62 protein-coding genes, 1 tRNA gene and 1 riboswitch (2 of these 64 cut by a window edge) are annotated in these 57,238 nt (G+C 49.8%); of the genes, 27 read left to right on the forward strand and 36 right to left on the reverse strand.

The genetic code is table 11. The features are described from left to right. The 8 genes from OGY72_RS16780 to OGY72_RS16815 form a co-directional block, all read left to right on the forward strand. Positions 1-289, forward strand: the 3' portion of a protein-coding gene (locus OGY72_RS16780; protein WP_020996498.1) for a lipoprotein. Its footprint begins 272 nt before the window's first position; the window shows 289 of its 561 coding nt (coding positions 273-561); the start codon falls outside the window, past its left edge; its stop codon occupies positions 287-289. A gap of 105 nt (positions 290-394) precedes the next feature. Then, entirely contained in the window at positions 395-1,441 is a 1,047-nt protein-coding gene (gene pyrC / locus OGY72_RS16785) for a dihydroorotase (RefSeq protein ID WP_148362129.1), read from the forward strand. A 65-nt stretch (positions 1,442-1,506) separates the two neighbouring features. Further along, positions 1,507-1,752, forward strand: a complete 246-nt coding sequence (gene dinI, locus OGY72_RS16790; RefSeq protein ID WP_003036157.1) for a DNA damage-inducible protein I — start codon at positions 1,507-1,509, stop codon at positions 1,750-1,752. Positions 1,753-2,091: 339 nt separating this feature from the next. Next, positions 2,092-2,346, forward strand: coding sequence for a biofilm formation regulator BssS (gene bssS / locus OGY72_RS16795; protein WP_003036154.1), 255 nt, complete (start codon positions 2,092-2,094; stop codon positions 2,344-2,346). Between the two features lie 128 nt (positions 2,347-2,474). After that, entirely contained in the window at positions 2,475-3,590 is a 1,116-nt protein-coding gene (gene solA, locus OGY72_RS16800; protein ID WP_198579716.1) for an N-methyl-L-tryptophan oxidase, read from the forward strand. Positions 3,591-3,645: 55 nt separating this feature from the next. Continuing rightward, on the forward strand, positions 3,646-3,759 hold the full coding sequence (locus OGY72_RS16805; RefSeq protein ID WP_003036148.1) for a YceO family protein: 114 nt from the start codon (positions 3,646-3,648) through the stop codon (positions 3,757-3,759). Positions 3,760-4,021: 262 nt separating this feature from the next. After that, positions 4,022-4,588 (forward strand): cytochrome b, encoded by a 567-nt coding sequence (locus OGY72_RS16810; RefSeq protein WP_148362131.1) that lies wholly within the window; start codon positions 4,022-4,024, stop codon positions 4,586-4,588. A 1-nt stretch (position 4,589) separates the two neighbouring features. Next, entirely contained in the window at positions 4,590-5,165 is a 576-nt protein-coding gene (locus OGY72_RS16815; protein ID WP_126318510.1) for a YceI family protein, read from the forward strand. 45 nt (positions 5,166-5,210) lie between these two features. Here the strand turns inward: OGY72_RS16815 and trhO are convergent, their stop codons facing one another. Continuing rightward, a complete protein-coding gene (trhO, locus tag OGY72_RS16820; RefSeq protein WP_198579714.1) occupies positions 5,211-6,263 on the reverse strand; it encodes an oxygen-dependent tRNA uridine(34) hydroxylase TrhO in 1,053 nt (350 codons plus the stop codon). A gap of 220 nt (positions 6,264-6,483) precedes the next feature. On the opposite strand from trhO, the gene OGY72_RS16825 reads away from it, so the two are divergent. Further along, the gene (locus OGY72_RS16825; protein WP_003036136.1) at positions 6,484-7,404 is read left to right on the forward strand and encodes a Kdo(2)-lipid IV(A) acyltransferase; all 921 of its coding nucleotides are present in this window, start codon (positions 6,484-6,486) and stop codon (positions 7,402-7,404) included. 155 nt (positions 7,405-7,559) lie between these two features. Continuing rightward, complete coding sequence (gene mdtG, locus OGY72_RS16830) at positions 7,560-8,780, forward strand: multidrug efflux MFS transporter MdtG (protein WP_286548414.1); 1,221 nt, start codon at positions 7,560-7,562, stop codon at positions 8,778-8,780. Between the two features lie 64 nt (positions 8,781-8,844). Here mdtG and OGY72_RS16835 read toward each other — a convergent pair whose 3' ends face one another. Then, positions 8,845-10,176, reverse strand: a complete 1,332-nt coding sequence (locus tag OGY72_RS16835) for a sensor domain-containing diguanylate cyclase (RefSeq protein WP_126318515.1) — start codon at positions 10,174-10,176, stop codon at positions 8,845-8,847. A gap of 692 nt (positions 10,177-10,868) precedes the next feature. Here OGY72_RS16835 and OGY72_RS16840 point away from each other — a divergent pair. Next, the gene (locus OGY72_RS16840) at positions 10,869-11,246 is read left to right on the forward strand and encodes a MysB family protein (protein ID WP_286548521.1); all 378 of its coding nucleotides are present in this window, start codon (positions 10,869-10,871) and stop codon (positions 11,244-11,246) included. Here the strand turns inward: OGY72_RS16840 and OGY72_RS16845 are convergent, their stop codons facing one another. From OGY72_RS16845 to mdoG, 3 genes are all read right to left on the reverse strand, one after another. After that, entirely contained in the window at positions 11,247-11,474 is a 228-nt protein-coding gene (locus OGY72_RS16845) for a YceK/YidQ family lipoprotein (RefSeq protein ID WP_003832117.1), read from the reverse strand. A 75-nt stretch (positions 11,475-11,549) separates the two neighbouring features. Further along, positions 11,550-14,078, reverse strand: a complete 2,529-nt coding sequence (gene mdoH, locus OGY72_RS16850; RefSeq protein WP_286548417.1) for a glucans biosynthesis glucosyltransferase MdoH — start codon at positions 14,076-14,078, stop codon at positions 11,550-11,552. Continuing rightward, a complete protein-coding gene (gene mdoG, locus OGY72_RS16855; RefSeq protein ID WP_103014639.1) occupies positions 14,071-15,606 on the reverse strand; it encodes a glucans biosynthesis protein MdoG in 1,536 nt (511 codons plus the stop codon). Before mdoG ends, mdoH begins: the two co-directional genes overlap by 8 nt. Positions 15,607-15,877: 271 nt before the next feature. Between mdoG and mdoC the strand changes: the two genes are divergently transcribed. Continuing rightward, entirely contained in the window at positions 15,878-17,038 is a 1,161-nt protein-coding gene (gene mdoC / locus OGY72_RS16860; protein ID WP_063941873.1) for a glucans biosynthesis protein MdoC, read from the forward strand. A gap of 19 nt (positions 17,039-17,057) precedes the next feature. Here mdoC and OGY72_RS16865 read toward each other — a convergent pair whose 3' ends face one another. From OGY72_RS16865 to csgB, 6 genes are all read right to left on the reverse strand, one after another. After that, positions 17,058-18,548 carry a phospholipase D family protein gene (locus OGY72_RS16865; RefSeq protein WP_286548419.1) on the reverse strand — a complete coding sequence of 497 codons (1,491 nt, stop codon included), beginning with the start codon at positions 18,546-18,548 and terminating at the stop codon, positions 17,058-17,060. Beyond that, positions 18,481-19,023, reverse strand: a complete 543-nt coding sequence (gene ymdB / locus OGY72_RS16870) for an O-acetyl-ADP-ribose deacetylase (protein WP_286548421.1) — start codon at positions 19,021-19,023, stop codon at positions 18,481-18,483. Before ymdB ends, OGY72_RS16865 begins: the two co-directional genes overlap by 68 nt. A gap of 100 nt (positions 19,024-19,123) precedes the next feature. Continuing rightward, positions 19,124-19,444 (reverse strand): YmdA family protein, encoded by a 321-nt coding sequence (locus OGY72_RS16875; protein WP_126318520.1) that lies wholly within the window; start codon positions 19,442-19,444, stop codon positions 19,124-19,126. A 150-nt stretch (positions 19,445-19,594) separates the two neighbouring features. Beyond that, positions 19,595-19,927 (reverse strand): curli assembly chaperone CsgC, encoded by a 333-nt coding sequence (csgC, locus tag OGY72_RS16880; protein ID WP_286548423.1) that lies wholly within the window; start codon positions 19,925-19,927, stop codon positions 19,595-19,597. Between the two features lie 60 nt (positions 19,928-19,987). After that, on the reverse strand, positions 19,988-20,437 hold the full coding sequence (gene csgA / locus OGY72_RS16885) for a curli major subunit CsgA (RefSeq protein ID WP_008784338.1): 450 nt from the start codon (positions 20,435-20,437) through the stop codon (positions 19,988-19,990). A 40-nt stretch (positions 20,438-20,477) separates the two neighbouring features. Continuing rightward, positions 20,478-20,933 carry a curli minor subunit CsgB gene (gene csgB, locus OGY72_RS16890; protein WP_032941802.1) on the reverse strand — a complete coding sequence of 152 codons (456 nt, stop codon included), beginning with the start codon at positions 20,931-20,933 and terminating at the stop codon, positions 20,478-20,480. Between the two features lie 760 nt (positions 20,934-21,693). Between csgB and csgD the strand changes: the two genes are divergently transcribed. From csgD to csgG, 4 genes are read left to right on the forward strand one after another with little or no spacing between them, the layout of a single operon-like run. Next, a complete protein-coding gene (gene csgD / locus OGY72_RS16895) occupies positions 21,694-22,344 on the forward strand; it encodes a biofilm master transcriptional regulator CsgD (RefSeq protein WP_003832092.1) in 651 nt (216 codons plus the stop codon). A gap of 4 nt (positions 22,345-22,348) precedes the next feature. Next, positions 22,349-22,747, forward strand: coding sequence for a curli production assembly/transport protein CsgE (gene csgE / locus OGY72_RS16900; RefSeq protein ID WP_003832091.1), 399 nt, complete (start codon positions 22,349-22,351; stop codon positions 22,745-22,747). Between the two features lie 25 nt (positions 22,748-22,772). Then, positions 22,773-23,186 (forward strand): curli production assembly/transport protein CsgF, encoded by a 414-nt coding sequence (gene csgF, locus OGY72_RS16905; protein WP_003832089.1) that lies wholly within the window; start codon positions 22,773-22,775, stop codon positions 23,184-23,186. A 25-nt stretch (positions 23,187-23,211) separates the two neighbouring features. Further along, positions 23,212-24,045: a curli production assembly/transport protein CsgG gene (gene csgG / locus OGY72_RS16910; RefSeq protein ID WP_003036082.1), complete on the forward strand. Its 834-nt coding sequence runs from the start codon at positions 23,212-23,214 to the stop codon at positions 24,043-24,045. Between the two features lie 46 nt (positions 24,046-24,091). Here the strand turns inward: csgG and OGY72_RS16915 are convergent, their stop codons facing one another. From OGY72_RS16915 to ghrA, 4 genes are all read right to left on the reverse strand, one after another. Continuing rightward, positions 24,092-24,574 (reverse strand): DUF1097 domain-containing protein, encoded by a 483-nt coding sequence (locus OGY72_RS16915; RefSeq protein WP_032934412.1) that lies wholly within the window; start codon positions 24,572-24,574, stop codon positions 24,092-24,094. A 101-nt stretch (positions 24,575-24,675) separates the two neighbouring features. After that, entirely contained in the window at positions 24,676-25,230 is a 555-nt protein-coding gene (locus OGY72_RS16920) for a TorD/DmsD family molecular chaperone (protein ID WP_079937992.1), read from the reverse strand. A 23-nt stretch (positions 25,231-25,253) separates the two neighbouring features. After that, the gene (locus OGY72_RS16925; protein WP_079937993.1) at positions 25,254-25,991 is read right to left on the reverse strand and encodes a phosphatase; all 738 of its coding nucleotides are present in this window, start codon (positions 25,989-25,991) and stop codon (positions 25,254-25,256) included. A gap of 210 nt (positions 25,992-26,201) precedes the next feature. Then, the gene (ghrA, locus tag OGY72_RS16930) at positions 26,202-27,140 is read right to left on the reverse strand and encodes a glyoxylate/hydroxypyruvate reductase GhrA (protein ID WP_286548426.1); all 939 of its coding nucleotides are present in this window, start codon (positions 27,138-27,140) and stop codon (positions 26,202-26,204) included. A gap of 236 nt (positions 27,141-27,376) precedes the next feature. Between ghrA and OGY72_RS16935 the strand changes: the two genes are divergently transcribed. Continuing rightward, positions 27,377-27,464 (forward strand) — tRNA-Ser (locus OGY72_RS16935). A 325-nt stretch (positions 27,465-27,789) separates the two neighbouring features. Here OGY72_RS16935 and phoH read toward each other — a convergent pair. The 7 genes from phoH to OGY72_RS16970 all read right to left on the reverse strand — a co-directional run bounded on the left by phoH (position 27,790) and on the right by OGY72_RS16970 (position 34,555). Further along, positions 27,790-28,578, reverse strand: coding sequence for a phosphate starvation-inducible protein PhoH (phoH, locus tag OGY72_RS16940; protein ID WP_006685183.1), 789 nt, complete (start codon positions 28,576-28,578; stop codon positions 27,790-27,792). Beyond that, on the reverse strand, positions 28,557-28,853 hold the full coding sequence (locus OGY72_RS16945) for a hypothetical protein (protein WP_188048023.1): 297 nt from the start codon (positions 28,851-28,853) through the stop codon (positions 28,557-28,559). The genes phoH and OGY72_RS16945 overlap by 22 nt, the downstream gene beginning before the upstream one ends. A gap of 247 nt (positions 28,854-29,100) precedes the next feature. After that, a complete protein-coding gene (efeB, locus tag OGY72_RS16950) occupies positions 29,101-30,384 on the reverse strand; it encodes an iron uptake transporter deferrochelatase/peroxidase subunit (RefSeq protein ID WP_003832075.1) in 1,284 nt (427 codons plus the stop codon). A gap of 5 nt (positions 30,385-30,389) precedes the next feature. Beyond that, positions 30,390-31,517 (reverse strand): iron uptake system protein EfeO, encoded by a 1,128-nt coding sequence (gene efeO / locus OGY72_RS16955; RefSeq protein WP_286548427.1) that lies wholly within the window; start codon positions 31,515-31,517, stop codon positions 30,390-30,392. A 58-nt stretch (positions 31,518-31,575) separates the two neighbouring features. Then, positions 31,576-32,409 (reverse strand): iron uptake transporter permease EfeU, encoded by an 834-nt coding sequence (efeU, locus tag OGY72_RS16960; protein WP_003036041.1) that lies wholly within the window; start codon positions 32,407-32,409, stop codon positions 31,576-31,578. A gap of 213 nt (positions 32,410-32,622) precedes the next feature. Beyond that, on the reverse strand, positions 32,623-34,131 hold the full coding sequence (gene putP / locus OGY72_RS16965; RefSeq protein WP_032936247.1) for a sodium/proline symporter PutP: 1,509 nt from the start codon (positions 34,129-34,131) through the stop codon (positions 32,623-32,625). A 145-nt stretch (positions 34,132-34,276) separates the two neighbouring features. Then, positions 34,277-34,555 (reverse strand): hypothetical protein, encoded by a 279-nt coding sequence (locus OGY72_RS16970; RefSeq protein ID WP_286548428.1) that lies wholly within the window; start codon positions 34,553-34,555, stop codon positions 34,277-34,279. Here OGY72_RS16970 and putA point away from each other — a divergent pair. Further along, positions 34,554-38,516, forward strand: coding sequence for a trifunctional transcriptional regulator/proline dehydrogenase/L-glutamate gamma-semialdehyde dehydrogenase (gene putA / locus OGY72_RS16975; RefSeq protein WP_286548429.1), 3,963 nt, complete (start codon positions 34,554-34,556; stop codon positions 38,514-38,516). The two genes, OGY72_RS16970 and putA, sit on opposite strands and share 2 nt — an antisense overlap. A 59-nt stretch (positions 38,517-38,575) precedes the next feature. Then, positions 38,576-38,971, forward strand: a complete 396-nt coding sequence (locus tag OGY72_RS16980) for a lysozyme inhibitor LprI family protein (RefSeq protein ID WP_032936250.1) — start codon at positions 38,576-38,578, stop codon at positions 38,969-38,971. Here the strand turns inward: OGY72_RS16980 and rutR are convergent. From rutR to OGY72_RS16995, 3 genes are all read right to left on the reverse strand, one after another. Further along, a complete protein-coding gene (gene rutR / locus OGY72_RS16985) occupies positions 38,968-39,606 on the reverse strand; it encodes an HTH-type transcriptional regulator RutR (protein ID WP_003036026.1) in 639 nt (212 codons plus the stop codon). The genes OGY72_RS16980 and rutR overlap by 4 nt on opposite strands. 58 nt (positions 39,607-39,664) lie before the next feature. Continuing rightward, positions 39,665-40,579, reverse strand: a complete 915-nt coding sequence (locus OGY72_RS16990) for a DMT family transporter (protein ID WP_126318526.1) — start codon at positions 40,577-40,579, stop codon at positions 39,665-39,667. A gap of 161 nt (positions 40,580-40,740) precedes the next feature. Continuing rightward, on the reverse strand, positions 40,741-40,914 hold the full coding sequence (locus OGY72_RS16995; RefSeq protein ID WP_003036022.1) for a con-10 family general stress protein: 174 nt from the start codon (positions 40,912-40,914) through the stop codon (positions 40,741-40,743). A gap of 386 nt (positions 40,915-41,300) precedes the next feature. On the opposite strand from OGY72_RS16995, the gene wrbA reads away from it, so the two are divergent. Next, positions 41,301-41,897, forward strand: a complete 597-nt coding sequence (gene wrbA, locus OGY72_RS17000) for an NAD(P)H:quinone oxidoreductase (RefSeq protein WP_003832057.1) — start codon at positions 41,301-41,303, stop codon at positions 41,895-41,897. A gap of 20 nt (positions 41,898-41,917) precedes the next feature. Then, positions 41,918-42,145 (forward strand): YccJ family protein, encoded by a 228-nt coding sequence (locus tag OGY72_RS17005; protein ID WP_003036015.1) that lies wholly within the window; start codon positions 41,918-41,920, stop codon positions 42,143-42,145. 38 nt (positions 42,146-42,183) lie between these two features. Here the strand turns inward: OGY72_RS17005 and agp are convergent, their stop codons facing one another. From agp to OGY72_RS17045, 8 genes are all read right to left on the reverse strand, one after another. Further along, positions 42,184-43,425: a bifunctional glucose-1-phosphatase/inositol phosphatase gene (agp, locus tag OGY72_RS17010; RefSeq protein ID WP_286548431.1), complete on the reverse strand. Its 1,242-nt coding sequence runs from the start codon at positions 43,423-43,425 to the stop codon at positions 42,184-42,186. Positions 43,426-43,512: 87 nt separating this feature from the next. Further along, complete coding sequence (locus tag OGY72_RS17015) at positions 43,513-44,220, reverse strand: ArsR/SmtB family transcription factor (RefSeq protein WP_286548433.1); 708 nt, start codon at positions 44,218-44,220, stop codon at positions 43,513-43,515. A 69-nt stretch (positions 44,221-44,289) separates the two neighbouring features. After that, on the reverse strand, positions 44,290-45,045 hold the full coding sequence (locus OGY72_RS17020; RefSeq protein ID WP_286548434.1) for a sulfite exporter TauE/SafE family protein: 756 nt from the start codon (positions 45,043-45,045) through the stop codon (positions 44,290-44,292). 133 nt (positions 45,046-45,178) lie between these two features. Further along, complete coding sequence (locus OGY72_RS17025; RefSeq protein WP_048214488.1) at positions 45,179-45,685, reverse strand: protein disulfide oxidoreductase; 507 nt, start codon at positions 45,683-45,685, stop codon at positions 45,179-45,181. Continuing rightward, complete coding sequence (locus OGY72_RS17030) at positions 45,675-46,298, reverse strand: DsbA family protein (RefSeq protein ID WP_286548437.1); 624 nt, start codon at positions 46,296-46,298, stop codon at positions 45,675-45,677. The genes OGY72_RS17025 and OGY72_RS17030 overlap by 11 nt, the downstream gene beginning before the upstream one ends. Beyond that, complete coding sequence (locus tag OGY72_RS17035; RefSeq protein WP_286548438.1) at positions 46,295-48,175, reverse strand: cytochrome c biogenesis protein CcdA; 1,881 nt, start codon at positions 48,173-48,175, stop codon at positions 46,295-46,297. Before OGY72_RS17035 ends, OGY72_RS17030 begins: the two co-directional genes overlap by 4 nt. A 48-nt stretch (positions 48,176-48,223) precedes the next feature. Further along, positions 48,224-48,586, reverse strand: coding sequence for a hypothetical protein (locus OGY72_RS17040; protein ID WP_003832041.1), 363 nt, complete (start codon positions 48,584-48,586; stop codon positions 48,224-48,226). Between the two features lie 70 nt (positions 48,587-48,656). After that, complete coding sequence (locus OGY72_RS17045; protein WP_003832040.1) at positions 48,657-49,061, reverse strand: VOC family protein; 405 nt, start codon at positions 49,059-49,061, stop codon at positions 48,657-48,659. 395 nt (positions 49,062-49,456) lie between these two features. Here OGY72_RS17045 and dsbA point away from each other — a divergent pair, with 395 nt between their 5' ends. From dsbA to OGY72_RS17065, 4 genes are all read left to right on the forward strand, one after another. Then, on the forward strand, positions 49,457-50,080 hold the full coding sequence (gene dsbA / locus OGY72_RS17050; protein ID WP_267385054.1) for a thiol:disulfide interchange protein DsbA: 624 nt from the start codon (positions 49,457-49,459) through the stop codon (positions 50,078-50,080). 205 nt (positions 50,081-50,285) lie between these two features. Further along, positions 50,286-51,206, forward strand: coding sequence for a curved DNA-binding protein (gene cbpA / locus OGY72_RS17055; protein ID WP_286548446.1), 921 nt, complete (start codon positions 50,286-50,288; stop codon positions 51,204-51,206). Further along, positions 51,206-51,499: a chaperone modulator CbpM gene (gene cbpM, locus OGY72_RS17060; protein ID WP_003832033.1), complete on the forward strand. Its 294-nt coding sequence runs from the start codon at positions 51,206-51,208 to the stop codon at positions 51,497-51,499. The genes cbpA and cbpM overlap by 1 nt, the downstream gene beginning before the upstream one ends. A gap of 121 nt (positions 51,500-51,620) precedes the next feature. Next, positions 51,621-52,307 (forward strand): Crp/Fnr family transcriptional regulator, encoded by a 687-nt coding sequence (locus tag OGY72_RS17065; protein ID WP_063941862.1) that lies wholly within the window; start codon positions 51,621-51,623, stop codon positions 52,305-52,307. Positions 52,308-52,354: 47 nt separating this feature from the next. Here the strand turns inward: OGY72_RS17065 and OGY72_RS17070 are convergent, their stop codons facing one another. From OGY72_RS17070 to deoD, 3 genes are all read right to left on the reverse strand, one after another. After that, entirely contained in the window at positions 52,355-53,191 is an 837-nt protein-coding gene (locus tag OGY72_RS17070) for a nucleoside-specific channel-forming Tsx family protein (RefSeq protein WP_126318540.1), read from the reverse strand. Between the two features lie 95 nt (positions 53,192-53,286). Then, positions 53,287-54,441: an MFS transporter TsgA gene (gene tsgA, locus OGY72_RS17075; RefSeq protein ID WP_063941861.1), complete on the reverse strand. Its 1,155-nt coding sequence runs from the start codon at positions 54,439-54,441 to the stop codon at positions 53,287-53,289. Between the two features lie 38 nt (positions 54,442-54,479). Next, positions 54,480-55,187 (reverse strand): purine-nucleoside phosphorylase, encoded by a 708-nt coding sequence (gene deoD / locus OGY72_RS17080; RefSeq protein ID WP_032942921.1) that lies wholly within the window; start codon positions 55,185-55,187, stop codon positions 54,480-54,482. 491 nt (positions 55,188-55,678) lie between these two features. On the opposite strand from deoD, the gene OGY72_RS17085 reads away from it, so the two are divergent. Then, complete coding sequence (locus OGY72_RS17085) at positions 55,679-56,218, forward strand: GNAT family N-acetyltransferase (protein WP_188048025.1); 540 nt, start codon at positions 55,679-55,681, stop codon at positions 56,216-56,218. A 211-nt stretch (positions 56,219-56,429) separates the two neighbouring features. Beyond that, positions 56,430-56,652: riboswitch (cobalamin riboswitch) on the forward strand. A 221-nt stretch (positions 56,653-56,873) separates the two neighbouring features. After that, a protein-coding gene (locus tag OGY72_RS17090; RefSeq protein ID WP_003832024.1) for an ABC transporter substrate-binding protein crosses the window boundary here: on the forward strand, positions 56,874-57,238 show its 5' end (the start). Its footprint extends 691 nt past the window's final position; the window shows 365 of its 1,056 coding nt (coding positions 1-365); it begins with the start codon at positions 56,874-56,876; its stop codon lies beyond the right edge, outside the window.

The raw sequence follows: 57,238 nt of genomic DNA on the forward strand, positions 1-57,238 counted from the left end.
AGCGACCATGAAGCTGAAGTTAAAAGCCTTACCGGTATTCAACAAAGAGAAAGGCGCAATTTATCTGCAAGAGATGGAAGTGGTGGATGCTACCGTCACACCAGAAAAAATGCAGTCGGTACTGCAAACGCTGATGCCTTATTTAAACCAGTCGCTGCGTAACTATTTCAACCAGCAGCCAGCCTACATTCTGCAGGATGACAGCAGTCAGGGTGAAGCTCTGGCGAAAAAACTGGCGAAGGGAATTGAGGTGAAACCGGGGGAAATCATCATCCCGTTCACCGACTAATAAAACTGAGGGCGCCGATGCGCCCTTTTTTTTCGTGCAAACGAAAACGTTTCCGCTTATCCTTTGTTTCCGGCAAAAAAGACTATCCTCAGCCGGAGCATATTGATGACTGCACCATCCCAGGTTTTAAAGATCCGCCGCCCAGACGACTGGCATCTTCACTTTCGCGATGGCGACATGTTAAAAACTGTCGTGCCCTACACCAGTGAAATTTATGGTCGCGCCATTGTCATGCCGAACCTGGCACCGCCCGTCACCACGGTTGACGCGGCTATCGCTTATCGCCAGCGCATTCTTGACGCGGTACCTGCCGGACACGACTTCACACCATTAATGACCTGCTACTTAACGGATACGCTGGATCCCAACGAGCTGGAACGTGGATTTAACGAAGGCGTATTCACCGCAGCAAAACTCTATCCGGCCAATGCCACCACCAACTCGACGCATGGCGTAACCTCTATTGACGCCATCATGCCGGTGCTGGAGAGGATGGAAAAATTGGGTATGCCGCTGCTGGTGCACGGCGAAGTGACGCATGCAGATATCGATATTTTCGATCGCGAAGCGCGCTTTATTGAAACGGTGATGGAACCACTGCGCCAGCGTTTGACCTCGCTGAAAGTAGTGTTCGAGCATATCACTACCAAAGATGCTGCCGAATACGTGCGCGACGGTAACGAGCTTCTGGCAGCGACTATTACGCCACAGCACCTGATGTTTAACCGCAACCACATGCTGGTTGGCGGGATTCGTCCTCACCTGTACTGCCTGCCGATCCTCAAACGTAACGTCCACCAACAGGCGCTGCGTGAACTGGTTGCCAGCGGGTTTACGCGCGCCTTCCTCGGTACCGACTCAGCGCCGCACGCACGTCATCGCAAAGAGTCAAGCTGTGGCTGTGCGGGATGCTTTAATGCACCGACCGCACTAGGCAGCTATGCCACCGTGTTTGAAGAGATGAATGCGCTGGACCATTTCGAAGCCTTCTGCTCACTCAACGGCCCACAGTTCTATGGTTTGCCGGTAAATGAGAGCTTTATTGAGCTGGAACGCGTGGAGCACCTGGTTCCTGAGAGCATTGCACTGGAAGACGATACGCTGGTACCTTTCCTGGGTGGCGAAACGGTACGCTGGTCAGTAAAAAGCTAAAAAAAGTGTAGCCAACTGATGCGAGTGACTGTATAAATAAACAGTATATTCTACAGGGGGCTACTATGCGTATTGAAGTCACTATTGCCAAAACTTCACCTTTACCTGCCGGTGCAATTGACGCACTGGCAGGTGAACTCTCCCGCCGTATTCAGCACCATTTTCCGGATAACGAAGGTAACGTTACCGTCCGTTATGCCGGCGCAAACAATCTGTCGGTTATTGGCGCGACCAAAGAGGACAAAGAACGCATCAGCGAGATCCTACAGGAAACCTGGGAAAGCGCAGATGACTGGTTCATCAACGAATAAATAATGATATGCAGTGATGTTTGCTTGCCGGGTCGCCCCGGCTTTTTTATACACGCTATCTTGTAATCCATTGTGCATTTCTTCTGACGAGTATTTAATTTAATATTAACCCACCGATTATCTTTTAACCAAAACAACAAAATAATTGTGCAACATACTAAAAAAAATGAATAACATGTCGGTTTCTTAGTCAGATAACACTGAAAACAAAAAATTTATGCCCTTCCCTCTTTAAATTTTCAATGAATACCCTTATTTATTGATATACTGAAGTTGCTTCAGAAAAAAACGCATTGAACCTCGAAAACCGTTGTCTAGTAACACGAATTAGGGGGCATGATGGAAAAGAATAATGAAGTCATTCAGACTCATCCGCTTGTAGGGTGGGACATCAGCACCGTTGATAGCTACGATGCGCTGATGCTGCGTTTGCACTACCAAACCCCGAATCGCCCTGACCCGGATGGGACTGAAGTTGGTCAAACGCTCTGGTTAACCACTGATGTTGCCAGGCAATTTATTTCGATATTAGAAGCAGGAATCGCCAAAATTGAATCTGGCGATTACCAGGTAAATGAGTATCAGCGACATTAAACCTGATACATCCAACCATCAAAAGGCACCTTAACGGTGCCTTTCTTATTTCCAGGTTGAACATTCCGGGTTGAATATTCCAGGTCAGTTATTTACCCTGCTACTATCGCGATTGCAGAGAGAAGCGGATGAAATACGACTTAATCATTATTGGCAGCGGTTCAGTAGGCGCCGCAGCTGGATACTATGCCACTCGTGCCGGTCTGAAGGTTCTGATGATCGATGCGCATATGCCACCACATCAACAGGGCAGCCACCACGGCGATACACGATTAATTCGTCATGCTTATGGCGAAGGTGAAAAATACGTTCCGCTGGTGCTACGTGCGCAAACATTGTGGGATGAACTGTCCACCCATAATGAAGAACCGATTTTTGTTCGCTCCGGTGTTATCAACCTCGGTCCGGCAGAGTCGACCTTCTTAGCGACTGCAGCACAAAGCGCAAAACAGTGGCAACTCAAGGTTGAACAACTGGATGCAGCGGCCATTATGGCTCGCTGGCCGGAGATTCGCGTACCTGACAACTATATCGGTCTGTTTGAAGCGGAGTCCGGTTTTTTACGCAGTGAGTTAGCTATTAAAACCTGGATCCGTCTGGCGGAAGAAGCAGGTTGTGCGCAACTGTTTAAATGCCCGGTCAGCGCAATTCATCACGGTGATGATGGCATCACGGTAGAAACGGCTGACGGTGACTACCACGCGAAAAAAGCAGTGATTAGCGCCGGTACCTGGGTGCAAGCTTTAGTCCCTGAACTACCGATACAACCGGTGCGCAAAGTGTTCGCCTGGTATCAGGCCGATGGGCGCTACAGCGTTAAGAATAACTTCCCGGCCTTCACCGGCGAACTGCCAAATGGCGATCAATACTACGGTTTCCCGGCGGAAAACGACGAGCTGAAAATTGGTAAGCACAACGGCGGACAGGTCATTCACTCGGCTGATGAGCGTAAGCCATTTGCCGCTGTAGCCAGCGACGGTTCTGAAGCCTTCCCATTCCTGCGCACTATTCTGCCTGGCGTTGGCTGTTGCCTGCACGGCGCGTCCTGCACTTACGATAATTCGCCGGATGAAGACTTTATTATCGATACTCTGCCAGCGCACGACAACACGCTGATCATTACCGGGCTGAGCGGACATGGCTTTAAGTTTGCCTCTGTACTGGGAGAGATTGCGGCAGACTTCGCTCAGGACAAACCGTCTGACTTTGACCTGACCCCCTTCAGGCTAAGCCGTTTTAAGTGATAATAAATGAATGGCCTCGTTGGTGAGGCCATTTTTAATGACAGGAATAACGTCAATGCGCCGTATCTTTCACTATCTGGTTAATAATATTCGCGAGCATCTTATGCTCTACATTATTTTATGGTCGCTGCTGGCCATTATGGATGTAATATATATTATGTTTTTCTAATTCCTGTGCGTTGACAATAATTGACAAAAATTGAGATTAGCTTAATTTTCATTGCAATAAACTGAACAATAACAAAAACCATAACACCCCATAAACTAAACCCCGCCACATATTTTCGCACTAATCCCTTGATGGTTACCTCAACAATCAGTCAATTTTATTGAACAAAAAATAAATATCATCACCATTGTTATTTATTAGTTGCATTAATGTCTTTTACACGCCATTTTCATTCACTTCTGAAATATCAATCGGTGTGCTTATGCAATTCAATAATACTCCACAGCGCTATGGCGTAGTGTCAGCCACATTACATTGGCTGGTTGCGATTGCTGTATATGGCATGTTTGCGTTGGGGTTATGGATGGTCACGCTTAGCTACTATGATGGCTGGTATCACCAGGCCCCCGAACTGCATAAAAGCATCGGCATCCTACTCATGATGGGACTGGTTATCCGCGTTGTCTGGCGGTTGTTCTCCCCTCCACCTGCTGCGTTGGCAAGCTACTCCCGTTTGACCCGTATCGCAGCGGCACTGGGTCACCTCGCACTTTATTTGCTGCTCTTTTCGATTTTCATCAGCGGATATCTGATTTCCACCGCAGATGGCAAAGCGATAAGCGTCTTTGGATGGTTTGACATTCCTGCCACCCTGGCCAATGCGGGTACCCAGGCCGACCTCGCCGGTAGCTTGCACCTGTGGCTTGCGTGGATCGTGGTGATTTTATCCCTACTACACGGACTGATGGCCCTGAAACATCACTTTATTGATAACGACGATACCCTCAATCGCATGTTGGGAAAATCGTCATCTGACTATGGAGCTTAAAATGAAAAAAAACCTGCTGGGACTTACACTCGCTTCTGTGTTATTCACCACCGGGTCGGCCGTGGCGGCAGATTACAAAATTGACAAGGAAGGACAGCATGCCTTTGTTAATTTCCGTATTCAGCATCTGGGTTACAGCTGGCTGTACGGCACTTTCAAAGATTTCGACGGTACGTTTACCTTTGATGAGAAAAATCCCGCAGCCGATAAGGTTAACGTAACCATCAACACCAACAGCGTTGACACTAATCACGCCGAACGCGACAAGCATCTGCGCAGTGCAGATTTCCTTAACGTGGCAAAATTCCCGCAGGCGACCTTCAGCTCCACCAGCGTGAAAAAAGAGGGGAATGACCTGGATATCACCGGTAATTTGACCCTGAACGGCGTTACCAAACCGGTTACGCTGGACGCGAAGCTCATCGGTCAGGGTGGCGATCCCTGGGGCGGTACGCGCGCTGGTTTTGAAGCGCAAGGTAAGATTAAGCTGAAGGATTTCAACATCACCACCGATCTCGGCCCTGCATCGCAGGAAGTCGATTTGATCATCTCAGTGGAAGGTGTTCAGCAGAAGTAACGCATGAATTACCGGATGAGGTTCTGCCCCTCATCCGGCATCATGTTATTGCGCAGGGTCTGGAATACCCAGTTTGGTATTCAGGTGACCGCGTGATTTATTGAAGATTTTATTGCCATTTTCACGCCCCGCACGACGACGCCGTTGTTCCTCTTCCGGCAACTCACTCTCTTCGCTACACAGCTCGCTACAGCAGCCTTTATATTTCTGCGCACAAGCCGGGCACTGAATAAACAACAGATGGCAGCCATCATTTTTGCAATTAGTATGGCTATCGCACGCCGTGCCGCACTGATGGCAATGTGCGATAACATCTTCAGAGATCCTTTCGCCCATACGCTCATCAAAGACAAAGTTTTTACCGACAAAACGTACCGGAAGCCCCTGTTCACGCGCCTTGCGGGCATACTCAATAATACCGCCCTCAATGTGCCAGACTTTGCTAAATCCATTGTGTTTCATCCAGGCGCTGGCTTTCTCACAGCGGATCCCACCCGTGCAGTACATCACGATTTTTTTATCTTTATGCGCCTGCATCATTTCAACAGCTTTCGGCAACTGGTCGCGGAACGTGTCTGCCGGTATCTCCAGCGCATTCTCGAAATGACCCACCTCATATTCATAGTGGTTGCGCATATCAATGAATACCGCTTCAGGATCGTCCAGCATGGCGTTTACTTCCGCAGCCTTGAGATAATCCCCCACGTTGCTGGCGTCAAAGTCTGGATCGTCAATACCATCCGCCACGATACGTTCGCGGACTTTCATACGCAGTACCCAGAACGATTTACCGTCATCATCCAGCGCAATATTCAGACGTAAATCCTTCAATACAGCATCAAACGCATAGAGCTGCTGGCGAAATGCCTCGACGTTGCTTTGCGGTACGCTGATTTGCGCGTTAATTCCTTCATGGGCAAGATATACTCGCCCGAAGACGTTCAATGCGGTGAACATCTGGTACAGCGCATCACGCGTGTGCTGAGGATTGGCAATGGTGAAATATTTATAGAATGAGATCGTCGTGCGCGGCTCGGTCTCGGCCAGCATTTTGGCTTTGAGGGCGTCGTTCGAAATGCGGTTGTGTAACACTGGCATGGTGTACGTATCCTGCAAATAAGGAATAAATGAAAATCGGCGGCATAATAAAGCAAACATCGCCAATTTACATCCACACATTTTACGCTACATTTCATACTTCACGATAAAATCGCAACAACAATTGCGGAATTAATCACCGTTCTCCCGTCACAAATTTTTGATACGCGCGAAAAAATGCGACAATACAGGGAATTGGTCGTTTGAAGACAGGATAGACATGACGAATTTACCCAAGTTTTCGGCTGCGTTACTGCATCCACGTTATTGGTTAACCTGGCTGGGTATTGGCATCCTTTGGTTAATCGTGCAGTTACCCTACCCCATCCTCTTTAAGTTGGGCTGTGCGTTAGGTCGACTGGCGCTACGTTTGATGAAACGTCGGGCAAAAATTGTTTCCCGAAATCTGGAACTGTGCTTCCCGCAGATGAGTGAGCAGGAACGCCAGCAGATGGTCGTCAAGAACTTCGAATCCGTAGGCATGGGCGTAATGGAAACCGGGATGGCCTGGTTTTGGTCCGATAAGCGTATTTCGCGCTGGACGGAAGTGATCGGAATGGAACATATCCGTGACGTTCAGGCGCAAAAACGCGGGATTCTGTTAGTGGGTCTGCACTTTCTGACTCTGGAACTGGGTGCGCGCCAGTTTGGCTTGCAGGAGCCGGGTATTGGTGTGTATCGCCCTAACGACAATCCGCTGCTGGACTGGCTACAAACCTGGGGCCGCATGCGCTCGAATAAATCAATGCTCGATCGTAAAGACCTGAAAGGGATGATTAAAGCCTTGAAAAAGGGCGAAGTGGTCTGGTACGCGCCGGATCATGATTACGGCCCTCGCGCCAGCGTGTTTGTACCACTTTTTGCCGTTGAACAAGCCGCAACAACCTCAGGAACCTGGATGCTTTCGCGCATGTCCAATGCCTGCCTGGTACCGTTTGTTCCCCGCCGCAAACCTGACGGTAAAGGGTATCAATTGATTATGTTACCTCCAGAATGCTCACCACCGTTGGACGACGCAGAGACTACAGCTGCGTGGATGAACAAAATTGTTGAGCAATGCATAATGATGGCGCCAGAGCAGTATATGTGGCTGCATCGTCGCTTCAAGACGCGTCCTGAAGGCTCCCCTTCTCTGTACTGACGCAGTGTTGCAGTCCAGTGGGCTGCAACACCCTCCCAACCCGTTTTAGGTTTAACTGCTATCCGCATTGCAGCAACTATCAACCAGGCGCATAATTAGCCTGCTTACTTATATTCAATCGATAGCGCAAACAGCGCATCACACTGCGGATCGCTATGTCACCCTCAGATGCCACCATAAACTGGAAACGCAACCTCACCGTTGCCTGGTTAGGTTGTTTTTTAACCGGAGCAGCATTTAGCCTGGTCATGCCCTTTTTGCCTCTTTACGTCGAGAGTCTCGGCGTCACGGGTCATAGCGCCCTGAATATGTGGTCAGGCCTGGTCTTCAGCATCACCTTTCTCTTTTCAGCCATTGCTTCTCCTTTCTGGGGTGGCCTTGCCGATCGCAAAGGACGAAAAATCATGCTGCTGCGTTCCGCGTTGGGCATGGCAATTGTGATGCTGCTGATGGGACTGGCGCAAAATATCTGGCAATTCTTGATCCTGCGTGCCTTGTTGGGGCTGCTTGGTGGATTCATCCCCAATGCGAATGCACTTATCGCCACCCAGGTTCCACGCAATAAAAGCGGCTGGGCGCTGGGAACGCTTTCCACCGGTGGCGTTAGTGGCGCACTGCTCGGGCCGCTAGCGGGCGGCCTCCTCGCGGATCAGTACGGACTGCGCCCCGTATTTTTCATCACCGCCAGCGTGCTGCTGGTCTGCTTCATCCTGACGCTATTTTTTATCCGCGAGCATTTCCAGCCGGTGAGCAAGAAGGAAATGCTGCACATTCGTGAAGTCGTGGCCTCTTTAAAGAACCCCAAACTGGTGCTGAGCCTGTTTATCACCACTTTGATCATTCAGGTAGCCACCGGTTCTATCGCGCCAATACTGACACTGTACGTTCGAGAGTTGGCTGGCAACGTCAGCAATATTGCATTTATCAGTGGGATGATAGCCTCTGTCCCCGGCGTTGCGGCATTAATCAGCGCCCCGAAACTTGGCAAATTAGGCGATCGAATTGGCCCGGAGAAGATCCTGATCGTCGCGCTGATCGTTTCTGTGTTACTGCTTATTCCAATGTCATTTGTCCATACGCCCTGGCAGCTTGGTGTTCTGCGCTTTTTATTGGGTGCGGCCGACGGCGCTCTGCTCCCGGCGGTACAAACGCTGCTGGTTTACAACTCGACCAATCAAATAGCTGGACGTATTTTCAGTTATAACCAGTCATTTCGCGATATCGGTAACGTAACAGGACCTCTAATGGGGGCAGCGATATCCGCAAACTACGGTTTTCGAGCCGTTTTCTGTGTGACCGCGGGCGTCGTACTATTTAACACCCTGTACTCGTGGAATAGCCTGCGCCGTCGTCGGAGTACAGAGGTCGTGGGATGATTTGTGTATTTGTATTCGCCGGTTCGGAATAATAAATTTATCTTACACGGCGTATATTTCAACCTTAATGATAATAGTAACACACCTTATTTCTGCCAGAATTTTTGGCTTCATACAAAGCGGCATCGGCGTATGAAACAACTTTATCCGCTGATTCATCATCAATTTTGCTGCAATATACACCGATACTTATCGTCATTTTTTCTTTTAACTCATATGAATTTGGTATTGTCGTACCGTTCTCTACATTTCGCCTAATTCGCTCTGCAACAACAATTGCCTCATCTTTATCGTTACACTTAAGAAGGATCGCAAATTCTTCGCCGCCTACTCTGGCAAAAATATCCGTATCTCTGATTGATTTATTGATAATGTCGACAATGCTGATTATTACTCTGTCACCTTCCTGATGACCGTAGGTATCGTTAATCCGTTTGAATTTATCAATATCCAGAACCATTACACACACTGCGCCTTTTGCTAATGATGATTTTAATGACTTATAGAATAGTTTACGATTATATATTTTAGTCATTGCGTCTTTGATAGCTGAATCCGTTTCTTTTTTTAAGATGATGAAGGTGTTGTACATCAGTATTGAGATTATACACAGGGCACTTATCACCTCAATCCCCCGGCTAACATACCAAATATACATGCTATATTCATCCAGACTCAGAAGTAGTACATTGGTCAATATTGCTGAGCAACACAATAGCCCTATACTTTTCCACAAGATGTTATGCGTTCTGGTTTTAATGATTAAATACAACAGGACCAGTCCCCAGGATACAATTAGCGAATAAATGTACCCAATATGCCAGTGCACAGTGACATTATCAGGCTTTACGCTTGTGATCTCGAGTGTAAAATTAGGGTTATAACTGGCCAGAGCGTGCGCCACCACCGCGATAACAAGCATGATTAAAAAAGACAGAACGATATAGCAAGGTTCTCTTTCTTTGGTTTCAATAACTGTCGAGGATACTTTATAAGATTTTAATGAAACAAATAGTAGAGCTATGAAACTAATCTGCCGAAAGTAATAGAATATGGCTATATCGTTAGTTCTTTTTTCGATTGAGGCATAATCATTAATCAAGTCCTGAACGATGTAGATAGTCTCGATGAAAAATATGTTATTCCCAAGAAACGCCATACCTAATATCATAAGGCAGGTGAGATCTTTTCTACAAAGATACTGGAATAACATAAACAGGAAGATTATCCCATATAAAAAGAACAACCCTACAATTATAATCAGATATACTGTTTGCGGGACACTTTGTATCGTTAATTTAAATTGTGTAAGACACACTCCACCAAGAACATAGCTAGCCAAACAGATTATATAGAAAGCCATTAACCTTCTATTATTTGAATTGCCGTTATCCATAACAACCTTCAGGGCTTTCTTAATTTTGCATTTTATATAATAAAGCATAAGATTTTGCAAACTATTATATCTGCACAGATTCAATGACACTAATTCATTTCTTATTTAATGGTTTCTTATAGATTTATAACCTTTGTCATTAATAATTTTTTATTATGTATACTATTTTAGTATCACTCACACCATTCAAAAAAACCACACACAAAAGATACTTTGTCACTACCAGAGACACCACTAAGTTTAGCCACTTTCATTGATTACCTCTGCAACACTTCCGTATTGGGCATTAATTTTCTCTTTTACTTTGATTGAGTTATGCAATATTAATTCATAATCAATCGCATTCCCCCTCTAAAACACATAAAAAATGACGTTTAACACTGAAGATTTTCTTATACAACGCCAGCTTTTATTTTTTTGATTTTCATTACTACATTGCAAACCACATACATTACTCTTTTTTCTTGAATTTTTTTCCTGATATTACATCGACTTCAGTATCTGCCAATGTAAATTTTTTCATAAACTACCGAAGTTACTTTCACCTGGTCTCGTAGGCATTGCAGGCAGTAATCATCTGATTGGGTTAGTCACGCAGCTAGCGGGTTTGACGCTCTGCGGATCGCCGTCTATAGATTGAATCATCCCCCTTTATTGTTCGCCTTAGGAGAAGAAATATGGCAAAGAATGACATGAATTTTTATGCCACGTTGGAAGAGGCTATTGATGCAGCTCGTGAAGTGTTTCTGGCTGATAACCCTGACCTTGAGTCAGACGACGCCAGCGTTCAACAGCTAAGCGTCCAAAAATACGTGCTACAGGATGGCGACGTTATGTGGCAGGCGGAATTCTTTGCTGACGAGGATGATGTAGATGGTGAATGTCTTCCAATCCTGAGCGGAGAAGCGGCCCAGAGCGTTTTTGATGGCGACTATGATGAAATTGAAATCCGCCAGGAGTGGCAGGAAGAAAATACGCTTCACGAATGGGATGAAGGTGAATTCCAGCTGGAACCTCCCCTTGATACTGAAGAGGGGCAGACCGCAGCCGATGAATGGGATGAGCGATAATTACTCGTAAGGTCCATGATGTATGTCGAGCGGCAGCAGCAACGTATCAAACACCAGCGAAAATGGCAGATCGAGGATAGTGACGTAGCGCCATGCGGAGTCCCTAACATCCCATTGCACGCCAGGATAGTATTGGTTTCCGTGTCCTTGCCCTGGGATGGTACGACTAATAATGCTGCCGCATCCGCTCAGGAAGAAGATCATTATTCCTACAGCCAAAATTCGCACCGGCTACCTCACGACTCATTCTATTCAATATAAAAAATACCGGCACCAGGCCGGTATTTTCACGTTACAGAACGCTTATTTTTTCCTGAGCGCCAGCGGGTTCAGTGTCAGTCCCTGATAGTAGTTCACCCACGAAGAATACTTATCAGGTGAATTCCAGACACGGTAATGTAAACGCGCCATGGTCACCGGATCGCTCAACAACACCAGGCGGCGATCGCGATTCAGTTTCTCCGGCGTTTCGTTCAGTGCCTGTTCCACATGACGATCGCGTGCAATCTCCAGCACGTTGCTGGCGCGGTGGCGTGCAGTCGCCATGGCCGTGGCCAGTGCGTTAAACGACGGATTAAACACCGCATGCATAAAGCCATCGTCCAGCGTACGTTTACGGTTCATCACCAGATAGGTATCGGTATCCACCAGCACCTGCGGCGGAGAATACTCTTCCGGGATCAGGAACAGCTTCCAGCGCTTGGTACGTAACCCCACCGTGGAACGGCTGGAAATCACAGAAACAAACGGCGACAGGATCAGCGAGAAGACTATCGGTGCCAGCCAGAACAGGAAACGCAGATCGAGCCAGGCCATACCCACAGCCCACACCAGCCCCAACAGTAACTGGGAACCGTGACGCATAAACGCTTCACCCCACGGGGTCGAATCGTCATCACGCTGCGGCGAATTCCAGACAACTTCCCAACCGAGGAAGGCACTCACGACGAAGACGGTGTGGAACAGCATACGCACCGGCGCCAGCAGCACGGAGAACAGAACTTCCAACAGTAGCGACAGCGTGACGCGGATAAACCCGCCGTACTCTTTCGTCCCTTTACACCAGATGAGCAAAATACTCAGCAGCTTCGGCAGGAACAGCAGCACCATCGTTGAAGCAAACAGCGCGATCGCCAGTTCAGGACGCCACTGCGGCCAAACCGGGAACAGCTGGCGCGGTTGCAGGAAGTACTGCGGCTCCGTCAACGCATGCACCACCTGCAATGCGGTAGAGAGCGCGAGGAACATAAACCAAAGCGGCGCAGACAGATAGGACATTACACCGGTCAGGAATACCGCACGGTGAACCGGGTGCATCCCTTTCACAAGGAACAAACGGAAGTTCATCAGGTTGCCGTGGCACCAGCGGCGGTCACGCTTGAGTTCATCCAGCAGGTTCGGCGGCAGTTCTTCATAAGAGCCCGGCAGATCGTAAGCAATCCACACACCCCAGCCAGCACGACGCATCAATGCCGCTTCCACGAAGTCATGGGAGAGGATTGATCCCGCAAACGAGCCTTCGCCCGGTAACGGCGCGAGCGCACAGTGCTCGATAAACGGTTTCACACGGATAATGGCGTTGTGACCCCAGTAGTGTGACTCCCCTAACTGCCAGAAGTGAAGCCCGGCGGTAAACAGCGGTCCATAAACACGGGTCGCAAACTGCTGGCAGCGCGCATACAGCGTATCCATACCGGAAGCCTTCGGTGAAGACTGGATAATCCCGGCATTCGGATTCGCCTCCATCAGACGCACCAGGCCGCTCAGACAGTCACCGCTCATCACTGAGTCAGCGTCCAGCACCACCATGTAGCTGTACTGATTTCCCCAGCGACGACAGAAGTCATCAATGTTGCCGCTTTTACGCTTCACGCGACGACGACGACGGCGGTAGAAAATCTGCCCTTCGCCCTGCACCTCAGCAATCAGCTCCATCCACGCTTTTTGTTCTGCTACGCAGATATCAGGGTTGTAGCTGTCACTCAGGATATAAACATCGAAATGTTCGGCGTTGCCCGTTGCTTTGACCGATTCCCACGTAGCGCGCAGTCCCGCAAATACGCGGTCAACGTCTTCGTTACAGATAGGCATAATCAGCGCGGTACGGTGTTCAGGATTCAGCGGTTCATCCCCAACCGTTGAGGCCGAGATACTGTACTTATCTCGCCCAATCAGTAGTTGCAGGAAGCCCATCAGCGCGGTCCAGAATCCCGCAGACACCCAACAGAAAAGCACAGCAAACAAAATAAGAATGCCGGTCTGGAGCATGTAGGGCAGCAATTGCATAAAGGAGACCCATAAATCCTGCCCCATCATGTCTATCGGATTAATGAATGCCCAACCCTGATACGGGAGGATCGTCTTCATATACCAGGTTGCTACGACCGTTTGCGCCAGCGTTAGAATCAACAGCGTATAGCGGCGGATGGTGCCTACAGTACGCCATTTTTGCTCGCTTTCTTGTTCTTCTTTCGTCAAACGCGAAAGATAACGAGGCGTCACATCGCGCCCACGCAAGCGATCCCAAAAACGGCCAACCGGGTTGGTACGCCAGGGATCGGGGAACATAGAGGTACGCGTTGTTTTTGGCATCGCCTGCAGCTGATCGCGGCCCTCATCGTCCTTAACCAACTGCTCTTTAGCCAAAGAATCCGGCCATGCTTGCTCAAGGCGAGCTTTCACAGACCCCTGCGGTGAATCATCTTCGCGCGAGTAAGTACGATGCTCGGCATCCAGCGCCTGATGAACGGCGCGGATGTCAGTTTTCGGCAGTGCCGCTTTCTCGATATCCGAAAGCGGCAATGCGTCAATATACTCAGTTGTCTTATTCATTGGCAGGTAACTGGTAGCTCCAGGTTTCACTCAGCGTCTGATCGGCATTGACCAAGGCAGCACGCATTTCAGTGGTTTTCTTCACGTCTTTCACTTTCACGCGCAGCATCAAACGCCAACCTTTAGATACCGGGTTATAGCGCACAGTGCTTTCAACGATTTCGCCGTTGTCGCCAATACTGGTTTGTGCGGTAACCGGGGTATCCTGCGGCAGCTTTTTCATATCTGTGCCGGTAAAGTCCACCACAAACGCGATGGTACCGTCAGGCTGACGAATCAGGTTGGACTGTTTTACATCACCGGTAGAACGACGAGTCTGCTGTACCCAGGCGCTTTCCGGCGCATGAAGCTTGTCTTCATCACGCGTGAACGTCAGAGTGTACTTGAAGTTCATCTCTTTGCCCGCTTCAGGCAGTTGATCCGGCGTCCAGTACGCAACGATGTTATCGTTCGTTTCATCGTTAGTTGGGATTTCAACTAACTCAATCTTACCTTTACCCCAGTCACCTTTTGGCGTGATCCAGGCGCTTGGGCGCAGATCGTAACGATCGTCGATATCTTCAAAACGCGAGAACTGACGGCCACGCTGCAACAGTCCGAATCCTTGCGGGTTTTCCATAGCGAAGCTGCTCACCGCGAGATGTTTCGGGTTATTCAGCGGACGCCAAATCCACTCCCCGTTGCCGGCATGGATAGACAAACCGTTAGAATCATGCAGTTCCGGACGATAGTTTGTCGCCGGAGACGGCTGGTTCGGTCCAAACAGGAACATACTGGTTAACGGTGCCACGCCCAGTTTGCCCACTTTGTCGCGTAGGTAAACTTTGGACTGAACATCAACGACAGTGTCACGGCCTGGAATAATGACAAAACGATACGCTCCGGTTGCACGCGGAGAATCCAACAAAGCATAAATGGTTAAACGTTTATCAGTCGGTTTCGGACGCTCGATCCAAAACTCACGGAAGCGGGGAAATTCTTCACCAGAAGGCAGAGCGGTATCAATCGCGAGGCCACGCGCTGACAGGCCGTAGACCTGACCTGCGCCCAGAACGCGAAAATAGCTGGCACCGAGCATGCTGACGATTTCATCGTTTTTATCTTTGCTGTTGATCGGATACAGCACTTTGAACCCGGCGAAGCCGAGATCTTTTACCGTGTCTTTATCATGCTGAACATCGCCAAAATTAAAATAATCCGGGCTGTATTTGATTCTTTTCACCGCCGTGGCGGTAACTTCGTTGATTTTGACCGGCGTGTCGAAGTACATACCCTGGTGGTAGAACTCGAGCTTAAATGGGGTCTTGAGATTGCTCCAGTACGCTTTATCGCGATTGAACTGGATCTGTTGATAATCCGCATATTTCATGTCGCGGAAAACGGAGGGCAAGTTACTTTTTGGCGCCTCATAGCCTTTCCCGGCTAAGGATTGAGCTTGTTTTGCAACATCATCAATACTGAACGCCCAGCTCGATGATGTGTACAGCGTTAACATGACTGCTGCACCCAACCAACGCATTTTCATCATTTGTAGTTTATGTTTCATAATTAGTAAGCACTTCCCCCTTTGTGTGCTTATATTGATCCGATCCATTTTAATGGATAATCGGGTACTCCGACAACTGAATCCCTGTATTGTTCGCGCGCTGGCTCATGGTTTAAGCAGGTTCATCTGCCTGTTTTCACTTTGCGTGCTTATCCTGGAGACAGGTTGTTGGACTTCGTGTAGGGTTGCCCTCGAATGTAACCATTATTCGTCTTAGGGATAAGACGAAAAGTCTGAGAATCCGTAACTGTCTATGAGCTCTGTATCACCACCACGTGAATATTTTCTTGACTCCATCCGTGCCTGGCTAATGTTGTTAGGGATCCCATTCCATATTTCATTGATCTACTCCACCCACACCTGGCACGTGAACAGCGCAGAACCTTCGTGGTGGTTAACCCTTTTTAACGACTTTATCCACGCTTTTCGCATGCAGGTCTTCTTTGTCATTTCGGGTTATTTTTCCTACATGCTGTTTTTGCGCTATCCGTTAAAGCGCTGGTGGAAAGTGCGTGTAGAACGCGTGGGGATCCCTATGCTGACCGCGATTCCGCTGCTTACGCTGCCGCAATTTATCATGCTGCAATACGTGAAAGGGAAAGCAGACAGCTGGCATACCCTCAGCGGCTACGACAAATACAATGCGCTGGCCTGGGAGCTGATTTCCCATCTGTGGTTTTTACTGGTTCTGGTGGTGTTAACGACCCTGAGTATGTGGGTGTTTACCCAAATGAAAAACAGACTATCGCGTGGAGACGGTACCCCTGCATCGGGGGTGTCGATGACCAAATTAACGTTGATTTTTATATTGTTGGGTGTCGGCTATGCCGTCGTCAGAAGAACGATTTTCATCCTCTACCCTTCGATTCTCAGCGACGGCATGTTTAATTTTATCGTTATGCAAACGCTGTTCTATGTGCCTTTCTTTATGCTCGGCGCGCTGGCGTTTATCAATCCTAATCTGAAAGCACTGTTTACCACGCCATCGCGCGGCTGCACGCTAGGCGCCGCATTCGCATTTGTCGCATACCTGCTCAATCAACGTTACGGCAACGGCGATGCCTGGATGTATGAAACCGAATATGTCATTACCATGGTCATGGGGCTATGGATGGTAAACGTCGTCTTTTCGCTTGGCCACCGTTTACTGAATTTCCAGTCGGCTCGCGTGACCTATTTTGTCAACGCGTCGCTGTTCATCTATTTGGTGCACCACCCGTTAACGCTGTTTTTTGGCGCGTATATCACACCGCACATCAAGTCGAATCTGCTGGGTTTTCTCTGCGGCCTTCTTTTTGTGGTTGGAATTGCGGTCATACTGTACGAAATCCATTTACGGATCCCGGTGCTGAAGTTTCTCTTTTCGGGTAAACCGCCGATTAAGCAGGATAAAAACAAGGCGGTTGCCGGTTAGTTTTCTTGCATTGAATGGTTCAGAGCAGCCATTCAATGGGCAACACGGATGCAAGCCTCACCAGAACCCGCTTCCAGAATCCTGTAGCGGGTTCTTTTTTCAGTACCTGTTCGCTGCCAGAAAGCCGATCAACCCAGTTAATTCTGCCCCAACGGTCAAGACGTAGTTGCCAGGCCATATCACGCTGACTTTGCATAAAACGTTTATGAATCAACTCAGCCAGTACTTCACTCTCAATCACAAACCCCATTTCCGTATTGAGTAGCGTTGAACGGGGATCAAAATTAAGCGAGCCGATAAACACTTTACGACCGTCAATACTGAAGGTTTTCGCATGCAGGCTGGAGCCTGAATTACCGGTTAATCCCCGGTCGTGTACTGCTGAAACGCGATCGCGGGTCGGTTTGAGCTCGTATAACTCCACGCCGTAGCGCAAGAGTTTTTTTCGCCAACGCGCATAGCCCGCGTGAACGACTGCAACATCATTCGCCGCCAGAGAATTAGTTAAAATTGCGATCTTAACGCCTTTTCTCACCAGTCTCAGGAGCTGCGCCACACCGGCGCGAGTGGGTACAAAGTAGGCGGAAATAATATCAATACGCTCGGTGGGAGATCCCATCACGTCAAACAAACGCTGCGGTAATAGTGAGTGGCGCGGCGCTTTCCCCTCTCCTTTTGCAGGATCATCACTCAGTAAGCGCGTTTTCGCCCAAATTAGCGGCAGCGACCTCTGATCGAGATGGGTCACAAACTGGCTGGTTTCCAGCTTATGTAGATAGCGACGCGTGATGTCATCATTATACCAGGATTCAGGAAGTTCGATTTTTTGCGTAGAAGCAGGTTCTGCCACCTCAAGTACGTTTTGCAATGTTGAAACCGAGCGGCAGTGCCAGTAACGCTCAAAGTCGTCTGCAACATCCTGGACAACCGGCCCAATAGCCATAACGTCCAGATCGGAAAACAGTGGTTGTTCGCCTGCGCCAAAATAGGCATCGCCTATATTTCGCCCCCCCACAAGAGTTACGACGCCGTCAGCGGTATAACTTTTGTTGTGCATACGCCGATTCAACCGGGCAAAATCGGTTAAATAGCCCAGGGCACGCAGGATGCGAAAGGAAAAGGGATTAAACAGGCGAACTTCAATATTAGGGTGATTGTCCAGCAAACGCAGCGTGTCATCCAGACCTGGCGTGTTGTTATCATCCAGCAACAAACGCACCCGGACGCCCCGCTTCGCTGCGGTCAGCAAAACGGAAAATAACAATAGCCCGGACATGTCGCTTTCCCAGATGTAATACTGAACATCCAGGGTTCGTTCCGCCATTTCCGTCAACCGATAGCGAGCAGCAAACGCATCCAGGCTGTCATCCAACGTCAGAATGCCGCATTCTCCCGGGTGGTTTACGCATAGCGGCGTGATGGCACGCTCAAGTCGTGTCATATCAGTCCGTGCGTTCATCGCCTTGTTGGGTAAGGAATCTCTTGTATAGTCGAGCGTTTTCTTCATCAAAGCACACGAAGTATATTTGATCGGGAAGCGTACGCCGGGTGATAAATTTCAACACCGTTTTCACCGCGATCTCTGCTGCTGCAGCGCGTGGGTAACCATAAGCACCGGTGCTTATCGCTGGAAAAGCAATGGATTGATAACCATTGGCTAAGGCCAGTTGCAATGTATTTAGATAGGCCTCTTCAAGTCGTTCAGCCTCGTGGTGATCACCGCCTTGCCAGACGGGCCCTACGGTGTGAATAACTGCTTTTGCCGGAAGCGCGCCAGCCAGCGTGATAACGGCATGCCCGGTCGGGCATCCTCCCTGTTGTTGTATAACCTGTTTGCAGGCCTCCAACAACGCAGGCCCGGCAGCACGATGAATCGCGCCATCGACTCCACCTCCTCCCAGTAACGAGGAGTTGGCCGCATTGACGATCACATCTACCGCGATCGTCGTAATGTCGCCCTGTAACACATGAACACGCGATTGCATAAGTTCCCCCTGACAAAACACTCTCCGTTAAGTGTACAGCAGGGTTTTCCTTGAAATCTCATTTTTTAGCCATAAGCGTGCATACCTACGCCAGAATGATTCATTTATATTCAATATTCAGAATAGCCATGCTTTTCTGTTCATTGAGGTAATGCATTTTCACCGTGGCAATTTGTTGCACACTCTGAGGCGCTGTCGTGACCTGTTGCAGGTCGTAGAGACTATTACTCATCGTGCCATCACGCATACATGACAATTCAATCTGTTGTTGTCGAGTGTTAACGTCGCAAGGTGCTTCAACTATTGCACCATGAAAATGAATAACCCCGCCGGGTAAGATTTGCGTCGCCATTGCGGGGAGGGTTAAAAGAGAAAAAGCCCACAAACCGGTATTTAAAATACGCTTTAAGAATGTACACATAAGGGTTCCTCAATGATTAATCATCCTTGAGGGATCACAATGATCCTTCACCGCTGCGAGTTACGATCAAATAAAACGTTTGTTCGTTTCTATATTCATAGAACAGCACCGCACTCCCAGCCACACCCTTAATGCAAATCCGGCAAAAAATTATGGGTGACTGTTTGAGTCAGGCCATTGTTGCGACAGATGCAGAGACTGCCCGTCAGAAACGGTAACGATAATTTTAACCGAATCCTCCGGTGAAATATTAAAGCTCATTTTTGTTAATTCAATTGGCCGATTAGCAGGGACCGAAAGGCTTGTTTTCTGCTGTGACTGATTTTGTCCGCCCTTTCCTTTACGTACGGCAAGAACTTGCACTTCACATACGCACGGTTGAGCTAATGTCACCTGAGGAATAATGGTGTACATATCACCTTGCTGAGTTGTATTGAATGTTATTTGATTTGCCAACGCGGCAATGAGTAATAGCGTGTGCATAATATTCTCCCGAAAAAAAACAGGGCTTTCGCCCTGTTTATTATCAGTCAGAAAACTGAATTAGTGCTGGTTAGCTGTAGCATTGTTGCCATAACCAACCTGCTGAATCAGCACATTGGAGTCAGACGCTGTCTGATTAACCACAGCACCGTTACGACCACCGAACTGAGTTACGCTGATATCAGCATTTTTTGCATTCCACTGATTGATATCAGCACTGTTCTGGAAGCCGGTCTGTTTCAGGCTAATGGTACTGTCATCAGCACCTTGGCCGACGGTCGCACCGTTACCATGTCCGTGTTGTGTGATAGTCACGTCTGATTTACGTGCATCACTTTGCAGCGCATTCGCAACGTTACTAGAGCCAAATTGGTAAATACTCATTGAAGAGTCTGGGCCATAGTTGCTACCGCCACCATGATGATTACCGCCCCATTGCGGAACAACACCTGCCAGAGCACTGCCAGAAACTACGATTGCTGCGAATGCTGCCACTTTTAAAAGTTTCATGGTAAACCCCCATCGGATTGATTTAAACGTCGTTTATGGATTAGCGTTGAGTAACGCGAATTGCCATTTGCGACTGTCTCTGCACCACAACTGCTGTTTTTTGTGTACCGTACTGGGTAATATTGGCTTTATTACCAGAGCCTTTCTGGATAATCATCGCCGTATTACCGTAAGAGCTTTGTTTAATACTCGCATCATTAGAGCTACCCGTTTGATCAATATATGCAAAGTTATTTGATCCCGTCTGATCTGTTTTCGCCCGGTTACCTGAACCTTCTTGTGAAATGACCGACAATAACTTAGTGCCCTCCTGGCGAGTATTTGCACTATTAGCAGTACCAACCTGACCAATAATGGCTGCCTGATTAAATGAAGACTTACTTAATTCATTTACCGCAAAGTTATATTCTGAATTAGCTAAATCATAACTGGTTGCGGATGCAATCCCAGGCACACCCAGTATTGTAAACATCATAAATAACAACTTGTTTTTCATGTTGTCACCCTGGACCTGGTCGTACTTGAAGTTAAATTAATTACCACTCAAATTGTTGTTAACATGACTTACATTTGTTAACGCCACGTTACGATGAAGAGTATGTCCGTGGAAACATTTTAAATAACTCACCCGCGAGTGGTATTTTTATATCCGGATTCACACCAAAGTACTAATTAACAGTGAATAACATCGCTTCAGGTCTGGATTTTATTTTTATTTTGCTATCAGTAATGAATTTCTATGCAGTCACTGAGAAAGTGCATTTTGCACGATATCAGGGCCTCTCAGTACAACGTCGAGATAGACATCGGTACAAGTCGTGACAAAGGTCATTTTTTTCCATCTAAAATTGACCAACGTAAATTGAGACAAGGATTTTAGAATTCATTAGAAATTTAAAACTCAACAATTATTAATTAAATGACTTAAAATCAATGTGTTACTATAATTTGTATGATTTTTTAAATCTATGCAGCAAAGGTAAAATGTACAACTTTCCTATCAAATCTAAACTCTAATAAAACCATAAAATCATATTTTAATATATAATTTTACAAGTTGTTACATGTTTAACACTTGCTTTAAGATTTGTAATAGCTAGATTGAAATCAGTTGAAGTCCATTTGTTTTAATATTTTCACCCCTTTGGGTCGATATTTTATATCTACACAGCAGTGCAACATCTGTCAGTACTTCTGGTGCCTCTATTTTAGTAGAGACAGCTGTCAGGTGTGCGACTAAAAAGTGGAGTTTCATCATGTTTAATGAAGTCCATAGTATTCATGGTCATACATTATTGTTGATCACAAAACCTTCTTTGCAGGCAACTGCATTATTACAGCATTTAAAACAATCACTGGCACTCACCGGAAAACTGCATAATATTCAACGTTCTCTGGATGATATATCCTCCAGCTGCATTGTTTTACTGGATATGATGGAGGCAGATAAAAAACTGATCCATTACTGGCAAGATAATTTGAGTAGAAAAAACAACAATATAAAGACGTTATTGTTGAATACTCCTGATGATTACCCTTATCGGGATATCGAAAACTGGCCGCATATCAATGGTGTTTTTTACGCAACTGAAGACGAGCAGCGTGTTGTAAGCGGCTTGCAGGGTATCTTGCGCGGTGAATGTTACTTCACGCAAAAACTTGCCAGTTATCTGATCACGCACTCTGGAAATTATCGTTATAACAGCACGGAGTCGGCACTGCTGACGCACCGTGAAAAAGAGATCCTTAATAAATTGCGTATCGGCGCCTCAAATATTGAAATCGCTCGCTCACTGTTTATCAGTGAAAATACGGTAAAAACACATCTTTATAATCTTTTCAAAAAGATAGCTGTCAAAAATCGTACGCAGGCGGTCTCATGGGCCAATGATAACCTCAGGCGATAAAGCCATGAAACGCTATTTGACCTGGATTGTGGCAGCAAATTTATTCTTTGCTGCCGGGAGTCTGCACGCAGCGACAACCGTAGAGGTGGAGGTTCCCGGACTGTTAACTGACCACACTGTCTCTTCAATCGGTCATGATTTTTATCGGGCCTTTAGTGATAAGTGGGAAAGCGAGTACACAGGAAACTTAACCATTAATGAAAGACCCAGTGCGCGTTGGGGAAGTTGGATCACCATAACGGTCAATCAAGACGTTATCTTCCAGACTTTTTTATTCCCAACGAAAAGAGACTTCGACAAAATAGTTGTCTTCGCATTGGCAGAAACTGAAGAAGCATTAAATCGCCGGCAAATAGATCAAACACTATTAAGCACTAGCGATTTAGCGCGTGATGAATTCTAAAACATGATTTTGTCCGGAGGCTTTCATGCGTGTTAAACATGCAGTGGTTTTGCTCATGCTAATTTCACCATTAAGTTGGGCCGGAAACATGACGTTCCAGTTTCGCAACCCAAACTTTGGTGGCAACCCGAATAATGGTGCTTTTCTGTTGAACAGCGCCCAGGCCCAGAACTCATATAAAGATCCAAGCTATGACGATTACGGTATTGAAACCCCGTCAGCTCTGGATAACTTTACTCAGGCGATTCAGTCACAAATTCTCGGTGGCCTACTCACCAACATTAATACCGGTAAACCAGGAAGAATGGTGACCAATGATTTTATCATTGATATCGCCAACCGGGACGGACAACTGCAATTGAATGTCACCGACAGGAAATCGGGGAAAACTTCGACTATTGAAGTGTCGGGTTTACAAACACAGTCGACCGACTTCTAAGTTATAGCCACGAAAGGAAATAATCATGCAGCGTTTACTTATCATGGTGGCAGTAATTTTACTCAGCGGATGTTTAACAGCCCCGCCTCAAGAAGCCGCTAAGCCGACATTAATGCCCCGAGCCCAAAGCTATAAAGACTTGACGCATCTGCCTATGCCTACAGGTAAGATCTTTGTGTCGGTATACAACATTCAGGATGAGACTGGCCAATTTAAACCTTACCCGGCAAGTAACTTCTCAACCGCCGTCCCGCAAAGCGCCACGGCTATGCTTGTCACCGCATTGAAAGATTCTCGTTGGTTCGTCCCACTGGAACGTCAGGGGTTACAGAACTTGCTTAACGAACGCAAAATCATTCGTGCAGCTCAGGAAAACGGTACGGTTGCGATTAATAACCGGATCCCGCTACAGTCCCTGACCGCGGCAAACGTCATGGTGGAAGGGTCAATTATCGGTTATGAAAGCAACGTTAAATCCGGTGGTGTCGGTGCACGTTATTTTGGTATTGGCGCCGATACGCAATACCAGCTCGACCAGATAGCGGTAAACCTGCGCGTAGTTAACGTCAGCACCGGTGAGATCCTGTCGTCAGTGAATACCAGTAAAACCATTCTGTCTTATGAAGTACAGGCTGGGGTGTTCCGCTTTATTGACTACCAGCGTCTGTTGGAAGGTGAAATTGGTTACACCTCTAACGAACCGGTTATGCTTTGTCTGATGTCAGCGATTGAAACGGGCGTTATCTTCCTGATTAATGACGGCATCGATCGCGGATTGTGGGATTTGCAGGATAAGAAACAAGTTGATAATGACATTCTGGTTAAATACCGTCATATGTCGGTACCGCCAGAATCCTGATGGGTCTATACAGCATAAAAAGCGTGAGGAAATCCCTCACGCTTTTTTATTTACTGGTCAGCGTCGACGATATTCTATTTTCACGGCGAGATGCCAGCCACAGACCACTGTTTTTCATCGCATAGCCGAATACCAGACCCAGTGCCAATGACGGAACAACCAGTCGCCAGTCCCCCTGCCCTGCAAATGTTGCACATGCGCCAATGAACGTGCCCGGTACAAATGAAAGCAACCATTGCTTTGCCTGGATACACATCAGAAACGCGACAATTCCTGTCATGACATAACCAATAATGTCCATATGCGGAGCAAGCGCGCTACCGTTAATAATCACCAACGCCCACACCACACCGCTTAGCAGCGTACACGCCGAGATCCACAGTCCTTTTAACCCACCTTGCGGGCAGGCGAAATAAGCCGTACAACCCAGAAAGCCAGCCCAACTGAGTAAACCAAGAGAAACGGCCACCCATCCCCAGATCCCGGAGAGAATGCCCGTTGTGATTGCAATTGAGAGAAGTATGTTCATGCCGCGCATCTTAGCAGAAAAACGGCATGGAAATGAGATCGCGCACACAATTTATGCAAGCTTATAAATTGAGTTGCACTATTAAGTGATAAACATCACATTTATTCGTCTGTATCTTCCTGCAATTCGTCCCACATCGCACTAATGGCATCGCGTGTTAGCGGCGCCATGGTACGCCAGAACGGCGTGTTTGCGTGCGCTTCAACTTTACCAAGGAACGTACCGCACCAGGGCAGCAGGTATTCTACAAACAAAGTTTCAAGCGCTTCACTTTCATCTTCCGCAGACTGGTCTTCAAGCCAGGAAGCTGCCAGTAACAGCGTACCAATGTGATCTGCCGGTGTATCAGCCAGCGGCATGCCCCGGGCTGAAAGAAATGCACGAACATCGGATTCTTTCGCCCCTTCTACCCAGGCACTACGATAAGGCGGCACTGCACACTCGTCACCGACAAACAGCGCGTTGTAATCTGCAGCCAGCTGGGGCATATCGCAGCTCTTCTGTAAACGGGTGAGCAGTTCGTCCTGTTCCAGCGGCCAGTTGGCTGACAGTTTACCTTCACTAATCAGGGTAAACAGGGGAACCAGTAAAGGGTCCTGCGGTTGGCGGTAAAATAGCGAGCCCAGTACACGACACAGGATAGAAAACTCGTTCATTGATATATTCCAGTTAGTAACAATTACAGTTCAGCAAATTCCGCGATCGGCTCCATGCCTCGCGATTCCAGAAACGCCAATAGACGTTTAGGTGTGACGTTTAAAATTCTGTCTTCAGGGAAATTAACATCATCCAGGATTTTACGGCATTCGCCAAATTCTCCCAGCGTGAAAGCGGTATGTGAATCCGACCCTAACGCCACCCAGCCGCCGGCATCACGCACAGCCGCAGCAACCGCGCGACAATTATCCTCACTGCCCTTACGCGAATGCAAAAACGAAGAGTTATTGATTTCCAGTGCAACCTGGTACTTCGCCGCCGCCTGCGCAATTGCAGTAATATCAACGGGATACTTGGGATTTCCCGGATGGCTAATGATGTGCACATTGCCGCTGGCCATCGTGGCTATCATTGCCTGGGTGTTGGTGTCTTTATCGTGAGGTGCAAAAACCGGCTCATGGAAGCCCGCAATAATGAGGTCCAGGGAGGTAAACATCGGACCTGAACAGTCAATTTCACCTTCAATATTCTTAATATTGGCTTCTATTCCGCGCAGAATCCCCACGCCATCCACGACACGTGGCCAAATGCGCATATTGATAAAGTGCCAGTGGTGAGGCGCGTCCGCCATGTCCGGTCCATGATCGGTAATGGCAAACAGCTTGATGCCTTTGCGACGAGCTTCCGCGATGTAATCACTTAAGGTGCTGTAGGCGTGGGTGCTGGCGACGGTATGCATATGCAGGTCAACGGGATACATAACTCTCTCCTGTAGTCATTTTCCGTCAAGGATAGCAGGTATCGCCGCCATTAATACCCTAAAAATTCGAGTCGTAGGCAGGTGGCAAGGGAGTGATACCTGAATCACTTACTTATGTAAGTGATTCAGGTGAACAACCGTAGCCAACGCACATGCAGCTTGAAGTATGGCGGGTATTCTAGCTGAAACCCGGTACTTGCCGGGTTACCATCAATATCCCCGAACGCGATTGACCTGACCTGTTACGACTTGCCCGCTCTCCAGGTTCATAATCGTGCGGGAGATATAGTCCACCGCTTCTGCCGGACGGGTAACTGCGGCAATATGTGGCGTCATCGCCACACGCGGATGTTTCCATAATAGGCTGTTTTCTGGCAGCGGTTCACGGCTATAAACATCCAGCATGGCCCCCTTCACCTTGCCGCTGTCCAGCGATGCCAGAAGATCGTCTTCATTGAGATGAACACCGCGTGCAAGGTTCAGCACGTAGGCGCCATCCTGCAATTGGCTAAGTAAATCAGCGTTAATAATGCCTACGGTTTCTGCCGTATTAGGCAGGAGGTTGATCAGCACGCGAGTTTGACTCAAAAACGCGCCCAGTTCCTCAGTACCGGCGAAGCTTTCCACGCCAGACCAGGATTTACGCGTACGACTCCAGCAGCGCAGTGGGAATCCCCATGCTTGCAGGCTTTCGGCAACTTTTGCGCCCAATACCCCTGCCCCCATGATCCCGACGGTAAACTCCTCGCGAGTATATTCTGACAACGGTTGCCATTTCGCCTGATTTTTCAATGCCTGATAATCATCAAAGCGACGAAACCAGTGCAGCACCTGACTGACCGCATATTCCTGCATTTGCAGGCCCATACCCGTATCTTCCAGCCGGAAAAGCGGAATCGACGCATCCAACATTTCCGGATGAGCATTGAGTTTACTGAGAATAGAATCGACGCCCGCGCCCAGCGCAAATACGGCTTTTAATTTTCGTCCTGCGAGCATTTCAACCGGCGGATGCCAGACCAGCGCATAGTCAGCATGTGCATTATCACCCGCTTTCCACTCACGTACGTTCGCACCAGGTATTGCCTTTGCCAACGCATTAATCCACCAGGTCGTATCGAATGTTGGGTGATAGAAAATTATATCCATATTGTCTCCTGAACATTGTTGTGCGGAACTTTCTCGCACTTATTATCATCATTTTCCGAGGGAACATCAGAGTAGCAAATTTTAGGATGCTGGCAAAAAAAACAATTCCCGCTTATTTATGCTCCATGTTGCTTGAAGTTTGTGTAAATGCACATTTTTTTCAAAAAGTTGATTGACGGCGGGGCGGTGTTTCCCCTACATTAGCGCCCGTTCCGGTAGCACAGGGACAACAATATGGTGAGGTGTCCGAGTGGCTGAAGGAGCACGCCTGGAAAGTGTGTATACGGCAACGTATCGGGGGTTCGAATCCCCCCCTCACCGCCATATTTTAAGAAGAGCTCGTACGAAAGTACGGGCTTTTTTTTCGCATGTTGCACATCTGCGGGGGGATGAGAAGCCCCGACCGGGGTTCGACTACTGGCGCAGCCAGTTGGACAGACCGGGAGCGCAGCGAACGGGCTGCCCCGCAGGGGCGAGCAAAGCGAGTCAATCCCCCCCTCACCGCCATATTTTAAGAAGAGCTCGTACGAAAGTACGGGCTTTTTTTCGCATGTTGCACATCTGCGGGGGGATGAGAAGCCCCGACCGGTCATGTACTGGCGTCAAACAACAAAGCCCGGTTTCCCGGGCCTTGAAGACGGAGTACATATCAGTTGTAAGCGTTGAGCGTCCGCTGACAAAGCGCAGAGCGGACGCAATCGTCTTTATTGAAACGAACAATCCCTACCATCTCATCTTCTTCAAAACGGGCCAGCGCATCGCTAAGCCCTGAGCGAACATGAGCGGGTAGATCGCACTGGGTCACATCCCCATTCACAATTACCGTCACATTCTCCCCGAGGCGGGTCAAAAACATCTTCATTTGCGCCGCAGTGACGTTCTGAGCCTCGTCAAGAATGACCACTGCATTTTCAAATGTACGTCCACGCATATAGGCGAACGGCGCGATTTCCACCTTACCAATCTCAGGTCGCAGGCAATATTGCATGAAGGAGGCTCCCAGCCGTTTCACCAGCACGTCATACACGGGGCGAAAATAGGGAGCGAACTTCTCGGAAACATCTCCAGGTAAGAAGCCGAGGTCTTCATCAGCTTGCAGAACTGGACGGGTTACAATGATCCTGTCCACGTCTTTATGGATCAGGGCCTCTGCTGCTTTTGCCGCGCTGATCCAGGTTTTACCACACCCGGCTTCACCGGTGGCGAAGATCAGCTGTTTACTCTCGATAGCATTCAGGTAGTGCGCCTGAGCTTCATTCCGCGCCGTGATTGGCGTGGCGTCGCGACTGTCACGCGCCATACCAATCGCTTCTACGCCGCCCATCTGCACAAGCGAGGTGACCGATTCATCTTCACGTTGCTTATGGCTACGCGAATCCCGCCTCAGCACACGTTTTGCTTCACGACGAGCTTTGATCACTGCTTTTTGTCTTCCCATGGATAGCACCTTGAGTTGTAGGTATACATCACACGCGCCGTTGGCGGCACGATTATGCGCACGAACATCTGAGGGTTGGCTTCCTTGTAAGCCATTGCTTGCTTTCGGATAAGACGCCACACACGGCTACGCGCACCGCACAGGGCGTCAGTAACAAGGATAAGAAGTGAATGAGAGAGAGATTTAGCGGTGACGAGGTGGCTACCGGAAGAGAAACGTCCGCGTAAGGTACTGCTGTTACTGTGAAAAACGTGTCCAGTACAGGACTTTTCCATTCGCGATCTCCATAGTGAATGACTATCACCGCCGGGAACTACCGCTATTACTTATAAGTACATCATAACCTTTCGCTAATGCAACAATATTTTTACTTGTTGTTAACTTAAATTCTATCTTATCACCAGAAACAGTTTCTTACCCAGAGATGACAGAATTATTTCAGTCGCATACCGATCATAAAAAATAGTTTGTTCCTTCATCAAGATGTCAGGAAAAACCCCGCTGTACTGCGGGGCATAATCATCAGGCTTCGAGCAGAGACTGTCCCAGATAATTGTCTGCGGTTTTAACACCCGGCAAAGCAAAGAAATATCCCCCACCAATCGGTTTGACATACTCTTCGAGCGCTTCACCGTTCAGACGTTTCTGCACCGTCAAAAATCCTTTTTCCAGATCGTGTTGATAGCAAACAAACAACAGCCCCATATCCAGTTGACCGGAATTAGTCACACCGAGCGAATAACTGTAGCCACGACGCATCATCAGGCTCGAGTCGGTTTCTTTCGTGCGTGGGTTTGCCAGGCGGATATGGCTGTCGAGCGCAATCACTTCGCCTTCAGGATCGCTGGCATAGTCAGGCACATCATGCTCATGCTGCATACCCAGCGGCGCGCCGGTGTGTTTATCGCGACCAAAAATCGTTTGCTGCTCTTTCAGCGGCGTACGATCCCAGAACTCAACGCGGAACTGAATGAGCCTGACGGCCTGATAGCTTCCGCCTTGCGCCCAGTCAGGCTCGCCCTGCCCGTCCGTAACCCACACCACGTCTTGCATCAACTTCGCATCCGTAGCGTCCGGATTCGCGGTGCCGTCTTTAAAGCCAAGCAAATTGACCGGGGTCTCTTTGCCTTTACTACGTGCGGCGTGGTCGGAAATAAACCCTTCACGTTTCCAGCGCACGCTAAGGAGATCGGGTGTATGTTTAATGATATCGCGCAACGCGTGGATGACGGTGTCCTGGGTGTTGGCACAAATCTGCAGCAGCACATCGCCATGGCACAGCGCCGCATCCAGTGAATCATTCGGGAAACGGGTCATTTTTTGCAGCTTTTTCGGCATCTGCGATTTCAGGCCATAGCGTTCATCAAACAGCGAGGAGCCGACTGACAACGTCATCGTCAGGTTGTCTGGCGCAATGTATGCGCCGAGGATACCGGAATCCATAGGGGGGAGACGCGGATTCGGCGTATCCGGCGCCGGTCCACCGGTGGTCAGAAACGCAAACCGGCTGGTCAGCAACCGGAATAACCGCTCAAGATCGGCCTTATCGCTGGCGAGAACATCGAATGCCACCAGCATCATTGATGCCTGCTGCGGCGTCAGGATCCCCGCCTGATGCTGACCATAAAACGGCTGCGCTTCACTACGTGCATCCGGAGACAACGTGCCCGGCGCGCTTTGTGATTTTTGCGCGTGGGCAACCGGACACCCACCCGCCAGCGCCAGCGCCCCACCCAGGGCGCCCATCCCTTTCAGTAAACGTCGGCGTGACGGTTCGCTCACGCCGTTTTCATTATCTTGCTGCATAGTGCTTAATCCAGACCCAGAACACCGCGTAATTGCGACAAATCTTCCGCCAGCGTCGTGATTGGCCCTTTCAGTGCATTACGATCGGCATCAGTCAGTTTGTCATAGGTTTCAAAGCCGTCTTTGGTACGGTACTTGCTCAGAATGGTATCGACCTTTTTGAAGTTCGCATCCACCTTCGCAAGCAGTTCAGCATTGGATTTTTGCAACTGAGGACGCAGGAGATCGACAATTTTCTGCGCACCATCGACGTTGGCCTGGAAATCCCACAGATCGGTATGGCTATAGCGATCTTCTTCCCCACTGATTTTGCTGGCAGCAACTTCTTCAATCAGTCCTGCTGCCCCGCCAACAACTTTAGACGGTGGGAAAGCCAGCTCGCTAATACGCGTTTGCAGGTCAAGAACATCGCTGTTTAATTGGTCGGCGTACTTATCCATACCTTTGGTGGTATTGTCGCCAAACAGCGCTTTCTCCAGGCGGTGGAAGCCGGTGAATTTAGGATCGGCGGCTTTTTGCTCATAATCATCTTCACGTGCATCGATGCTGCCATCGAGATCGGAGAACAGTTCAGCAATCGGTTCAATACGCTCATAATGCTGACGGGTTGGCGCATACAGCGATTTCGCTTTTTCCAGATCGCCAGCTTTAATCGCATCGGTAAAGGCTTTGGTGCCCGCAACCAACTGCGCGGTTTCGGCTGTCACATAGGCTTTGTATTCGGTAATCGCGCCACTCAGACTCAGCAGAGCATCGCTTTGCACGGCATCCGCCGTTGCGCTACCTTTTACGATCAGTTTGCCTTTCGGGTTAGTCAACAGGCCGCAGGTCATATCATATTCGCCCGGCTGGAGGTTAGCGGTCATTTTCTGGCTAAAGCCCGGTGCAATGTTTTCGCGCTCGTCAACCACCATAACGCCTTTGAGGATCTCCCACTCCAGCGCTTTCTGGCTATGGTTCTGGATGATGAACTGCGTTTTCCCTGCATTAACCGTGATAGTCATCGGTTCACATTGTTTGTCGTTAACCGTGACTTTCACCTGCGGAATATCGGCAGCTTGTGCATTAAAAGCGGAGGCAAACAGCGCGGCGATACCTAGCTGCAGCGCACTACGGCGAAAATTAAACGTCATAACCTATCCCTATAAATAAGTATGTTGTAACTAAAAAGTATTCTGCATCGCGTTTTTATCAAGGTGCGGTACGCGATGCCGTAGTGCCTGAACGCGGCGGTAACGCAAACATAATCAACGCCGGAATCAGGTAGATAAACCAGACAGCGACTTCACTAACGCTTGGCGCTTCCTGATAGCCGAAAATGCCTTCCATCAATGTGCCAAACAGCGAATGCGTCGACAGCACGCTGCTCAGGTCAAACGCCACATCCTGAAAATGATTCCACAACCCAGCTTCGTGGAAAGCACGGATTGCCCCAGCAGCAAGACCGGCAGCCACCAGCAAAATGAACAGGCTGGTCCATTTGAAAAATGCCCCGAGATTGAGGCGAATGCCGCCGAGGTAAATCAGGTAACCCAGTACCACCGCGGTAGCCAGTCCCAGCATCGCGCCTAACGGCGGCCAGATACCTACATCCTGCTGGAATGCTGCCAGCAGGAAGAACACCGACTCCAGCCCTTCACGGGCAACAGCAAAAAAGACCATCATCACCAGCGCCCAGCCGTGATGGTTGCCACGCTGCAACGCGTTATCGACAGCCTGTTCAAGCTGGACTTTGACGTTGCGCGAAACTTTACGCATCCAGAACACCATCCAGGTGAGGATCACCACGGCAATGACCGCCACGATGCCTTCAAACAGCTCCTGTTCTTTTTGCGGAAATTCACCGGTGGTTTCGTTGATGAAAATCCCTAAAGCCAGGCATAACGCCGCCGCCAGCAGAACACCAATCCACATCACACCAATCCATCGACCACGCTGAGTCCGTTTCAGGTAGCTGGCAATCAGGCTGACAATCAGCGCGGCCTCTAACCCTTCGCGCAACATAATTAGAAATGGAACAAACATGCGAAGAACCCTTAAACGTTATTCTCAGTCAACTGATGAAAAGAAAAGTAAATTACAGTGATAGTGATTATCATTACAGGAAAGAAAAACTCAAGCAGAATGTTTTGAGAATGATGACTGAATGTAAAAGGTTAGGCAGGTAATGGTTATAGCAGGTTTACAACGGAAGCAATAAAAAAGCCCGCACGCGGCGGGCTTGAAGACAGAGGCAGATTATTCTGCCTGCAAACGCGATGGCGGAGCTGAGTGATAATGCGCATCAGCCTCGGCAAAACGTTGCTGCATAGCAGTTGAAGGCGCTTTACCCAACAGGCTGAAGACCACAATACCGATGCTGCCGAAAACAAAGCCCGGGATGATTTCATACAGACCCAACCAGGCAAACTGCTTCCAGACGATTACCGTCACCGCACCGATGATCATCCCTGCCAGCGCACCGTTGCGGGTCATACGCGACCACATTACCGAGAACAGAACCACCGGACCAAACGCCGCGCCGAAGCCCGCCCAGGCGTAGCTTACCAGACCCAGCACGCGGTTCTCCGGGTTCGCCGCCAGCGCGATAGACACCAGCGCCACGACCAGCACCATGATGCGGCCAATCCATACCAGCTCTTTCTGGCTGGCATTTTTACGCAGGAACGCTTTGTACAAATCTTCGGTGATTGCGCTGGAGCACACCAGCAGCTGGCAGCTCAAGGTCGACATAACCGCAGCGAGGATCGCAGACAGCAGAATACCAGCAATCCACGGGTTGAACAGGATTTGCGCCAGTTCAATAAACACGCGCTCGGCGTTCTGGTTAACAGCACCGGCAAGCTGTGGGTTGTTGTTAAAGTAAGCAATACCAAAGAAGCCCACGGCCACGGCACCTGCCAGGCACAGGATCATCCAGGTCATACTGATACGGCGAGCATGAACGATGCTATGGTGGGAATCTGCTGCCATAAAGCGCGCCAGAATATGCGGCTGGCCAAAGTAGCCCAGACCCCAGCCCATCAAAGAAATGATGGCAACAAAATTCAGCCCTTTGAACATGTCCACGTTCTCAATGCTCTTTTGTTTAATCACTTCCAGCGAATCTTCAAATCCACCCACGCCAATAATGACCATTACCGGCGTCAGGATCAGAGCAAAGATCATCAGGCTGGCCTGGACGGTATCGGTCCAGCTAACCGCCAGGAAACCACCAATAAAGGTATAAATGATCGTCGCGGCCGCCCCTGCCCACAGCGCTGTTTCATAGCTCATGCCAAAGGTGCTTTCAAACAGACGCGCCCCTGCCACAATCCCTGAAGCACAATAGATGGTGAAAAACAGCAAAATAACCAGCGCGGAGATAATACGCAAAATTCGGCTTTTATCTTCAAAGCGACCGGTAAAGTAATCCGGTAACGTCAGCGCATTGTTATTGTATTCGGTATGTACACGTAAACGTCCGGCCACCAGCTTCCAGTTGATCCATGCGCCCAAAATAAGGCCGATGGCGATCCAGCTTTCTGAAATCCCCGACAGGAAAATCGCGCCGGGCAACCCCATCAGCAACCAGCCGCTCATGTCAGATGCCCCGGCAGATAACGCGGTCACGAATGGACCCAGACTGCGTCCACCCAGAATGTAATCGTCAAAGTTTTTGGTTGAACGCCATGCAATAAACCCTATCAATATCATGCCGAAAATATAGACACAGAATGTCACTAACATCGGTGTGCTAATAGCCATCAAAACTCTCCAAAATTATGTATCAGCAATGCCGTGGCTTGCTGTTTTATTACCCTGCCGGAACGTGGCAAAGATATCTATGTTGACCAGGGCGACCGTATCCTGCCGGAAGCGATGGTTATTCACAATCGATTTAACACACCATTTACATCAAATTTGATCCAGAGTAGATAGCATTTTTCTGTAGGTTGCACTCTCTCACATTTTTTTCGGTTGCACCTTTTAAAAGTGTTAACTCCCGCAGAGAAAAAGATTCTGTAATTTTTACAGCCCACATCATAAGACTCATATTTATTAACATTTCATTCATTTCCAAGCTTGCAAACCAAGTCACATTTAACACGGTTGCACAAAGTTGCAACATAGTGGATATTTCTCGGTAACTATCAGACCCGTATTTCAGTACAACAGGAGTAAACGGCATGGGAACCACCACGATGGGGGTTAAACTGGATGACGCCACTCGCGAGCGTATTAAAACAGCAGCATCACGAATCGATCGCACGCCACATTGGCTGATCAAGCAAGCTATCTTTAATTATCTCGAAAGACTGGAAAATGACGACGCGCTTCCTGAACTGCCGGCCCTGCTGGCGGGTGCCGCGAATGAGGGTGAGGAGTCAACCACGCCGCAGAATGAAGTGCACCAGCCTTTCCTGGAATTTGCCGAACAGATCCTGCCGCAGTCTGTTTCCCGTGCAGCAATCACCGCCGCGTACCGCCGAGCCGAAACCGATGCCGTGCCAATGCTGATGGAGCAGGCTCGTCTGCCGCAACCCATCGCGGAGCAAGCACACAAGCTGGCGTACGATCTGGCTGACAAACTGCGTAACCAAAAGACCGCCAGCGGCCGCGCCGGGATGGTACAGGGTTTATTGCAGGAATTCTCACTTTCTTCGCAGGAAGGCGTCGCGCTGATGTGCCTGGCCGAAGCCCTGCTGCGTATTCCTGATAAGGCGACCCGCGATGCGTTAATCCGCGACAAAATCAGCAACGGCAACTGGCAGTCGCACATTGGACGCAGCCCGTCCCTGTTCGTCAACGCGGCGACCTGGGGGCTGTTGTTTACCGGTCGTCTGGTTTCTACGCATAATGAAGCCAGCCTTTCACGCTCACTCAACCGTATTATCGGCAAGAGCGGTGAACCACTGGTACGTAAAGGTGTCGACATGGCAATGCGCCTGATGGGCGAGCAGTTCGTCACCGGAGAGACTATCGCTGAAGCGCTGGCTAACGCCCGTAAACTGGAAGAAAAAGGTTTCCGCTACTCTTACGACATGCTGGGCGAAGCGGCTCTGACTGCCGCCGATGCCCAGGCTTATATGGTTTCGTACCAACAGGCAATCCACGCCATTGGTAAAGCCTCAAATGGTCGCGGCATCTATGAAGGGCCGGGCATTTCTATCAAGCTGTCAGCGCTGCATCCGCGTTATAGTCGCGCGCAGTATGACCGCGTGATGGATGAACTCTATCCGCGTCTGAAGTCGCTTACTCTGCTGGCCCGCCAGTACGACATCGGTATCAATATCGATGCTGAAGAGGCCGACCGACTGGAGATCTCCCTCGATCTGCTGGAAAAACTGTGCTTTGAACCTGAACTGGCGGGCTGGAACGGTATCGGCTTTGTTATTCAGGCCTACCAGAAGCGCTGCCCGTATGTTATCGACTACCTGATTGATCTCGCCACGCGCAGCCGCCGTCGCCTGATGATCCGTCTGGTTAAGGGCGCCTACTGGGATAGCGAAATCAAACGTGCGCAAATGGACGGTCTGGAAGGTTATCCGGTCTATACCCGTAAGGTCTACACCGACGTTTCCTATCTGGCCTGTGCGAAAAAACTGCTTGCGGTACCGAATCTGATCTACCCGCAGTTCGCCACCCACAACGCCCATACGCTGGCGGCGATTTATCAGTTGGCCGGTCAAAACTACTATCCTGGTCAGTACGAGTTCCAGTGCCTGCACGGTATGGGCGAACCGCTGTATGAGCAGGTCACCGGTAAAGTTGCCGATGGCAAACTGAACCGTCCATGCCGCATTTATGCACCGGTAGGCACGCATGAAACGCTGCTGGCATATCTGGTGCGTCGTCTGCTGGAAAACGGCGCCAACACTTCATTCGTCAATCGCATTGCAGACACTACCCTGCCGCTGGATGAACTGGTAGCCGATCCGGTCGAAGCCGTTGAAAAACTGGCACAGCAGGAAGGCCAGGCTGGTCTGCCACATCCGAAGATTGCCCTGCCGCGTGACCTGTACGGTAAAGGCCGCGAAAACTCAGGCGGGCTGGATTTAGCGAACGAACATCGTCTGGCCTCACTGTCCTCCGCCCTGCTCAACAGCGCGCTGCAAAAATGGCACGCTAAACCGATGCTCGAACATCCGGTTGCTGACGGTGAAATGACCCCAGTCGTCAACCCGGCCGAACCGAAAGACATTGTCGGTTACGTGCGTGAAGCAACCCACAGCGAAGTGGAACAGGCATTGCAGAACGCGGTAAATAACGCGCCGATCTGGTTCGCCACACCGCCACAAGAGCGCGCCGTTATTTTGCATCGCGCCGCCGTTCTGATGGAAGGCCAGATGCAGCAGTTAATTGGCATTCTGGTGCGCGAAGCAGGCAAAACCTTCAGCAACGCCATTGCGGAAGTACGCGAAGCGGTTGACTTCCTGCACTATTATGCCGGTCAGGTCCGCGATGACTTCGATAATGAAACCCATCGTCCGTTAGGGCCGGTGGTCTGTATCAGCCCGTGGAACTTCCCGCTGGCCATTTTCACCGGGCAGATTGCCGCTGCGCTGGCGGCGGGCAACAGCGTGTTGGCAAAACCCGCGGAACAAACTCCGCTGATTGCCGCCCAGGGTATTGCCATTTTACTCGAAGCAGGTGTGCCGCCAGGCGTGGTGCAACTGTTGCCTGGTCAAGGCGAAACGGTCGGGGCACAGCTCACTTCCGATGAGCGCGTACGCGGCGTCATGTTTACCGGCTCAACGGAAGTCGCCACGCTGTTGCAACGCAATATCGCGACCCGCCTCGATGCTCAGGGGCGCCCAATCCCGCTTATCGCCGAAACCGGCGGGATGAACGCCATGATCGTCGACTCTTCTGCGTTAACGGAACAGGTCGTGGTCGACGTTCTGGCTTCTGCCTTTGACAGCGCCGGACAGCGCTGCTCCGCGCTTCGCGTCCTGTGTCTGCAGGACGATGTCGCCGACCATACGCTGAAAATGCTGCGTGGCGCGATGGCGGAATGTCGCATGGGTAACCCGGGCCGTCTGACCACCGATATTGGACCGGTTATCGATGAAGAAGCCAAAGCCAATATTGAGCGCCATATTCAGGCCATGCGCGCTAAAGGGCGTCCGGTGTTCCAGGCCGTGCGCGAAAACAGCGACGATGCGCGTGAATGGCAAACCGGTACCTTTATCGCGCCGACGCTTATCGAGCTGGAAAGCTTCGACGAATTGCAAAAAGAGGTATTCGGTCCGGTACTGCACGTGGTGCGTTACACCCGCAACAATCTGGGCAGCCTGATTGAGCAAATTAATGCCTCCGGCTACGGCCTGACGCTGGGCGTGCACACCCGTATCGATGAAACCATCGCCCAGGTCACGGGTTCGGCACATGTGGGGAACCTGTACGTTAACCGCAATATGGTCGGCGCCGTCGTCGGAGTGCAGCCATTCGGTGGCGAAGGCTTGTCAGGAACCGGGCCAAAAGCGGGTGGACCGCTGTATCTGTACCGCCTGCTGGCAAACCGTCCGGAAAATGCGTTAGGCATTACCCTTGCCCGTCAGGATGCCGAATACCCGGTCGATGCACAGCTTAAAACGGCGCTCGTTCAGCCGCTGGAAGTACTCAGCGAATGGGCAACCGACCGTCCAGCACTGCGTGCACTCTGCCAGCAGTTTGGCGAACTGGCGCAGGCCGGAACGCAACGCCTGCTGCCAGGACCCACCGGCGAGCGCAATACCTGGACACTGTTGCCGCGCGAACGCGTGCTGTGTATCGCCGATGATGAACAGGACGCACTGGTACAAGTTGCCGCTGTAACTTCCGTTGGTAGCTTAATCCTGTGGCCAGATGATACGTTCCATCGCGACCTGGCAAAACGCCTGCCAACCGCGGTTACCGGGCGCATTCAGTTTGCCAAAGCGGACAACATCGCCACGCAGCCGTTTGATGCTGTAATTTTCCACGGCGATTCCGATCAGCTTCGCGCACTGTGTGAAGCAGTGGCGGCCCGCGAAGGGGCAATTGTGTCGGTCCAGGGCTTTGCCCGCGGCGAAAGCAATATCCTGCTGGAAAGGTTGTATATTGAGCGCTCCCTGAGCGTCAATACCGCCGCAGCCGGGGGGAACGCCAGCCTGATGACAATCGGCTAAGGTTGTGGTTAATTAAGGCTCCGGTAACGGGGCCTTTTTTTATGAAGCCAGAGGGAAGCATGAAACGAATTGTACTGACATGTGCAGCGCTGCTGCTGAGCGGCCAGGCGCTGGCGGACGACTGCGCCAACGCGAACACGCAGATTGAGATGAACACCTGTGCGGCAGAGCAGTATAAGGCGGCCGACGCCAAACTTAATGAAACGTATCAGAATGCGCTAAAGCGCGCCGCCCCAACCCAGCGCGATTTACTGAAAAAAGCGCAAATCTCCTGGATAACTTTGCGCGATGCGGACTGTGCGTTAATCAGTTCTGGCACCGAGGGCGGTAGCGTTCAGGCGATGATTTCCAGCCAGTGCCTGACGGATAAGACCAACGAGCGCGAAGCGTTTCTCGCCTCGCTCTTGCAGTGTGAAGAAGGCGATTTAAGCTGCCCGTTACCACCGGCCAGTTAACGCACGCGGATCCCTTCAATAATCATCCGCTGTACGCTCTCCACCGTTTGGTTAAAAAAGGCTTCATCACGCAGCGTTGCGCCCGTCACCGCCTCTACCTGTGGGGCAAAGTCGGCGTAGTGCTGAGTTGAAGCCCAAATCATAAAAATCAGATGATGCGGATCGACCGGAGCCAGTTTTCCGCTTTTGATCCAACCGGCAATCAGCGCAGATTTCTCATCAATTAGCGTTTTGAGATCCCCCTCCAGTTCAGCCATCAATAAAGGCGCGCCGGCCAGCATCTCCATACAAAACAACCGTGAGGCCTGAGGGTAATCGCGCGACACTTCCAGCTTAAGGCGAATGTATTCTTTAATGGCCACCAGCGGTGCAAAGTCTTCGCGAAAAGCTTTCAATGGAGCTAGCCAGATGTCGAGGATCTGCCGTAAAACGGCGATATAAAGCACCTCTTTTGACGGGTAGTAATAAAGTAAATTGGTTTTTGACACGCCCGCCTGCTCTGCCACCTGCTCCAGGCGAGTGCCGTGGATCCCATATTGGGAGAAGATATTTAATGCCGCGGTTAAGATGGCCTGGCGTTTTGCACTGACGGCCTGCGAGCGCTTACCTGTTTTTTTCTCTGCGCGTTGGACCATGCGCCCTCTCCTTCTTGTGAGGGCGTCAGCATACCAAATCACGCGGTGAATGGTTAAATTAAAGCGATTCCGGCGGCGCCTCTTGTCCAAGCGCTTTTTTCTTTTTGAACTTCAGCTCGCTGACCAGTACGCCAACAATAATGAATGCCGCACCAAGCAATGCAAGTAGCGGTAAACGTTCACCCGCCAGACGGCCAAAGATCCCCGCCCACACCGGCTCACCAGTATAAATAACCGTTGCGCGCGTCGGCGAAACGCTGCGCTGCGCCCAGTTCATGGTGACCTGAATAATCGCGCTAAAAATCCCCAGCCCCAGCGCCACCACCAGCAATCCCGTAGACATTGGCGGCACGGTCTCTCCGGCCGGTCCCATCGCCATAAATGCGACTATCGAAGCGGTTGCCAGTTGCACTACCGTTACCCGACGTACATCCACTTTTCCCGCCCACGCGCTAATCAGGATAATTTCTGCCGCAATCGCCACCGCGCCGGCGAGCGTGATCCACTCGCCTTCGCCTAAAGCCAGTAAATTGCCTCCCGGTCCGGCAAGAAAAATCAATCCGATAAAGGCCAGCACAATGCCGACGCACGGCATCAGGCCAGGCATGCGCCCCAGGCATAGCCATTGTAAAAGCGGCACCAACGGTACGTACATCGCGGTAATAAACGCCGATTTACTGCTGGGAATAAACTGTAGCCCCCAGGTTTGCAGGCTATAGCCCAGCGCAATTGAGATACCGATTGCAACCCCAGCTTTGACTTCCAGCCACGTCAGCTTATGCAATGTGTGTAACGACAAAAGCGCGACCGCCAGCGCGGCAGTGGCAAAACGCACACCGACAAAGAAAAAAGGCCCGCTCAGGGTAACGGCATATTGCACTGCCAAAAATGTGCCCCCCCAGAACATGGTGATCACAATGAGGATCGCTTCCTGAGGTTTAACAGAGAAGGAATAACGAGAAAGTAATGACATGAGACACCCGATTAACTGAATGTCATTAGTCTGCGTTGCGTTTTGTTACAGTTCAACCTTGCAGACAAAAAAAACCGCCGGAAGGACCCGGCGGCGGTGGCTACGTAACGTCTGTCTCTGATACTCAGCCGTCACGACATATCTGACAGATAGCCCGACAATTACGATTTGTTGTTGCCGTGGCTATTTTTGCCCCCTTTTTTGCCTGCCTCTGAAGCGCGTTGCGGGTCATTCTTAAAGTTGCCCCCGCTGTGCTGGCCACCTTTTCGACCTGCTTCTGATGCTCTTTCGCGGTCTTCCGCAAAGTTGCCGGAACCGCCCCGATGGTTTGCCATTACTGACCTCCGTCATTGATTAGACATCATATTGCATAGGTACTGAGGAGTGATACCTCACGCAGCGTTACGGGCGATGCCCTGAAAATAACTGCGTGGGATTAAGCATAGTGAAGCGTGGACCGGGAAGACGCTAACTGTAATATCCTGCAACAGGATCAAGAGTGGCAAAGAAATAATCACCCCAAGAAATCAATAAGTCTTTCTTATGACTACCGAATTCTACCCGGTTAAATATGTATCATTTTGCTACAAAGCAGGTTGTTATAAAAATTGTTATAAATCAAAGAAGTGATTGTGAAATTTGCACTCCTGACAGTACGTCATATCTTTAAAGGTAGGTAGCGAGTCGCTACGGACACGGTTAACTCGAGGAGTAGTGTAAAATGGCAAAAGTTCTGGTGCTTTATTATTCCATGTACGGACACATTGAAACTATGGCCCATGCAGTCGCAGAAGGCGCAAATAAGGTAGATGGCGCGGAAGTGATTATTAAGCGCGTACCAGAGACCATGCAGCCTGAGATTTTCCTTAAGGCTGGCGGCAAAACACAAAACGCACCAGTCGCAACCCCGCAAGAACTGGCTGATTACGACGCCATCATTTTTGGTACCCCCACGCGCTTTGGCAATATGTCCGGTCAGATGCGTACCTTCCTCGACCAGACTGGCGGGCTGTGGGCCTCTGGCGGCCTGTACGGCAAACTCGCCAGCGTATTCAGCTCAACGGGAACCGGCGGCGGTCAGGAACAAACCATTACATCCACCTGGACTACGCTTGCCCACCATGGGATGGTGATTGTGCCTATCGGTTACGCGGCGCAAGAGCTGTTTGATGTCTCTCAAGTTCGCGGCGGTACCCCTTACGGTGCAACCACCATTGCCGGAGGCGACGGCTCCCGCCAGCCAAGTCAGGAAGAATTATCTATCGCCCGCTATCAGGGTGAATATGTCGCAGGTCTGGCAGTAAAACTCAACGGCTAATCTTCAACAGGAGGATTCGAATGCCAACTCAAGAAGCGAAAGCCCATCGCGTCGGCGAATGGGCAAGTCTGCGCAATACATCGCCGGAAATAGCCGAAGCCATTTTTGAAGTCGCACATTATGACGAGAAACTGGCGGAAAAAATTTGGGAAGAAGGTAGCGATGAGGTACTCATCAAAGCCTTTGAAAAAACAGACAAAGATTCGCTCTTTTGGGGTGAACAGACTATCGAACGTAAAAACGTCTAGTGCTCAGACTCCCCCGCGAACACGGGGGAGTTTTTCTTTTACTTAGCCGCCTCATTCAGCACGCTGTCGAACTTATCTATCGGGCAAAAACCATCCGCATCTATCGGACATCCTTTCAGCTCCAGCGTTACACGCTGCGCCGGGGATTTCAGCGTCAGGACATCTGCATTACGCAACTGCTGCGAGCTCTGATACACATACTCGATTTTTATCAGATCACGATTTGCTTTGCTGTCATGCCAGCGCTGGAAAACAATCTTCCCGCCAATCGGCGTACGCTCGTTCTGAGCGTGAAGCTGGTACGGTTTGAAATCCAGCGCAGTAAGCAGCGATGCGATGTTTGAGTCATGCCCCACCAGCACGGTTATTTTCGGTGCTTTCGCGCGATCGGTAACCAGCGCATTATCAATATATTTCACCAGGGGTTTGGCGACGTTCTGCGCCACTTCCGGGGAGGTGAACAGGCTGTCCTGATAGCCGTTTTTCAGCTTCGACAGAACCTTCCACTGCTGATCCGATTTAATCTCGCCCCAGGCAACCTTGTCCATCGGGAAGCCTTCGTAATATTGCAGCGTGAAGGCATCAACCAGCGAATTCCCAACCTTCAGCGGCCCCGAAACACCAGGCTCCTGCTGGTATTTCGCGCTAAACGTATCTTTGGCATCGGTCAGGGAACACTGTTGTTTTTCTTTGCAAGACGGTGAGTCTTTGTAGTCAGTTATTTGCTCAAGCAGCTGATAGCTGTCGTTGAGCTGCATTTTACTACGCTCTTTCTCCATGGCCTGAACGGCCTGCTGGCTGAAGACGGCGGAATCATCGGTGATCACCGGATTAAAGGTAGGATCCATGGTGCCCATTTTTTCCTGATGATGGACCGGAACATCGCAACCAGGGAAAGCACCGGTGACAAAGAACTGCGCCGTGGCGACCGTACGCTGCAGGCTGTTAGCGTAGGTATAAACCGTGTCCGGCGCTGGGCATTCGCCCGATTTCACCATCCCCTGCTCTGCCAGCCACTCTCGCATGTAGTGGCCCATATAGATTTCCAGCACACCGCCTTTAGTAGTGAGTTGTCCGCCGGGGACATCCCATTCTGGCCATTGTTTGGGGGGGGACTGTTCAAGAACGCTGCCATTATTGGCTAAAGGTGCACGTAAGTTATGCCGACTCATCATCAATACTTGTTGAAGCTGATACCCTTCCGGCGCGGTCTGCGCCTGCGCGGCGGTTGACAATAATACAGCCCCTGCCACGGCTGCGGCGATTAACGATTTATTCATCCCTACGACCTCTTGTTGTTATCAATCACAACAGAGTGTGACAGAAATATGACATATTTCCGGGAACGCTTTCGCAAAACAGACCATCTAGCGTGTCGTTTTAACACCAAACTCGGTTTCGAGTTTACGAATGCCAAGAGGTGTAAAGATGACATGGCGGCTGCCCTGTTCGGTTTTTATCCATCGCTGTTCACTGAACCAGCGCAGCAGCGTTGCGCCAAGCACACCACCAGGATGATAACGTCGTTCGCTCCAGTCCAGACAACCGCAGGTTAACTTCCGCCGGGATGAGCCCGCCGCCAGGACAATCCCCATCTGTGCCAGCTTTTCCAGCCCAAGAGGAGTCAGCGTTTCACCATCCGGCGTTAACCACTGACGGGAAACCAGCGTATCGAACAACCTCACCGCGACCTCTCCGGCGAGATGGTCGTAGCAGGTGCGGGCATGCCGCAAACCTGACGGTGTAGTGATTCTGCGGGGCGTTGATGTCGCCCACGCAACGCCCATCAGACGTTCCAGCAGTTCAGCGATATCGGAACCTGCCAGGCGGAAATAACGATGTCTGCCCTGCGCCAACGCGACAACAAAACGTTGTTCGCACAGACGCGCCAGATGCGCGCTGGCGGTCGACGCGGATATATCCGCCACCGCGCTGAGCTCAGTTGCAGTCCAGGCGCAGCCATCCATTAGGGCGCACAACATACGCGAGCGCGATTTATCGGCCATCACTGCCGCAGTGAGTGCCATTTTCGACTCCAGATCGCCCTCTTCTTCATGTAATATCACGGATGCCATAACGACCTCATTGGCCCTGAATCTCTGAATTAACGATGCCATGAAAGTCGCGCAAAGTCACCGCACCGGTCACACAGCACGCAGCATCATCTCTGTACCCAACCCGACCAGACAAAACAGAAAACAGCGTTTAAACACGAGCGGAGAAATAACCCTTCGCACACGGGTACCTATCCATTGGCCAATCAGCGCAGGAACAATGGCCAAAGCCGACAAACTTAGCGATTGTATGGGCAGCGCGTTGTGCCACCACAGACCCAGCGCCAATGCCAGGGTCGAAAAGGTAAAAGAGATCCCGAGCGCCTGCACCAGTTCATCTTTCTCAAAGCCGAGGGACTGGATCCAGGGCACGGCGGGCATCACAAACACCCCGGTTCCGCCGGTCAATAAGCCGGTCACAAATCCAATAACGAGGGAGTACGGTTTTTCACGCTGCGGGGCCACCGCGATTTTCTTTCCCGCCAGCGTCCAGATAGCGTAGGCCACCAGCGCTACGCCGAGTGCAAACTGAGTTCGGGTGGTATCACCACCGGTAATCCAGGCGCTGGCAAGCAGTGTCGCCACCACTACTGGCAGCAGCATTGGCCACAGTCGTTTTAGTAATTGGCGTGTATTTCCACCACCGCCAAACTGGAACAAATTGCTTATCAGCGAAGGCAATAACAGCATGGCTGCCGCGGCAACCGGCGAAATCAGCGATCCGAGGATCCCCATAGCCACGGTGGGTAACCCCATACCCGTAACGCCTTTCACCATCCCGGCGAGAACAAATGTGGCGGCAATCATCACCACCAGAGCGGGTCCAAACGCGAAAGAACTCGTCATGTTGCACTTTCCTGAAAAGAGAAGATGACTGATTCTGGACGTTAATCACCGTGTTTGCTTCGCCAGGCAACGAAATATGCCTTTCTGGGGAGGGCGACGTGATAAAAAATGCCGGGTTTCCCCGGCACATTAATCAGAACGTTTTCGCCCACCACAACCGAAGTTTCATGCCCCAGTAGCTGGTCCAGCCGCTGGTGGTTGATACCACCCGACCTTGTGACATCACCACCAGCGTGGGCGTGACGCTGATCGCCCAACTGCGGGAAATGGCCCCGTTCGCATCATTGATGACTGGAAAGTCCACGCCTTTTCGCGACAGCCAGCGAGATACCTCAGCTTCATTTCCGGAACGTAACGCAATGGTCATCACATTTTCCCCTTCCGAACGCAGCCTGGCGACTTCCGGCGTCGTGAAGCGGCATACGCCGCACCAGCTCGCCCAGAAATAAAGCAACACCGGCTCGTCTTTGCTGAGCGCCGCCAGCGTGACGGTTTCACCATCCAGCGTTTGTAAAGGCGTGCTGTCAAAGGAGGCAGGGAGCTGCGGCGCGCGCCAGGCATCCATCAGCAGCATCGCCCCCGCCAACAATGCCAGTAAGATCAGCCCTTCGCGCAGCCAGCGGCGCAGTTTACTGAGCATTGGCCGCCGCCAGTTTTTCTTTTACCACTTCCTCAAGGGTTTCCCACGACACCGCACCGGGAATAAGTTCATCACCAATAATCGTTGCGGGAGTTCCCTGCACTCCCACCAGTCTCGCCAGTTGCAGGTTAGTACTCAGCGTTTCAGCACTTTGGGCATCCAGCGTCACCGGACTGGCCCCCGATTTTTCCTGCGCCTGTTTGATACTGACGTCGGTATGATAGCCCTTCTTCTGCATCAATTTTTCATGTAATGCCAGGGACTGTTGCGGATGCTCATGCCAGGTGGTCAACACGGTCCGCGCCGCCAGTTCCGAACTTTCACCTTTAAACGGCAGCGGTTTAATCACCACCGCCACGTCAGGATATTTCTGCACAATTTTTTCCAGCATTGGATCCAACTGCTTGCAGTATGGGCAGTTGTAATCGGTGAAGTTTATCAGGGTCAGTTTCGCCTGCTTCGCGCCAAGCCGCGGGCTGTTGGGATCGTTAAACAAGGCTTCCTGAATTAATGCTTCAATTTGCTTTTCCTGTTCCGGGGTAAACGGCGCAGGCTCTTTCGCGATACTGACGGCAGAAAACAAGGTTAACAGCAGAACAATCATCATTTTCATGGGGTTACTCCTTTGGCATCATTCAACGTTTGCAGTACCGCATCGCGGGTTAACAACGTGGGTAACGCCTGGCCATCCGGCAGACCGGGGCCATAAATTTGGTTATACGGCACAGCAACCTGGCCGCGTTTTTTTAGAAATTCGGTAATAGCTTCAGAAGGGAGTGTCCAGTCGCCGCGCAGCGCCACCACATCCGGCTGTTGCAATGCGGCCTGTACGTCTTCTTTATGCAACACGTTGTATTTGTTTACCTTACAGGTGATGCACCAGTCGGCTGTGACGTCAATGAACACGCGCTTATGTTGCGCCAGCGCATCCTCAATCGCCTGCTCGCTTAGCGGTTGCCAGTTCACGCTTTCTTTAGCGCTACTTTGTCCGCTAAACCCTAAGTGTGGGAGCAGCAACGTCGCAAGCCAGATAGCCGAACCCAGCATCATCACGCCAAGCAGACGCCGCAAAATATTCATCCACCGTCCAGGTCGCGGCAAACGCAGCGCCAGACCGGGACGCAGGGCCACCAGCAGCCACGGTAAGCTCATCCCCAGCCCAAGTGCGATAAACAATCCCCACAACGTCGGCAGCGAAGCGGTCAATGCTACCGCCACCGCCGTTCCCAGAAACGGGGCACTGCACGGCGTGGCAAGCAGTGTCGCAAATGCACCTTGCCAGAAATGTCCCGACAGTCCGTTGCCGCCGTGAGTCGCCAGCGTGGTGGTCATTGCAGAAGGCAGGCGGAATTCAAACCACCCGAACAGGCTGGCGCTGAACGTCAGCATCACCAGTACCATGACGCCAATGAACCATGGATTCTGAAACTGGATCCCCCAGCCAAGGGCCTGATTGGTTAAACGCAGCACCGTCATCAATAGCGCCAGGGCCATAAACGAGACCAGTATTCCGGCTACCGATGCGAGGAACTGACGACGGATCTGGCGACGACTTTTTTCCTCGACCAGCAAAATAGAGCCCAGCTTCATGCCTAGAACCGGTAACACACAGGGCATCAGATTGAGGATAAAACCACCCAGCAGTGCCATTAACACCACTTGCCACAGTGGGAGTGAGGCGTTCTCAACAACCGGGGCTTCGCCAATCGCCAGACGACTCTCCTGGGCAACACCGTTATCTGCCAGCACCAGCGTGACTGACTTACCACGCAGATCCGGCGCGCCTTCTCCCCAACCGTCATGTACAGGTACCGTAGCGCGTAACGTCTCCCCCTCAACATGAATTTGCGGCATGCCAAAATCCGCATCATCAACAGCATCCAGATACAGCCCTGGTTCAGTCCAGCCTCCCGCACGGCGAGCCTCGACGACTAACTCTCCCGCCCGTGCGCCAGCGCTCAGAACATCGGTCAGGCCGCTGGCAAGTGGGATCTGTCCCATCGCCTGAGCATAGTCATGTGCAAAAGTCGGGTCCTGGGCTGTGGGCGTCACGGAAAAAGGAAAATCCGTCAACAGGCAAACGTTGCTACAGGTAGATAGCGTCAAAACGCCGCTGAGCGTGGCGGGCGCTCTACCGCGCACCACCATCGGAAACGTCACCTTATCGTGATACCCCTGGGTAGTGATATTGGCGACCTCAAAACGAGCAGGGGTTGGCCAGGACCAGTCGACCGCAGGCATTTCCCCTTTCCAGGCGATAGCAGGCGCAACGCCCCCCTCGCCCGGAGAACGCCAGTAGGTTTTCCAGCCGTCCTCCAGTTTGACATCCAGCAGCAGACGGGTTTCTCCGCCTGCGGACGTATCAGCGCGTAACCGCACGCTGGCGTGATCGTTATCGGGTGAACGCAGCCAGCCGGGTTCAGCCGCCCAGGATACGGGCAGCCATAGCAATAACAGACAGAGCAACGCCTGTCTGAAAACAGTCATCATAGTTTTTCTCCGTGAATAATTATCTAACAGTCAGCAACGGCTGTTCTGTCATTCACGGAAGACGCAAAATCGGAGATGCACCCGGAGAGTGGGCGGCGAGATGGCTCGCGGTGGGAAAAAAGGTAGACGAAACGCCCGTACTGGCGCCAGCAATGACAGCAGCAGGCACAGCACCAGAATAGCACCTTCAAACAGTACGGGTGGCGCAGCCAGTAATGACTTCGCGCTCAGTTCACAAGGGGTAACGGGTGAGGCCTCGTCGGTCTGCACTTGTGCGCTGGCGGCAACGCTTGTAACGGCGGTATCCATCTGCAACGCGTGCAGGCCCGCCATGCGTTGTGCGGTGCAAACCATCACCACAACACATGCCAGACAGAGGAACCACCATCCCATCCGTTGACGTTTCGCCATTATACCCTCACTCATTGATGCGAGTTATCTTAACCACTCGCCAGGTTTTGGCAACCTTTACGCTGTAAAGTTATGTCCTGCTATCTGCTGGATATACCGCGATTTCAATCAGATTGAGATCGGGATCCCTGACATACACCGAGCGAATAGGTCCTGTCGCACCGGTACGTGCAACGGGCCCTTCAATAATCTCGACTCCGTGGGTTTGAAACGTCTCCATCACCTCTTCCAGCGTACGCGTGGTGATAAAACACAAATCCAGCGCCCCCGGCGTTGGCGCGTAGGCTTTGGGTTCAAACTCTTTTCCCCGAATGTGGAGATTGATTTTCTGATTGCCAAAGACGAAGGCTTTCCGACCTTGCGCGAAGGTTTCCAGCCTCATGCCTAAAAGCTCGACATAGAAACGAACGCAAGCCTCTTCATGATTGGTGGTTAGTACCAGGTGATCCAGGTGGTCAATCATAGCGATATCCATTTGGGTTGCTCATCTCTGACACTTACCCTATTCATTCACGCACGACAAGAAAAAGAAAATCTACGGGGGTATTTGCAGAACTTAGCGCAATACCTTGCTATTCACGCTTTAAAAACGAAATGATAATTAATCATATTACGTCTTCTTTTATTACACTATAACATTGCTAAAAATACCCCTGAAAATATCACGCAAGTTATCATTCACTATTTACGAAGAATGCTTGCAGATAATTCAATGACAGCACACAAATAATGCCTGCTACGTACTGATGCGTAAATGAAAGTAAGGGTCAGCGTATTTTCAGAAGATTCCATTATTATATCCAGGCGCAATGAATAACGTATTCATTAGCAGAAGATTTGTTTATTAAATGTTATTTAGAGTATATGGAAATGAAAAAATATTTATTACCCCTGATTGGGTTACTTTTTACAGTTAGCACTCAGGCAGCATCATTTACCGACGGCAAAGAGTATATCACCCTGGAAAAACCTGTCGCTTCCGCACCGCCGGCGCTGAAGTTTTTCTCATTCTACTGCCCTTCCTGTTATCAGTACGATGAAGTTTTTGAAATCACTGATAACGTGAAAAAAGTATTGCCTGCAGATGTCAAACTCACCGAATACCACGTCGACTTTTTAGGTCCGCTGGGGCAAGACATGACCCACGCCTGGTCCGTCGCCATGCTGTTAAATGTACAAGATAAAGTTAAGCCGTTGCTTTTTGATGCCGTTCAGAAAAAACAAACCGTTAAAACAGCGGACGATATTCGTAACGTATTTATCAGCGCGGGCGTCAGCGCCAGTGATTATGATGCGGCATGGAATAGCTTTGCCGTGAAATCACTGACCGCTAAGCAGCAAGAAATGGCGAAGGCAGTTGATTTAACCGGTGTGCCCGCCATTTTTATCAACGGAAAATATATGATCAATCCAAAAGGACTGAAGTCTGATGACCTTAATGCATTCGTGCAAAACTATGCTGATACGGTCCGCTTCCTGATAAGCAAATCCTGATGTTTAGCTAATCTCATTTTTCGTACCACACAACAGATGCCGTAACCTCAACTGCGCTGTTGGTGGTGCAATGCCTGCATCGTTTATCGCAATATCCTCCCTTCCCGGTTGGCATTCGCCGTTATCAGGATTACCCTAAACTTAGCGGTGATACCTGTTGTCAGGGTTCACCTTCTGCAAGTGTTGATTTACACGAGAGAACGCTATGGAATTAAAGGATTATTACGCCATTATGGGCGTGAAACCGACAGACGATCTCAAGACAATCAAGACCGCCTATCGTCGACTCGCCCGTAAATATCATCCTGATGTCAGCAAAGAGACTGACGCGGAGGCCCGGTTTAAAGAGGTTGCAGAAGCCTGGGAAGTATTGAGTGATGAGCAGCGACGCGCCGAGTACGACCAGCTGTGGCAGCACCGCAACGACCCACAGTTCAGCCGTCAATTCCAGCAAGGAGAGAATCAAAGCTACAGCGCCGAAGATTTCGACGATATCTTCTCCTCCATTTTTGGTCAGCGTGCGCACCAGTCGCGCCAGCGCCCTGCCAGCCGCGGGCACGACATCGAAATCGAAGTTGCCGTATTCCTCGAAGAAACGCTTACTGAGCATAGCCGCACTATCAGTTACAACCTGCCAGCCTACAATGCGTTTGGCATGGTAGAACGAGAAATTCCTAAAACGCTGAATGTGAAAATTCCGGCTGGCGTCGGTAACGGCCAGCGCATCCGTCTGAAAGGCCAGGGCACCCCCGGCGAAAACGGTGGGCCGAACGGTGATTTGTGGCTGGTGATTCATATTGCGCCGCATCCGCTGTTCGATATCGTTAATCAGGATCTGGAAGTTGTCGTTCCCCTCGCGCCGTGGGAAGCTGCGCTGGGTGCGAAAGTAACCGTTCCGACGCTGAAAGAGAGCATCCTGCTGACCATTCCTGCAGGCAGCCAGGCCGGTCAGCGGCTACGCATTAAAGGCAAGGGTCTGGTAAGTAAAAAACATACCGGCGATTTGTATGCGGTGATCAAAATAGTCATGCCACCGAAACCTGACGACGCCAGTACCGCCCTGTGGCAACAACTGGCGGATGCACAAAAGACCTTTGATCCGCGCAAAGAGTGGGGGAAAGCATAATGGCTAACGTTACCGTCACTTTTACCATTACCGAATTTTGTCTGTACACCGGTGTGTCAGAAGAAGAGCTGCATGAGATTGTCGGCTTAGGGGTGATAGAACCCCATGAAGACGAGACGTTTGACGATCATGCGCTGACTGTAATGCGTCGCGCGGTGCGCCTTCGTCAGGAGCTGGAACTTGACTGGCCAGGGATTGCCGTTGCGCTGACGTTGCTGGAAGAAAATGCTCAGTTACGCCAGGAAAACCGCCTGCTGCGCCAGCGCCTGTCTCGCTTTATCAGCCATCCTTAGTGTGTCAGGACCAGCATGGTGCTGGTCCTTTTATTATCCGCCCCGCGCTCTTAATGACATTGCCCAGCAGATGGCATACAGTCTCAGATAAGAATTATCTTAAACAATAAGACGTTGAGTCATGCAGCTTAAACCCCTCACGAAAGGTCGTTTTCACAACATCTGGCAGCAGGATGATGCCTTGATTGAGAAGATATTTCAGGAACTGCTCTCTGAAACGCAGATTCTCCAGGAAGATGAGTATCTATACCGCCAGGGACAGGTTGTCGATCGACTGATCATGGTGCAATCCGGAAGAATTTCGCTGCGTTACAGCGCGGAGAATGGTCGCCGATTCCAGTTGGGCGCCATGGAATGCGACGAGCAGCTGTTTGGTGAAATGGAGTTTTTTACCGGGTATCGCTGCCAGCTTGATATCGTCGCGGAAGAACCACTGACCGTAGCGGTGTGCAGCTGTGACCGTCTGGAAGAAGCGCTGAATCAGCATCCCAGACTGGCGATATTTTTTGCCAGTGCAATGGCGATTGATTATCAGGATATGCTGGAAATCTTCCTGCACCGGATGCTCTACCCTATCGTACATAACGTGGCGTATGACCTGTATCGCCAGCATCAGAACAAGCAGCCGATGGATGGTTTCCATAAAAAATACCAGGAAGCTGAGCGATTCGGCACAACCGACCGGGTCTATCGGCGGGCGGTTAAAGCGCTGACGGATGCCGGGCTGGTAACGCGAACGAAGCAAGGACTGGAAATTAAGGATCTGGATGGGCTGCGTAAATTTCTCGGCAATGACATCATTGACTGACACACCAACTCTCGTAAACAGAGCATTGGTGTGTCATTTCGGCGCAATCAGAACTTATAGGTGAGATTGAAATAGTGACCGAGCCCGGTGGTTCGCCCTGCTCCGCCGTGGTTTTCCATCAATGCCATGTTACGGAAATACTTCAGGCCATAACCGACTGCATAATGCTCTGAATGCCAGTAGATACCGTTATACCATTCAATCGCGTTATTGCTGTATAACGGTTGATTAGCAATCTTATTCGCGGCGAACTGGTAGTCAAAGTACCCCTGATAGTTCAGATAACTGCCGTTGGCAAAGGTATAGAATGGCGTCGACCAGTTAGTCGAGAACATGTAACCATCCCACTTTCCTTCGTTATCCGCACCGTAGTTTTCACGAACATAATGCGCATAGATGTTCATTCCCACCAGACCAAACCACGGGACCTTCACATCTGTACCCAGACCAACGTAATGTTCAAATAATTCCCGGTCGCCAATGTTATTGACCGTTGCAATATAGAATTCGTTAAACGGCCCAACGGATAAATCTTTATTAAAAATGGCGTCCAGGGAAAAACGTGGAGATATCTTGGCAAAGAAGTTATCACCACCGTGACGATCGTCCTTCTCGCGATCCAAAATATCAAAGAAATCCACATAACCGTACAGATCGATAATGCCAGAGCGTGCACCAAACTCCAATTCCAGATAGGTGTCATTGCGAATACCATATGGCACTTTCGCGTCCACACTTTGCATTAAGTTCATCTGCATCCAGTTAAAATCATTTTTACGGATGTTGCCATCAGTATAGTCAGCCGCGAATGCTTGCATACAGCTCATTGCCACTACTGCACCCAGGATTGTTTTTTTAATCATTAATTTATTCTTTTTCAGCATTTTCAATTCCTTTGAGTAAGGTTGAGTATCGCCTCACCATATAAATGGTGTGGCGACTGGCTATTTAATTAAAGAGGTAAGTATTATTAGTGCTTTTAATTACGTTTGAGTTTTAATGTCGCCATTAACATAACAAAGATAATTAAATACAACACCGGTATTGCGTACATAATTTTCTGTAATCCCATTGTTTTTTCCATGAGCGCGCTGATCGCCGGACTAAACATGGCCCCGGCACTGCCGCTAATTAAAATATAAGAAACGTTCTGACTGCTCGCACGCTTCACGAAAGAAACACCATAGGCAATAAATGAGTTATACAGCGCAGCACAGACAAAGCCGTAACTGTAGGCCAGATAATCAAGCCCGGAGATATTATCCTTCGTGACGATAATTGTGGTAATAATGCTAGCCAGCAAAATAATACTTAGCAGGAAATAATGTATCTTCACCCGAGAAACAATGACGGTTGATACTAATGCCCCGACCAGCGCAGCGCCCCAGTATTGCGTAATAATATTTCCTGCTTCTTCAAAGGGAATGCCAAATTTGTTCTTCACAAATAATGGTGCCCAGGTCAGGAAGGTGTACAGCGCCAGCATACCTAAGAACAGGCCAATGCCTCCGCTGATAATCCCTGGATTCCACTCCGATTTTACCTTGTCTGTCCGATCTGCCGTGGGCGACGTCTCGCAGGCAGTAAAGCGGGTGAGCGCCACAACGCCCAGCGTGAGTAAGGCCACCATACCCACGCTCAGATAGCTGTAACTCCACGACATATTGTGCGTCAGGGCGAAGGTGGTGATCAGCGGGAAAACTACACCCGCGACGTTGAAAGTGGCGTCCTGCACCACCAGCATCGTACTTTGAATACGATCCTGCCAGACCGATACCACAATCGTTCCTGCCACGCACAGACCGATCCCACCGCAAAAACCCACCAGGGTCATGGCGACCATCACCGGCCATAAGCCAGGGCTTAAGTGCATTACCAGAGCGCAAAGGAACACTATCGAATAGATAATGAGCGTCATACGCTTCACACCGATTTTCTCAATCAGGAAAAAGGCGGCGATGGTGCCGGCTAATGCTCCACCATTGAGCAACGAAAATATCGAAGCAACGGTATTCACATCGGCACCGTAGCGTACTGCAATCGGTTCGATTAGCATACCGAACTGACTGGCAAACCCTGCCATAATAAAATTTGCCAGAAAACTAATCAGCGTAAGTGCTATTTTATTCTTCATATAATGCCATCTCTGATTGGTTCAATTAAAAGCCGGAACTAAGCGGTAACAGCAGTATTTAGCGCCAGCTCAATCATGTTGTTAAAGGTCAATTGTCGTTCTTCTGCCGTTGTTTCTTCTCCGGTCAGGCAATGATCGGAGACAGTTAAAATAGCCAGCGCTTCAATATTAAACTGATGCGCTAAAGCGTATAAGCCTGCTACTTCCATATCTACACCCAGTACACCGAATTTTTCCAGTGCCGGTATTAAATTTTCGTCAGGATCGTAATAAAGATCGCCGCTGAAAACATTGCCGACTTTAATATCGATACCCGCCTTCTGTGCCAGCGTCCACGCCTGCTGTAATAATGGGAAATAGGCAGATGTTGCCATCGCATAGCCCGCGCTACGTTTTAAATTTGTGACTGAATCCGTTCCGGCGGCGACGGCCAGGATAATATCGCGCATTTTGACATGATGTTGTGTTGCGCCTAAACTGCCGACGCGAATAATTCTTTGCACACCAAAATCATGTACCAGTTCATGGGCATAAAGCGTCATTGAAGGAATGCCCATTCCATGTCCCATCACCGAAACAGGTTGCCCAAAATATAAACCGGTATAACCCAGCATATTACGTACATTGGTGACTTCGCGGTAATCCATTAAATAATTTTCGGCAATAAATTTAGCACGGAGCGGATCGCCCGGCATAATAACGGTTGGCGCGAAATCCCCTGGCTTGGCATTAATATGTGCAGTCATAACAATTCCTGAATTATGGGTATTGAAGATATGCAGGGATTGTAACCAGACGTTTGTGAGGTGATTGAGGACAAAAGTCCTGCTCAGAGGATCGGCCTCTCATTTTTGAGAGTTAGTGGTGCAGGTAAGTGGTAAAACGGAACACAGCGTGTTGGTCTTCTGGCTTGCGGTGAATAACGTCAGCACCCAGCGCAAAGAAGCAGTACGTTGCTCATGGCAAACGTGCACTGCCAGATAAAGGCGAGGACCGCGACGGGAACCAGGCACAAGAAAGCGCCTCACCATCCGATTGTGGTCCCCCCAGATATCCCCTCACCAGCGGCGTGGCTACTACCGTCGCCAGCAGCAGGGGCTTACGATTCCCATTTATAATCCGTATGCAGAATAGCACCATAGATAATTGCATTTCTGTCTCTTGCCGCTCAATATTGTTTTTAAAGGAGGCTTATTGTTATTATCGTTTTCCATTCTAAGATTGAGTTATGCATGCCATGATCCCATTTAGATTTAGTGAGATGACTCACGCCGATATTCCTGCTGTTCAGTCGTTCCTTATTGAGCATCTTAATTTATTCTTCAATGCCGGCAGATCCATGCCTTCTGCCGAAGAAGATCTCTTTGATCTCGAACAACAGTATCTGTTACAGGAAAGAAATTTATTGCTTTGCGCATGGAGTGAAAAACAAGAATTAATCGCCACACTGGCGGTATGTCAATATAATGATCGTATTACTGAACTGCGTGGGCGCTATAACTTGCGTGAAACGGCAGAAATTTGTCGTTGCTACGTGGATGAGCGCTATCGTAGACAGGGGATTGGCAGCCAATTGTTTGCTTTAGCAGATGTATTCTGCCAGCAACATAAATATAAAATTTTGTATCTTCATACCCATCATTTTTTACCAGGAGGTTATCACTTCTGGTTGCGTAAAAATTTTAAGGTGATTATGGATATGCAGGATGAATGGCAATTGGTACATATGGAGAGTTCGCCAAAAAAGGACTCAAACGCTAATCCGCAGCATTTTTGATGGTAATCAATATGTTTTATGCGCAGAGATTGAATCATGCTTTTAATTTGATCAACATCAATCAATTCTCATTTAGCTTTCTGTTGTTATTTTCATTTATAGCAACACACAGAGCAATGCATCTGCATCCTTTTGTTTTTACTAATTATTTTCAGGATGACATTATCTTTCTACCTCTTACATTCCATGGTTGACCTTGTTAACAATTGCCGTTAGAGTCGCTTTTGACAGCATTTCATTACATTTTGTGTATGAATAGGAATATGGTGAGAATTATTTAATTCAATTCCATAACTGCCCCCGCAACTGTAGGCGGATGCAGAATATCCTTGTGTGGCTAATAAGCCACAGGTCACTGTAAAGTTTATCTTTATGGGAAGGCTGATATTCTGATTACCGTGAGTCAGGAGACCTGCTGTCAATGATGTATACCATTGAGTGGACGGGATGGTCCATGGGATGAATTATTTGACACCAGCAGTAGTGTATTTATGAATAAGATTTTGGCTAAGTCAGTATTACTTGCATTTTTCGCATATCTTTATTCTTAAATTTCACGATTCAATGTCATCTATCTTCATGTCTCCTCCCGATATATGGAATGAAATGAGCCATGACCAGACCTTAAGATTCTGGCATCAACGGGACGATGACAATGCACGCTAATTCTACCTTTTACTCCTCTAAAAAAACGCTTCTGGCAATTTTTGGTACCACTGCTCTGCTGCTCGCTTCCGGTTTTTCTGACGCGGCAAAAACCGAATATCCTCTGACGATTAAAAACTGTGGCCGCGATATTACCTTTAATCAGGCACCAACGCGCGTGGCAACGGTGGGTCAGAACAGTACCGAGATCCTCTATTCATTAGGCCTTGCCGATCGCGTCGTCGGTACTTCATTGTGGTTTGGCCCGGTACTGGACGCCTATAAAACAGAAAATGAAAAAGTTGCCGTTATTGCGCAAAATATTCCGAGCTTTGAAGGGATTTTGGCTAAAAAACCAGATCTGATCGCCAGCCA

The organism is Citrobacter sp. Cpo221 (assembly GCF_030332345.1).
GTDB lineage: Bacteria > Pseudomonadota > Gammaproteobacteria > Enterobacterales > Enterobacteriaceae > Citrobacter > Citrobacter portucalensis.

Coding starts and splice junctions, on each gene's coding strand:
- pyrC (WP_148362129.1), top strand. CDS start 395: ATGACTGCACCATCCCAGGTTTTAAAGATCCGCCGCCCAGACGACTGG.
- dinI (WP_003036157.1), top strand. CDS start 1,507: ATGCGTATTGAAGTCACTATTGCCAAAACTTCACCTTTACCTGCCGGT.
- bssS (WP_003036154.1), top strand. CDS start 2,092: ATGGAAAAGAATAATGAAGTCATTCAGACTCATCCGCTTGTAGGGTGG.
- solA (WP_198579716.1), top strand. CDS start 2,475: ATGAAATACGACTTAATCATTATTGGCAGCGGTTCAGTAGGCGCCGCA.
- OGY72_RS16805 (WP_003036148.1), top strand. CDS start 3,646: ATGCGCCGTATCTTTCACTATCTGGTTAATAATATTCGCGAGCATCTT.
- OGY72_RS16810 (WP_148362131.1), top strand. CDS start 4,022: ATGCAATTCAATAATACTCCACAGCGCTATGGCGTAGTGTCAGCCACA.
- OGY72_RS16815 (WP_126318510.1), top strand. CDS start 4,590: ATGAAAAAAAACCTGCTGGGACTTACACTCGCTTCTGTGTTATTCACC.
- trhO (WP_198579714.1), bottom strand. CDS start 6,263: ATGCCAGTGTTACACAACCGCATTTCGAACGACGCCCTCAAAGCCAAA.
- OGY72_RS16825 (WP_003036136.1), top strand. CDS start 6,484: ATGACGAATTTACCCAAGTTTTCGGCTGCGTTACTGCATCCACGTTAT.
- mdtG (WP_286548414.1), top strand. CDS start 7,560: ATGTCACCCTCAGATGCCACCATAAACTGGAAACGCAACCTCACCGTT.
- OGY72_RS16835 (WP_126318515.1), bottom strand. CDS start 10,176: ATGGATAACGGCAATTCAAATAATAGAAGGTTAATGGCTTTCTATATA.
- OGY72_RS16840 (WP_286548521.1), top strand. CDS start 10,869: ATGAATTTTTATGCCACGTTGGAAGAGGCTATTGATGCAGCTCGTGAA.
- mdoH (WP_286548417.1), bottom strand. CDS start 14,078: ATGAATAAGACAACTGAGTATATTGACGCATTGCCGCTTTCGGATATC.
- mdoG (WP_103014639.1), bottom strand. CDS start 15,606: ATGATGAAAATGCGTTGGTTGGGTGCAGCAGTCATGTTAACGCTGTAC.
- mdoC (WP_063941873.1), top strand. CDS start 15,878: ATGAGCTCTGTATCACCACCACGTGAATATTTTCTTGACTCCATCCGT.
- ymdB (WP_286548421.1), bottom strand. CDS start 19,023: ATGCAATCGCGTGTTCATGTGTTACAGGGCGACATTACGACGATCGCG.
- OGY72_RS16875 (WP_126318520.1), bottom strand. CDS start 19,444: ATGTGTACATTCTTAAAGCGTATTTTAAATACCGGTTTGTGGGCTTTT.
- csgC (WP_286548423.1), bottom strand. CDS start 19,927: ATGCACACGCTATTACTCATTGCCGCGTTGGCAAATCAAATAACATTC.
- csgA (WP_008784338.1), bottom strand. CDS start 20,437: ATGAAACTTTTAAAAGTGGCAGCATTCGCAGCAATCGTAGTTTCTGGC.
- csgB (WP_032941802.1), bottom strand. CDS start 20,933: ATGAAAAACAAGTTGTTATTTATGATGTTTACAATACTGGGTGTGCCT.
- csgD (WP_003832092.1), top strand. CDS start 21,694: ATGTTTAATGAAGTCCATAGTATTCATGGTCATACATTATTGTTGATC.
- csgE (WP_003832091.1), top strand. CDS start 22,349: ATGAAACGCTATTTGACCTGGATTGTGGCAGCAAATTTATTCTTTGCT.
- csgF (WP_003832089.1), top strand. CDS start 22,773: ATGCGTGTTAAACATGCAGTGGTTTTGCTCATGCTAATTTCACCATTA.
- csgG (WP_003036082.1), top strand. CDS start 23,212: ATGCAGCGTTTACTTATCATGGTGGCAGTAATTTTACTCAGCGGATGT.
- OGY72_RS16915 (WP_032934412.1), bottom strand. CDS start 24,574: ATGAACATACTTCTCTCAATTGCAATCACAACGGGCATTCTCTCCGGG.
- OGY72_RS16920 (WP_079937992.1), bottom strand. CDS start 25,230: ATGAACGAGTTTTCTATCCTGTGTCGTGTACTGGGCTCGCTATTTTAC.
- OGY72_RS16925 (WP_079937993.1), bottom strand. CDS start 25,991: ATGTATCCCGTTGACCTGCATATGCATACCGTCGCCAGCACCCACGCC.
- ghrA (WP_286548426.1), bottom strand. CDS start 27,140: ATGGATATAATTTTCTATCACCCAACATTCGATACGACCTGGTGGATT.
- phoH (WP_006685183.1), bottom strand. CDS start 28,578: ATGGGAAGACAAAAAGCAGTGATCAAAGCTCGTCGTGAAGCAAAACGT.
- OGY72_RS16945 (WP_188048023.1), bottom strand. CDS start 28,853: ATGGAAAAGTCCTGTACTGGACACGTTTTTCACAGTAACAGCAGTACC.
- efeB (WP_003832075.1), bottom strand. CDS start 30,384: ATGCAGCAAGATAATGAAAACGGCGTGAGCGAACCGTCACGCCGACGT.
- efeO (WP_286548427.1), bottom strand. CDS start 31,517: ATGACGTTTAATTTTCGCCGTAGTGCGCTGCAGCTAGGTATCGCCGCG.
- efeU (WP_003036041.1), bottom strand. CDS start 32,409: ATGTTTGTTCCATTTCTAATTATGTTGCGCGAAGGGTTAGAGGCCGCG.
- putP (WP_032936247.1), bottom strand. CDS start 34,131: ATGGCTATTAGCACACCGATGTTAGTGACATTCTGTGTCTATATTTTC.
- putA (WP_286548429.1), top strand. CDS start 34,554: ATGGGAACCACCACGATGGGGGTTAAACTGGATGACGCCACTCGCGAG.
- OGY72_RS16970 (WP_286548428.1), bottom strand. CDS start 34,555: ATGCCGTTTACTCCTGTTGTACTGAAATACGGGTCTGATAGTTACCGA.
- OGY72_RS16980 (WP_032936250.1), top strand. CDS start 38,576: ATGAAACGAATTGTACTGACATGTGCAGCGCTGCTGCTGAGCGGCCAG.
- rutR (WP_003036026.1), bottom strand. CDS start 39,606: ATGGTCCAACGCGCAGAGAAAAAAACAGGTAAGCGCTCGCAGGCCGTC.
- OGY72_RS16990 (WP_126318526.1), bottom strand. CDS start 40,579: ATGTCATTACTTTCTCGTTATTCCTTCTCTGTTAAACCTCAGGAAGCG.
- OGY72_RS16995 (WP_003036022.1), bottom strand. CDS start 40,914: ATGGCAAACCATCGGGGCGGTTCCGGCAACTTTGCGGAAGACCGCGAA.
- wrbA (WP_003832057.1), top strand. CDS start 41,301: ATGGCAAAAGTTCTGGTGCTTTATTATTCCATGTACGGACACATTGAA.
- OGY72_RS17005 (WP_003036015.1), top strand. CDS start 41,918: ATGCCAACTCAAGAAGCGAAAGCCCATCGCGTCGGCGAATGGGCAAGT.
- agp (WP_286548431.1), bottom strand. CDS start 43,425: ATGAATAAATCGTTAATCGCCGCAGCCGTGGCAGGGGCTGTATTATTG.
- OGY72_RS17015 (WP_286548433.1), bottom strand. CDS start 44,220: ATGGCATCCGTGATATTACATGAAGAAGAGGGCGATCTGGAGTCGAAA.
- OGY72_RS17020 (WP_286548434.1), bottom strand. CDS start 45,045: ATGACGAGTTCTTTCGCGTTTGGACCCGCTCTGGTGGTGATGATTGCC.
- OGY72_RS17025 (WP_048214488.1), bottom strand. CDS start 45,685: ATGCTCAGTAAACTGCGCCGCTGGCTGCGCGAAGGGCTGATCTTACTG.
- OGY72_RS17030 (WP_286548437.1), bottom strand. CDS start 46,298: ATGAAAATGATGATTGTTCTGCTGTTAACCTTGTTTTCTGCCGTCAGT.
- OGY72_RS17035 (WP_286548438.1), bottom strand. CDS start 48,175: ATGATGACTGTTTTCAGACAGGCGTTGCTCTGTCTGTTATTGCTATGG.
- OGY72_RS17040 (WP_003832041.1), bottom strand. CDS start 48,586: ATGGCGAAACGTCAACGGATGGGATGGTGGTTCCTCTGTCTGGCATGT.
- OGY72_RS17045 (WP_003832040.1), bottom strand. CDS start 49,061: ATGGATATCGCTATGATTGACCACCTGGATCACCTGGTACTAACCACC.
- dsbA (WP_267385054.1), top strand. CDS start 49,457: ATGAAAAAATATTTATTACCCCTGATTGGGTTACTTTTTACAGTTAGC.
- cbpA (WP_286548446.1), top strand. CDS start 50,286: ATGGAATTAAAGGATTATTACGCCATTATGGGCGTGAAACCGACAGAC.
- cbpM (WP_003832033.1), top strand. CDS start 51,206: ATGGCTAACGTTACCGTCACTTTTACCATTACCGAATTTTGTCTGTAC.
- OGY72_RS17065 (WP_063941862.1), top strand. CDS start 51,621: ATGCAGCTTAAACCCCTCACGAAAGGTCGTTTTCACAACATCTGGCAG.
- OGY72_RS17070 (WP_126318540.1), bottom strand. CDS start 53,191: ATGCTGAAAAAGAATAAATTAATGATTAAAAAAACAATCCTGGGTGCA.
- tsgA (WP_063941861.1), bottom strand. CDS start 54,441: ATGAAGAATAAAATAGCACTTACGCTGATTAGTTTTCTGGCAAATTTT.
- deoD (WP_032942921.1), bottom strand. CDS start 55,187: ATGACTGCACATATTAATGCCAAGCCAGGGGATTTCGCGCCAACCGTT.
- OGY72_RS17085 (WP_188048025.1), top strand. CDS start 55,679: ATGATCCCATTTAGATTTAGTGAGATGACTCACGCCGATATTCCTGCT.